General features: G+C 69.8%; 52 protein-coding genes, 3 tRNA genes and 1 other RNA gene (2 of these 56 cut by a window edge). 34 read left to right on the top strand and 22 right to left on the bottom strand.

Features of this window, described 5'->3' with window-relative positions; genetic code table 11:
* The 5 genes from OG266_RS23150 to OG266_RS23130 all read left to right on the top strand — a co-directional run.
* Positions 1-379 carry the 3' end of an ATP-binding cassette domain-containing protein gene (locus OG266_RS23150; RefSeq protein ID WP_371548175.1) on the top strand. Its footprint begins 602 nt before the window's first position, so 379 of the gene's 981 nt are visible here — the last part of the coding sequence; its start codon lies off the left edge, out of view; its stop codon occupies positions 377-379.
* A 59-nt stretch (positions 380-438) separates the two neighbouring features.
* Complete coding sequence (locus tag OG266_RS23145; protein WP_371552918.1) at positions 439-1,182, top strand: ABC transporter permease; 744 nt, start codon at positions 439-441, stop codon at positions 1,180-1,182.
* A gap of 20 nt (positions 1,183-1,202) precedes the next feature.
* The gene (locus OG266_RS23140) at positions 1,203-2,564 is read left to right on the top strand and encodes a sensor histidine kinase (protein ID WP_371548173.1); all 1,362 of its coding nucleotides are present in this window, start codon (positions 1,203-1,205) and stop codon (positions 2,562-2,564) included.
* Positions 2,561-3,184 (top strand): response regulator, encoded by a 624-nt coding sequence (locus OG266_RS23135; RefSeq protein ID WP_371548172.1) that lies wholly within the window; start codon positions 2,561-2,563, stop codon positions 3,182-3,184. The genes OG266_RS23140 and OG266_RS23135 overlap by 4 nt, the downstream gene beginning before the upstream one ends.
* A 23-nt stretch (positions 3,185-3,207) precedes the next feature.
* Positions 3,208-3,283, top strand: a tRNA-Gly gene (locus OG266_RS23130).
* A 45-nt stretch (positions 3,284-3,328) separates the two neighbouring features.
* Here the strand turns inward: OG266_RS23130 and OG266_RS23125 are convergent.
* From OG266_RS23125 to ffs, 6 genes are all read right to left on the bottom strand, one after another.
* The gene (locus OG266_RS23125) at positions 3,329-4,228 is read right to left on the bottom strand and encodes a phosphoribosylaminoimidazolesuccinocarboxamide synthase (RefSeq protein ID WP_266458986.1); all 900 of its coding nucleotides are present in this window, start codon (positions 4,226-4,228) and stop codon (positions 3,329-3,331) included.
* 153 nt (positions 4,229-4,381) lie between these two features.
* On the bottom strand, positions 4,382-5,902 hold the full coding sequence (locus OG266_RS23120) for a N,N-dimethylformamidase beta subunit family domain-containing protein (RefSeq protein ID WP_371548171.1): 1,521 nt from the start codon (positions 5,900-5,902) through the stop codon (positions 4,382-4,384).
* A gap of 909 nt (positions 5,903-6,811) precedes the next feature.
* Complete coding sequence (locus OG266_RS23115) at positions 6,812-8,647, bottom strand: hypothetical protein (RefSeq protein ID WP_371552916.1); 1,836 nt, start codon at positions 8,645-8,647, stop codon at positions 6,812-6,814.
* Positions 8,648-9,002: 355 nt separating this feature from the next.
* Positions 9,003-10,256: a phosphoribosylamine--glycine ligase gene (purD, locus tag OG266_RS23110; protein ID WP_371548170.1), complete on the bottom strand. Its 1,254-nt coding sequence runs from the start codon at positions 10,254-10,256 to the stop codon at positions 9,003-9,005.
* Positions 10,257-10,387: 131 nt separating this feature from the next.
* Positions 10,388-12,739 carry a DNA polymerase III subunit gamma and tau gene (locus OG266_RS23105; protein WP_371548169.1) on the bottom strand — a complete coding sequence of 784 codons (2,352 nt, stop codon included), beginning with the start codon at positions 12,737-12,739 and terminating at the stop codon, positions 10,388-10,390.
* Between the two features lie 41 nt (positions 12,740-12,780).
* An RNA gene (gene ffs, locus OG266_RS23100) (signal recognition particle sRNA small type) lies at positions 12,781-12,879 on the bottom strand.
* 71 nt (positions 12,880-12,950) lie between these two features.
* On the opposite strand from ffs, the gene OG266_RS23095 reads away from it, so the two are divergent.
* The 3 genes from OG266_RS23095 to OG266_RS23085 all read left to right on the top strand — a co-directional run bounded on the left by OG266_RS23095 (position 12,951) and on the right by OG266_RS23085 (position 14,782).
* A tRNA-Ser gene (locus OG266_RS23095) sits at positions 12,951-13,038 on the top strand.
* Positions 13,039-13,218: 180 nt separating this feature from the next.
* Positions 13,219-13,863: a dihydrofolate reductase family protein gene (locus OG266_RS23090; RefSeq protein ID WP_371548168.1), complete on the top strand. Its 645-nt coding sequence runs from the start codon at positions 13,219-13,221 to the stop codon at positions 13,861-13,863.
* 595 nt (positions 13,864-14,458) lie between these two features.
* Positions 14,459-14,782, top strand: coding sequence for a CPCC family cysteine-rich protein (locus OG266_RS23085; RefSeq protein ID WP_353962474.1), 324 nt, complete (start codon positions 14,459-14,461; stop codon positions 14,780-14,782).
* Positions 14,783-14,910: 128 nt separating this feature from the next.
* Here OG266_RS23085 and OG266_RS23080 read toward each other — a convergent pair whose 3' ends face one another.
* Both OG266_RS23080 and OG266_RS23075 read right to left on the bottom strand, forming a co-directional pair.
* Positions 14,911-15,234, bottom strand: a complete 324-nt coding sequence (locus tag OG266_RS23080) for a hypothetical protein (protein WP_266458970.1) — start codon at positions 15,232-15,234, stop codon at positions 14,911-14,913.
* On the bottom strand, positions 15,231-16,232 hold the full coding sequence (locus tag OG266_RS23075) for a Shedu anti-phage system protein SduA domain-containing protein (RefSeq protein ID WP_371548167.1): 1,002 nt from the start codon (positions 16,230-16,232) through the stop codon (positions 15,231-15,233). The genes OG266_RS23080 and OG266_RS23075 overlap by 4 nt, the downstream gene beginning before the upstream one ends.
* A 192-nt stretch (positions 16,233-16,424) precedes the next feature.
* Between OG266_RS23075 and OG266_RS23070 the strand changes: the two genes are divergently transcribed.
* Positions 16,425-16,739 (top strand): immunity 53 family protein, encoded by a 315-nt coding sequence (locus OG266_RS23070; protein WP_329546738.1) that lies wholly within the window; start codon positions 16,425-16,427, stop codon positions 16,737-16,739.
* Positions 16,740-16,914: 175 nt separating this feature from the next.
* Here the strand turns inward: OG266_RS23070 and OG266_RS23065 are convergent, their stop codons facing one another.
* Positions 16,915-17,451 carry an AAA family ATPase gene (locus OG266_RS23065; RefSeq protein WP_371552914.1) on the bottom strand — a complete coding sequence of 179 codons (537 nt, stop codon included), beginning with the start codon at positions 17,449-17,451 and terminating at the stop codon, positions 16,915-16,917.
* Positions 17,452-17,636: 185 nt separating this feature from the next.
* Between OG266_RS23065 and OG266_RS23060 the strand changes: the two genes are divergently transcribed.
* From OG266_RS23060 to OG266_RS23040, 5 genes are all read left to right on the top strand, one after another.
* Positions 17,637-18,056: a hypothetical protein gene (locus OG266_RS23060; RefSeq protein ID WP_371548166.1), complete on the top strand. Its 420-nt coding sequence runs from the start codon at positions 17,637-17,639 to the stop codon at positions 18,054-18,056.
* Positions 18,053-20,386 carry a tetratricopeptide repeat protein gene (locus OG266_RS23055; protein WP_371548165.1) on the top strand — a complete coding sequence of 778 codons (2,334 nt, stop codon included), beginning with the start codon at positions 18,053-18,055 and terminating at the stop codon, positions 20,384-20,386. The genes OG266_RS23060 and OG266_RS23055 overlap by 4 nt, the downstream gene beginning before the upstream one ends.
* A 109-nt stretch (positions 20,387-20,495) precedes the next feature.
* Positions 20,496-20,780 carry a hypothetical protein gene (locus OG266_RS23050; RefSeq protein WP_371548163.1) on the top strand — a complete coding sequence of 95 codons (285 nt, stop codon included), beginning with the start codon at positions 20,496-20,498 and terminating at the stop codon, positions 20,778-20,780.
* Positions 20,781-20,993: 213 nt separating this feature from the next.
* Positions 20,994-21,944 (top strand): oxygenase MpaB family protein, encoded by a 951-nt coding sequence (locus OG266_RS23045; RefSeq protein WP_371552913.1) that lies wholly within the window; start codon positions 20,994-20,996, stop codon positions 21,942-21,944.
* Positions 21,945-22,200: 256 nt separating this feature from the next.
* Positions 22,201-23,499: a glycosyltransferase gene (locus OG266_RS23040; RefSeq protein WP_371548161.1), complete on the top strand. Its 1,299-nt coding sequence runs from the start codon at positions 22,201-22,203 to the stop codon at positions 23,497-23,499.
* Positions 23,500-23,507: 8 nt separating this feature from the next.
* Here the strand turns inward: OG266_RS23040 and OG266_RS23035 are convergent, their stop codons facing one another.
* Both OG266_RS23035 and OG266_RS23030 read right to left on the bottom strand, forming a co-directional pair.
* Positions 23,508-25,217 carry a carboxylesterase/lipase family protein gene (locus OG266_RS23035; protein ID WP_371548159.1) on the bottom strand — a complete coding sequence of 570 codons (1,710 nt, stop codon included), beginning with the start codon at positions 25,215-25,217 and terminating at the stop codon, positions 23,508-23,510.
* 366 nt (positions 25,218-25,583) lie between these two features.
* Complete coding sequence (locus OG266_RS23030) at positions 25,584-26,549, bottom strand: helix-turn-helix transcriptional regulator (protein ID WP_371548158.1); 966 nt, start codon at positions 26,547-26,549, stop codon at positions 25,584-25,586.
* Positions 26,550-26,650: 101 nt separating this feature from the next.
* On the opposite strand from OG266_RS23030, the gene OG266_RS23025 reads away from it, so the two are divergent.
* Positions 26,651-27,577 carry an aldo/keto reductase gene (locus tag OG266_RS23025; protein WP_371548157.1) on the top strand — a complete coding sequence of 309 codons (927 nt, stop codon included), beginning with the start codon at positions 26,651-26,653 and terminating at the stop codon, positions 27,575-27,577.
* A gap of 14 nt (positions 27,578-27,591) precedes the next feature.
* On the opposite strand, the gene OG266_RS23020 is transcribed toward OG266_RS23025, so the two are convergent.
* From OG266_RS23020 to OG266_RS23010, 3 genes are read right to left on the bottom strand one after another with little or no spacing between them, the layout of a single operon-like run.
* A complete protein-coding gene (locus tag OG266_RS23020) occupies positions 27,592-29,409 on the bottom strand; it encodes a copper resistance CopC/CopD family protein (RefSeq protein WP_371548156.1) in 1,818 nt (605 codons plus the stop codon).
* A gap of 56 nt (positions 29,410-29,465) precedes the next feature.
* Positions 29,466-30,086, bottom strand: coding sequence for a GNAT family N-acetyltransferase (locus tag OG266_RS23015; RefSeq protein ID WP_371548154.1), 621 nt, complete (start codon positions 30,084-30,086; stop codon positions 29,466-29,468).
* Positions 30,076-32,166: a penicillin acylase family protein gene (locus tag OG266_RS23010; RefSeq protein WP_371548152.1), complete on the bottom strand. Its 2,091-nt coding sequence runs from the start codon at positions 32,164-32,166 to the stop codon at positions 30,076-30,078. Before OG266_RS23010 ends, OG266_RS23015 begins: the two co-directional genes overlap by 11 nt.
* Positions 32,167-32,344: 178 nt before the next feature.
* Here OG266_RS23010 and OG266_RS23005 point away from each other — a divergent pair, with 178 nt between their 5' ends.
* The 4 genes from OG266_RS23005 to OG266_RS22990 all read left to right on the top strand — a co-directional run bounded on the left by OG266_RS23005 (position 32,345) and on the right by OG266_RS22990 (position 34,437).
* Positions 32,345-32,938 carry an HhH-GPD-type base excision DNA repair protein gene (locus OG266_RS23005; RefSeq protein ID WP_371548150.1) on the top strand — a complete coding sequence of 198 codons (594 nt, stop codon included), beginning with the start codon at positions 32,345-32,347 and terminating at the stop codon, positions 32,936-32,938.
* 280 nt (positions 32,939-33,218) lie between these two features.
* The gene (locus OG266_RS23000; RefSeq protein WP_371548148.1) at positions 33,219-33,815 is read left to right on the top strand and encodes an HdeD family acid-resistance protein; all 597 of its coding nucleotides are present in this window, start codon (positions 33,219-33,221) and stop codon (positions 33,813-33,815) included.
* A 118-nt stretch (positions 33,816-33,933) separates the two neighbouring features.
* A complete protein-coding gene (locus OG266_RS22995) occupies positions 33,934-34,236 on the top strand; it encodes a hypothetical protein (RefSeq protein ID WP_371548146.1) in 303 nt (100 codons plus the stop codon).
* A gap of 51 nt (positions 34,237-34,287) precedes the next feature.
* Entirely contained in the window at positions 34,288-34,437 is a 150-nt protein-coding gene (locus OG266_RS22990) for a hypothetical protein (protein ID WP_266458924.1), read from the top strand.
* A gap of 60 nt (positions 34,438-34,497) precedes the next feature.
* On the opposite strand, the gene OG266_RS22985 is transcribed toward OG266_RS22990, so the two are convergent.
* Positions 34,498-36,195 carry a helicase HerA-like domain-containing protein gene (locus OG266_RS22985; protein ID WP_371548144.1) on the bottom strand — a complete coding sequence of 566 codons (1,698 nt, stop codon included), beginning with the start codon at positions 36,193-36,195 and terminating at the stop codon, positions 34,498-34,500.
* Between the two features lie 105 nt (positions 36,196-36,300).
* Here OG266_RS22985 and OG266_RS22980 point away from each other — a divergent pair, with 105 nt between their 5' ends.
* Together OG266_RS22980 and OG266_RS22975 are read left to right on the top strand one after the other, a co-directional pair.
* The gene (locus OG266_RS22980) at positions 36,301-36,597 is read left to right on the top strand and encodes a type II toxin-antitoxin system VapB family antitoxin (RefSeq protein WP_003955420.1); all 297 of its coding nucleotides are present in this window, start codon (positions 36,301-36,303) and stop codon (positions 36,595-36,597) included.
* A 184-nt stretch (positions 36,598-36,781) separates the two neighbouring features.
* Positions 36,782-37,432 carry a LytR C-terminal domain-containing protein gene (locus tag OG266_RS22975; RefSeq protein ID WP_371552911.1) on the top strand — a complete coding sequence of 217 codons (651 nt, stop codon included), beginning with the start codon at positions 36,782-36,784 and terminating at the stop codon, positions 37,430-37,432.
* 53 nt (positions 37,433-37,485) lie between these two features.
* Here the strand turns inward: OG266_RS22975 and upp are convergent, their stop codons facing one another.
* A complete protein-coding gene (gene upp, locus OG266_RS22970) occupies positions 37,486-38,121 on the bottom strand; it encodes a uracil phosphoribosyltransferase (protein WP_266458900.1) in 636 nt (211 codons plus the stop codon).
* Positions 38,122-38,259: 138 nt separating this feature from the next.
* Here upp and OG266_RS22965 point away from each other — a divergent pair, with 138 nt between their 5' ends.
* From OG266_RS22965 to OG266_RS22925, 9 genes are all read left to right on the top strand, one after another.
* Complete coding sequence (locus tag OG266_RS22965) at positions 38,260-38,442, top strand: hypothetical protein (protein ID WP_323178285.1); 183 nt, start codon at positions 38,260-38,262, stop codon at positions 38,440-38,442.
* 379 nt (positions 38,443-38,821) lie between these two features.
* Positions 38,822-39,364 (top strand): hypothetical protein, encoded by a 543-nt coding sequence (locus OG266_RS22960; RefSeq protein ID WP_329546720.1) that lies wholly within the window; start codon positions 38,822-38,824, stop codon positions 39,362-39,364.
* Positions 39,365-39,446: 82 nt separating this feature from the next.
* A complete protein-coding gene (gene tadA, locus OG266_RS22955) occupies positions 39,447-39,878 on the top strand; it encodes a tRNA adenosine(34) deaminase TadA (protein WP_266464028.1) in 432 nt (143 codons plus the stop codon).
* Between the two features lie 87 nt (positions 39,879-39,965).
* Positions 39,966-40,050, top strand: a tRNA-Ser gene (locus tag OG266_RS22950).
* A gap of 371 nt (positions 40,051-40,421) precedes the next feature.
* Positions 40,422-40,601 (top strand): hypothetical protein, encoded by a 180-nt coding sequence (locus tag OG266_RS22945; RefSeq protein ID WP_371548141.1) that lies wholly within the window; start codon positions 40,422-40,424, stop codon positions 40,599-40,601.
* A gap of 25 nt (positions 40,602-40,626) precedes the next feature.
* The gene (locus OG266_RS22940; RefSeq protein ID WP_266458889.1) at positions 40,627-40,920 is read left to right on the top strand and encodes a Dabb family protein; all 294 of its coding nucleotides are present in this window, start codon (positions 40,627-40,629) and stop codon (positions 40,918-40,920) included.
* A 192-nt stretch (positions 40,921-41,112) separates the two neighbouring features.
* Positions 41,113-42,081: an RNA polymerase sigma factor SigF gene (locus OG266_RS22935; RefSeq protein ID WP_371548139.1), complete on the top strand. Its 969-nt coding sequence runs from the start codon at positions 41,113-41,115 to the stop codon at positions 42,079-42,081.
* A 244-nt stretch (positions 42,082-42,325) separates the two neighbouring features.
* A complete protein-coding gene (locus OG266_RS22930) occupies positions 42,326-43,240 on the top strand; it encodes an RNA polymerase sigma factor SigF (protein WP_371548137.1) in 915 nt (304 codons plus the stop codon).
* 75 nt (positions 43,241-43,315) lie between these two features.
* Entirely contained in the window at positions 43,316-44,041 is a 726-nt protein-coding gene (locus OG266_RS22925; protein ID WP_371548136.1) for a hypothetical protein, read from the top strand.
* Between the two features lie 117 nt (positions 44,042-44,158).
* Here OG266_RS22925 and OG266_RS22920 read toward each other — a convergent pair whose 3' ends face one another.
* Complete coding sequence (locus OG266_RS22920; protein WP_266829415.1) at positions 44,159-44,362, bottom strand: hypothetical protein; 204 nt, start codon at positions 44,360-44,362, stop codon at positions 44,159-44,161.
* 234 nt (positions 44,363-44,596) lie between these two features.
* Between OG266_RS22920 and OG266_RS22915 the strand changes: the two genes are divergently transcribed.
* The 4 genes from OG266_RS22915 to OG266_RS22900 all read left to right on the top strand — a co-directional run bounded on the left by OG266_RS22915 (position 44,597) and on the right by OG266_RS22900 (position 49,151).
* The gene (locus tag OG266_RS22915) at positions 44,597-45,097 is read left to right on the top strand and encodes a MarR family winged helix-turn-helix transcriptional regulator (protein WP_266458874.1); all 501 of its coding nucleotides are present in this window, start codon (positions 44,597-44,599) and stop codon (positions 45,095-45,097) included.
* Positions 45,098-45,186: 89 nt separating this feature from the next.
* On the top strand, positions 45,187-47,697 hold the full coding sequence (locus OG266_RS22910) for an MFS transporter (protein WP_371548134.1): 2,511 nt from the start codon (positions 45,187-45,189) through the stop codon (positions 47,695-47,697).
* 112 nt (positions 47,698-47,809) lie between these two features.
* Complete coding sequence (locus OG266_RS22905) at positions 47,810-48,631, top strand: YceI family protein (RefSeq protein ID WP_371548132.1); 822 nt, start codon at positions 47,810-47,812, stop codon at positions 48,629-48,631.
* 49 nt (positions 48,632-48,680) lie between these two features.
* Positions 48,681-49,151 (top strand): PPOX class F420-dependent oxidoreductase, encoded by a 471-nt coding sequence (locus tag OG266_RS22900; RefSeq protein ID WP_266458866.1) that lies wholly within the window; start codon positions 48,681-48,683, stop codon positions 49,149-49,151.
* A 192-nt stretch (positions 49,152-49,343) separates the two neighbouring features.
* Here OG266_RS22900 and OG266_RS22895 read toward each other — a convergent pair whose 3' ends face one another.
* From OG266_RS22895 to OG266_RS22875, 5 genes are all read right to left on the bottom strand, one after another.
* Positions 49,344-50,117, bottom strand: coding sequence for a TetR/AcrR family transcriptional regulator (locus OG266_RS22895; protein WP_266458864.1), 774 nt, complete (start codon positions 50,115-50,117; stop codon positions 49,344-49,346).
* A 110-nt stretch (positions 50,118-50,227) separates the two neighbouring features.
* Positions 50,228-51,739, bottom strand: coding sequence for an MFS transporter (locus OG266_RS22890; RefSeq protein WP_371548131.1), 1,512 nt, complete (start codon positions 51,737-51,739; stop codon positions 50,228-50,230).
* A 158-nt stretch (positions 51,740-51,897) separates the two neighbouring features.
* Positions 51,898-54,123 carry an ArnT family glycosyltransferase gene (locus OG266_RS22885; protein ID WP_371548130.1) on the bottom strand — a complete coding sequence of 742 codons (2,226 nt, stop codon included), beginning with the start codon at positions 54,121-54,123 and terminating at the stop codon, positions 51,898-51,900.
* Positions 54,120-55,667, bottom strand: a complete 1,548-nt coding sequence (locus OG266_RS22880; RefSeq protein ID WP_371548128.1) for a glycosyltransferase — start codon at positions 55,665-55,667, stop codon at positions 54,120-54,122. Before OG266_RS22880 ends, OG266_RS22885 begins: the two co-directional genes overlap by 4 nt.
* Before the next feature lie 14 nt (positions 55,668-55,681).
* On the bottom strand, positions 55,682-56,239 hold the 3' end of the coding sequence (locus tag OG266_RS22875) for a sensor histidine kinase (RefSeq protein ID WP_371548127.1). The gene runs 1,062 nt beyond the window's last position; the window shows 558 of its 1,620 coding nt (coding positions 1,063-1,620); its start codon lies off the right edge, out of view — the gene reads right to left on this strand; the stop codon is at positions 55,682-55,684.

Here is a 56,239-nt window from a genome sequence, read left to right as displayed (position 1 = left end):
GGCGGAGGAACTCGCAGACCGGCTCGCGATCCTCCACGAGGGACGCATCGCCGCCACCGGCACCCCGGCCCAGGTGACCGCCTCCCAGCCGTCCCGGATCGCCTTCGAACTCCCCGACGGCTACTTCCTGGGGGATCTGCCCCCGCTCGCCTCGCTCGGCATCACCGGGCACGAGGTGGAGGGACGCACCGTCCGACTGCGCACGCACGAGCTGCAACGGGCCGCCACCGCACTGCTGTTGTGGGCCGAACGGACCGGGATCGAGCTGCGGGGGCTCGATGTGCGGTCCGCCTCGCTGGAGGAGGCGTTCCTGCGGATCGCGCGGGAGGAGGCGGCCTCGTCGGAGGCCGCCCGTAGGGACAAGGAGACGGTGGCGTGAGCGCGGTGGCTGTGACGAGTACGACCGGTAAGGAAGCGACCACCACGGCGGTGGGGCGGATGGCCGCCCTCGCGCGCGCCGAGCTCACACTCCTGGGGCGCACGAAGGCGACGCTCTTCGCCGCGCTGTTCGTGCCGCTGGTGATGCCGTTCAGTCTCAGCTCGACGGTCGAGCAGATGGATCTGAAGAGCGCGGGGCTCTCAGCGGGCTCGGTCATCCTGCCCTCCGCCATCGGCTTCTCGCTCCTCTTCGCGGTCTACAGCTCGCTGGTCAGCGTGTACGCGGCCCGGCGCGAGGAACTCGTCCTCAAGCGGCTGCGCACCGGGGAGCTGCGGGACGCGGAGATCCTCGCGGGGGCCGCCCTTCCGTCGGTGGCGATAGGGCTCGCGCAGTGCCTGGTCCTGACGGCCGCGTGCGCCGTACTCCTGGACGTCGGGACGCCGCAGGCACCTCAACTCGCCGTCCTGGGACTGCTGTTGGGCCTGGCGATGTGGCCACCGCTCGCTGCGCTCACCGCGATCTTCAGCAAGAGCGTGGAGGGCGCCCAGGTGGCCGCCATGCCGCTGGTGCTGGTCTCCCTGGTCGGATCGGGCACCTTCATCCCCCTCGAGTTCATGCCCGACAATTTGGCCTGGGCCTGCGAACTGCTGCCGCTGACCCCGGTGATCACGCTGATACGCGGCGGCTGGACCGGTGACCTCTCCGCGTACGAAGCCCTGGGCGCCTTCGCCACGGCGGTGGCCTGGACCGTCGTCGCGGTGTTTGCTGTAGGACGGTGGTTCCGGTGGGAGCCGCGGCGGTGAGAGACAGCGGGGGCGGGAGCATGCGGACACCTGGGGTCTGGTGGCGGGGGAAGAGCACGCCGGCGAAGGTCGAGACGTACACCCGGTGGTCGTTCCACTTCTTCGCCGTGATCGAGATCGCCACCATCGGGCTCCCGGCGATCGGCCAGCTGGGGTCGCGCTTCGGGGGCTGGGCGCTGCTGGCGGTGTGCGTCCACGGTGTGCTCTACGCCGTGACCGCGTCCCGGGCGCTCGACTGGACTCGGGGTACGCGTGATCAGCCGGTACGTCTGCTGTGGGCACTGGGCACCATCACCGTGCTGATCGCGGTCGGCGGGGCGGTCCTCACGGAGCACGGTCCCGGCGGTGCGGACGCCGAGTCCGCGGCGGCCGTGCTGTCCGTGACGGTGCCGGCGTTCGGCGTCGGGGCCATCGCCCTCGGTATCCGCGACTGGCGGCGCGCGTTCGCCCTGGCCGCGGGCGCCGCGGTCGGTGTCGCGGGCGTGGTGTTCCTGGTGGGGGTCCCCGCGTACGCCGCGCTGGGCGCGGGAGGAGCGGAATTGTTCATGGCCGGGGTCCTCGTGTCCACCTCCGTCGTCTCCCTGTGGCTGCTCAACACCGTCTACGCACTCGACGAGGCCCGCGAGACCCGCGCCCGCCTCGCCGTCGCCGAGGAACGGCTCCGATTCGGGCGCGACCTGCACGACGTGATGGGCCGCAACCTCGCGGTGATCGCCCTGAAGAGCGAGCTCGCCGTGCAGTTGGCGCGGCGCGGACGGCCCGAGGCCGTGGAGCAGATGATCGAGGTGCAGCGCATCGCGCAGGAGTCGCAGCGGGAGGTGCGCGAGGTCGTACGCGGCTACCGGGAGGCGGACCTGGCCACCGAACTCGCGGGCGCACAGGGCGTGTTGACGGCAGCCGGCATCGACTGCGAGGTCAGCGGCCCGGTGACCGGGCTGCCCCCACAGGTCCAGTCGGCGCTCGGCTGGGTCGTACGGGAGGCGGCGACGAACGTGCTGCGGCATGGGGACGCGGGGCGGTGCTCGGTGTCGGTGCGGGTGGCGGAGGGGCGGGTGACGCTGAGTGTGGAGAACGATGGGGTGCCGGTCGGTGAGTCGGGTGGAGGATCGGACGGGGAGCCGGGGTCCGGGCTTGTGGGGCTGCGGGAGCGGCTGATGGAAGTGGGCGGGGTGCTGCGGGCGGGGGCTGTCGGGGGTGGTTTGTTCCGGTTGAGTGCGGAGGTGCCGTTGCCTGTGGCATCGGTGACGCCTGGGGCACCTGAGACACCTGGGGCGGACCCTTCGGAACGTGACGCCGAGCGGCGGCGGCTTCCGGCTTCGGCTTCGGCTTCGGCTCCGGCTCCGGCTCCGGCTCCGGCTCCGGTGAGTGAGGTCACTTCATGAGACCTGCCGCTTCTCCCGTACGTCTTCTGCTCGCCGATGACGAACATCTGATCCGGGGAGCGCTTGCCGCGCTGCTCGGTCTTGAGGACGACCTGGTCGTGGTGGCCGAGGCGGCGACCGGGCCCGAGGCGCTGGCGATGGCGCGGGCGCACATGCCTGATGTCGCCGTGCTGGATCTTCAGATGCCGGGGGCCGACGGTGTGAGGGTGGCCACATCGCTGCGGGCCGAACTGCCCGGTTGCCAGGTGCTGATCGTGACGAGTCACGGGCGGCCCGGGCATCTGAAGCGGGCGCTTGCGGCGGGTGTGCGCGGGTTCGTCCCCAAGACGGTCAGCGCACAGCGGCTCGCGGAGATCATTCGTACGGTGCACGCGGGAAACCGTTATGTGGACCCGGAGTTGGCCGCCGACGCGATCTCCGCCGGGGATTCTCCGCTGACCGCGCGCGAGGCCGAGGTGCTCGAATTCGCCGCCGACGGGGCGCCCGTCGCGGAGATCGCCGAGCGCGCCGCGCTGTCCCAGGGGACCGTACGGAACTATCTGTCGTCCGCCGCGACCAAACTCGGGGCCGAGAACCGTCACACGGCGGTGCGTCTCGCTCGGGAGCGAGGTTGGGTATAGTTGCTCTCGCGCCACGGCGCAGCGCGGACGTAGCTCAGTTGGTAGAGCGCAACCTTGCCAAGGTTGAGGTCGCCAGTTCGAACCTGGTCGTCCGCTCCAGAGAAGACAAAGGCCCCGGTCATCGACCGGGGCCTTTGCCGTGCGCTACGACCAGCTCGTACCCGTCAGGCGCTCGTACGCCTCGATGTACTTGGCGCGGGTCACATCCACGATGTGCTGCGGCAGCGCGGGCGGGGGCTGCTCGCTCGCCCGGTCCCAGCCTGACTCGGCGGAGGTCAGCCAGTCGCGCACGAACTGCTTGTCGTACGACGGCTGCGCGTGGCCCGGCTCCCACTGCTCGGCCGGCCAGAAGCGGGACGAGTCCGGGGTCAGCACCTCGTCGGCGAGGATCAGGTTCTCGCCCTCGAAGCCGAACTCGAACTTGGTGTCCGCCAGGATGATCCCCCGGTCGCGGGCGATGTCGCGGGCGCGGCTGTAGACGGCGAGGGTCGTCTGCCTCAGCTGTGCCGCGGTCTCGGCGCCGACCTGGCGGGCGACCTCCTCGTACGACACGTTCTCGTCGTGCTCGCCGACCTCGGCCTTGGTGGCGGGCGTGAAGATCGGCGCGGGGAGTTCGGAGCCGTCGGTCAGGCCCTCGGGGAGGGCGAGGCCGCAGACCGTGCGGGTCTGCTTGTACTCGGCGAGGCCCGAGCCGGTGAGGTAGCCGCGGGCGACGCACTCGACCGGGGTCATGCGGAGCGACTTGCAGATCAGAGTGCGGCCCTCCCAGTCGGCGGGGGCGCCCTTCGGGAGTTCGGTGCTCAGCACGTGGTTGGGGACCAGGTCGGCGAGCTGGTCGAACCACCACAGGGAGAGCTGGGTGAGTGTGCGGCCCTTGTCGGGGATCTCGGTGGGCAGCACCCAGTCGAATGCGGAGATGCGGTCGCTGGCGACCATCACGAGGTCGCCCGCCTCGTTCTGGTACAGGTCGCGCACCTTGCCGGTGTGCAGATGCACCAGACCCGGAACCTGGAGCGGCTCGGGCTTTTCAACGAATCCGGACACGGTTCCTCCCCGTGGTTCTGTCCAATTGGCTCGATTCTCCCGTATGCGGGGAGTGGCTTTGGCCAGGGGTGCCTGGTGGGTGGGGCGTGCGGTGCGGGTGGGGCGGTTTCAGTGGTGCTGGGGTCGTGGTGCGGTCGGGCTGCCGTCGTGGTGTCAGTCGTGTTTGCAGATGCGGTCCAGGAGGTTCGCCGTGGCTCGCTGGATGCGGGGGTCCACGTGGCCGGGGCGGTCCAGGGCCGGGGACCAGGCGAAGGTTCCGGAGGCGAAGACCAGGGCGCCGGACGGGGCGCGGTAGAGGGAGGTCTCCTGGTGGCGGAGGGTGCCCTCGCTGTCGGCGTACGGGGAGTGGGCCAGGAGGATGCGACCCTGGTGCTCGGGGAGCGGGGTGCGGGGGAAGTAGCGGTCGGCCTCGCCCGCGACCATGCCGGTGAGCTCGTCGCCCTCGTGTGCGCCGGTCGCCTCCCAGAGCCAGTGGTCGGCGTTGCGGACGACCAGGGGGTGGGGGTCGGGGACTCTGCCCGCGTACTGGATGCCGATGAGTTGCTGTTCCGGGCGGTCGATTTCACGCCACAGGGCCGGTTTTCCGGGGCCCCTGCGCTTGAGGCAGGTGAGCAGGCGGTCGGAGACGCCGGACGGGGAAGGGCCCAACTCCACTTGCCAGTACATGGTGTTGGCGGAGAGGAAGACGAGCGAGGTGCCGTGCTCGCGGGCGAGCTCCGTGGTGCGGCGCATCGTCGTCGACCAGTACTCGTCGTGGCCCGGGAAGACCAGGCCCCGGTAGCGGGTGGGGTCGACCCGGCCGGCGTGCAGGTCGCGGGCGTCGGCGTAGGCGAGGTCGTAGCCGTAGCGCTCGGCCCAGCGGATGAAATCGTAGGCGTGGCCCACGTGGAGGGGGAGGCCCGCGCCCGCGTACGGGCGGTCGAAGGAGACCGTCGTCGCGGCGTCGGCCTCGCCGAGCAGGCGGCCGTTCTCGTCCCAGGCGTGGTAGAGGCTGGCCCCCGTGTGGCCGTCCTCCGGGTAGAGGTTGTACGCCTGCCAGGTGATGTCGGGGAGCAGGAGGAGCAGGTCGGCGGGGTGGTCGTCGCGGACCGTGAAGGGGACGTGGGAGCGGTAGCCGTCGACGGTGGTGAGTACGGCGACGTACGCGCCGATGTTCCAGTAGCTCGGGATCTGCAGGCGCCAGGAGAGCCACCAGTGGTGGCAGGAGACGGTGCGGTCGGCGGTGAGCGGCGGGGGCTGGACGATGCCGGAGAGGCGGGGGCTGGTGGTGATCTTTGACGCGCCGTCGCCGCCGTAGTGGCCGATGCGGTAGATGTCGACGCTGAATTCCTGGGGCGGGTCCACCGTGATGTGGAAGTCGATGGCCTCGCCGGGGGCGGCCGCGCCGGTGGAGGTGAAACCCTTGATCTGGCGGTGGACGTCGTCGGCGGAGCGGGGGCCTCCGGCTCGGGGGTGGGGGATGGCTCCCTTGGTTCCTGCCTTGCGATCGCGTCCGGTGTCGTGGAGCTGGGTGGCGCCGGGGGCGTGGTCGATGTACCAGGGGACGACGTGGCCGGTGTCGTCGAAGTACTGCTCATCACCGCGGAGCCAGGGGACGGGGCCCTGCCCGAAGGGGTCCGTGACGGCGTGGGCGAGTGCTCCCGACTCCCAGCGGCGAATCTGCTCCGACCCCATGCCTGCTCCCCTCCCTGTTGCCCCCGTCGTCCTCATAAGCCCTTGCCGTGTGCGCGATCGGTCCCAGCACATCACATTACGCACGCACATCGTCACCGTTCGTCGCGAATTGGCGGGAGTGGAACGGGGGGCTCCGCCTGGGGTGCCGTGTCGCCCGCGGTTGGGTGGGTGGGTCGGGGCCGGGGGCCGGTACATCCGCCCGTCGCCGACGGATCAGACCTTGGCCGAGCAGGGAAGCGTCCGGTGACGCGAACGTACGCGACGGGCATTTGATGTACCGGCCCCCGGCCCCTTCCGTGCGTATGTGGCTGCGGGCGCGTGGGCGGCCGGGGGTGTGGGGGTGCGGGGCGGGTGCGTTCTCGGCCGGGCGGCGGGCGGGCGGTGGGTGGTCAACCGTCCGCCGCCTAAGGGCGAGCTACTGCCGTCCCGATCCCCCACCTACCCGTGGGGGCCGCACCTTTCAGCCTGGCCGGGGGAGACCCTTCAGCCCGTCCAGCGTTTGAGGACGAGGTAGTGCCGTCCCGATCCCCCACCCACCCGCGGGAGGCCGCACTTTTCAGCCCGGCCGGGGGACAGATCTTTCAGCCCGTCCAGCGTTTGAGGGCGAGGTGGCGCCGTCCCGATCCCCCACCCACCCGCGGGGGCTGCGCATTTCAGCCCCGGGCCGGGGGACAGATCCTTCAGCCCGTCCAGCGTTTGAGGACAAGGTAGTGCCGTCCCAATCCCCCACCCACCCGCGGGGGCTGCGCATTTCAGCCCCGGGCCAGGGGAGATCTTTCAGCCCGTCCGGCGTTTGAGGACGAGCCCTTCGGGCGAGCGGGGGTCTGGGGGCGGAGCCCCCAGGAGCAAGGGTCGGGTAGGGGCGGAGGGGGCGAAAAACGCTTGGCCCACGCCCGTTGGCGGTCGCTGTCAGACCAGGCGGACCGGTTTCTCTGGGCGGACGCCGAGGTGGCGGAGCCAGTCGCGGAGGGGGGTGGGGTCGCCGGATTCGACGAGGGTGAGGACTCGGGGGGCCAGATCGGCGGCACGTACGCCGTCGACGAGGAGGGACGGGCCGTCGAGCCAGTCGAGCCCCGGCGCGGCCCCCGCCGTGTCCATCGCGGCGCAGCACACCATGGCCGTCACATGGTCGGCCAGCAGCTCCCGCCCGCTCCGCGGCGGCTGAAGCGGAAAGAGGGGAAGCAGCCCGTCGTCCCAGAGAGCCCGGTCGGGCCCCGGCTCCGCGCCCCCGGCCGACGCCGACGCCAGGTCCGGCGCCGCCGCCTCCTCACGCGCCAGCTCCGCACTGAGCCCCGCCGCAAGGGCAGCCGTCCGCTCGTTCCCGAGGACGAGTTCCGCGTCGTCCTCGTCCAGGCCTATGCCCATCTCCTCATACGCGCCCCCGCGATTGGTGGCGAGTACGCCGGCATCCGCGTCCGGACCCGGTACGTGCCTGTCGTCGTCCGGCGACGCCATCAGGTGGTCCAACACCCGCGCCAGCGTGGGACCACCCGAGCCCGGCGCCGCCGGATCCGTGGAGTGCCGTACGCCCAGCGCGTCGAGGACCCGGTGGAGGCGCGCCGCGTCGGCACGCCACTTACGGTCGACGACCTCGTCCGGGTACTCCAGCCAGTCCACGGGTGCCCAGTCGGGCCCGGGCTCGGCGGGACCGCCGTGGAAGAGGCGGGCGGCGAGGAGCGAGGCCGCCTCGTCCACCGTGCCGGGCTCTTCGAGCAGGTCGCAGGCGGGGCGCTCGCCCAGCCGTGAGGTGAACCCCTCGGCGAGGCGGTCGCGGCGGGACAGCTCGGTGAGGGCCGCGACGACACCCGCGTCCAGCCGGGACGGCCAGCGACCCATCCGCCACGCGGGCAGCGCGACACGGGTCAGAAGCCGGTCCCAGCCCGCGTACGCCAGTCCCACCTGTTCCTGCGCGACGATCCGCAGGCCGTAGTCCACAGCCTGTGCACGCTCGGCCGCGGCGGCCGCCACGCCTCGCTCCATTTCGGCCGCATGGCCCCGACAGCTGCGCAGCAGGAGGCGGGTCACCCAGCCGGCGCCGCCCAGCACCGTGCGGGTCAGCGGACCGCGCGTGGGCGCCGAGGTCACGGCCACGGCCGCGTCCAGGCCCCGTACGAAACGACGGGCCGCGGCTATGTCGGGGTGCGCCGACGGGCCCGTACCGGCGACGACCGGGGCCAGGACCGCGCGCAGTTCCCCGACGCGCATCCACCACAGGAAGGGGGAGCCGATGACGAGGACGGGGGCGGAGGGGGCCCGGCGCGGGCGCGAAGACAGCCCGCGTACGCCGCGCAGGCCTTGCAGGCCTTCCGTTTCGTCCCTGTCGCCGGGCGGCGGGCGGCCGTGCGCCAGGTGGGTGCGGTCCTCCAGCCAGCTGTCGCAGTCCGGGGTGAGCGCTATCGCCGAAGGGGCCGGGACGTCGAGACGGTCGGCCAGGTCGCGGACCATGCGGTAGAGGTCGGGCGCCGACTCCTCGGCGATGGCGACCGTGGGACTCATGGCCGGCCGGGCGCGGGCGACGACGAGCGCGATGCCCGCGGCGGCGAGGAGAACCAGGACGGCGAGGGCGGTCACTATCCAGCGGGTGGTGTCCCAGCCCGGGCCGGTGATGTGGCCGGTGGAGCCGCCGGCCAGCAGCACCACGGCGACGGCCGCGGGCAGCAGGGCGACGGCCAGCGCCCTGCTGCGGATACGCAGCACGGCGAGAGCCTGGGAGCGCGCAGACTGCGCGCCCACCTCCACACCCATACCGGTCACGACCGGACCTCACCCCCTACGGTCCGCCCCGCCCGGGCTGTGTCGCAGCCCGCGCCGGCGGATGTCCTGGCGTTGCTCACTCCCCCACTGTGGCACCCGCCACCGACATCGCAATGCCGGTGGGCCAAGTGCCGGAACGCTTTCGCCGCACCCTAGTTGGGGCCCCGGCCCCCGTCAGCCGGATGGGGCATCGGTCACTCGATGGAATGGCTTTGGGGAAAGGTGGATGACGGTGGGCAATGATCAGGCCCCGGATTCCGTACGGAATCCGGGGCCCAGGGGGCTGTTGGCGGCCTGCCAGCCGACTCGTGGCCGGTCATTGGGGCGTCACCTTGTTGACCAGGTTCTACGCCTCTGCCGCCGCCTTCGCTGCGATGTCCGTGCGGTGCTGCGAACCGTCGAGGCCGATGCGGGCGACCGCCGCGTACGCGCGCTCGCGGGCCTCGGTCAGGTCGGTGCCGGTCGCCGTGACGGAGAGCACACGGCCGCCCGCGCTGACGACCGCGTCGCCGTCGCGCTTCGTCCCTGCGTGCAGGACGTACGCGTACGGGGCGTCCTGGGCCGCCACCTCGTCGAGCCCGGTGATCGGGTCGCCGGTGCGCGGGGTGTCCGGGTAGTTGTGCGAGGCGACGACCACGGTGACGGCAGCGGCGTCGCTCCAGCGCAGGGGTTCCAGGTCGGCGAGCGTGCCGTTCGCCGCAGCCAGGAGCACGCCGGAGAGAGGGGTCTTCAGTCGGGCTAGGACCACCTGGGTCTCGGGGTCGCCGAAACGGGCGTTGAACTCGATGACCCGTACGCCTCGGCTGGTGATCGCCAGACCCGCGTAAAGAAGGCCGGAGAACGGGGTACCGCGGCGGCGCAGTTCGTCGACGGTCGGCTGGAGGACTGTCTGCATGACCTCCTCGACGAGCTTCGGGTCCGCCCAGGGCAGGGGCGAGTACGCACCCATGCCGCCGGTGTTCGGGCCCTCGTCGCCGTCCAGCGCGCGCTTGAAGTCCTGGGCGGGCTGCAGCGGGACCACGGTCTCGCCGTCCGTGATCGCGAAGAGGGAGACCTCGGGGCCGTCGAGGAACTCCTCGATGACGACGCGGTCGCAGGCGTTGGCGTGGTCGCGGGCCTTCGCGAGGTCGTCGGTCACGACGACTCCCTTGCCGGCCGCGAGCCCGTCGTCCTTCACGACGTACGGGGCACCGAAGGCGTCGAGCGCCTCCTCGACCTCGTCGGGTGTCGTGCAGACGTACGAGCGCGCCGTCGGGACGCCCGCCCCCGCCATCACATCCTTGGCAAAAGCCTTGGAGCCCTCCAGCTCCGCCGCCTCCTTGGAGGGGCCGAAGACCGGGATGCCCGCCGCGCGCACGGCATCGGCGACCCCCGCGACAAGCGGGGCCTCCGGGCCCACGATCACCAGCTCGGCACCGAGCTCGGCCGCCAGCGCAGCCACGGCGGCGCCGTCGAGGGCGTCGACCGGGTGCAGCTCGGCCACCTCCGCGATGCCTGCGTTCCCGGGGGCGCAGTACAGGGCGGTGACGTCGGGGTCGAGGGACAGGGAACGGCACAGGGCGTGTTCGCGGGCGCCGCTACCGATGACAAGGACCTTCACGGGGTCAGCCTAACCGCCGGAGGAGGGTGCCTTTGTGGGGGCTTCCGAAGCGGGGGGCCTGGAGGAATGGTGGGATCCTCCAGATCCTCCAAAGTGGGCCACCGGATGGGACCCCTCTCGCCATCCCCGCGCTACTCGTTCGAGAACTCCTCCACCACCGTCGCGCCCAGTTCGCGGACGATCAGGTCGTAGCCCGAGAGGGCGGACTCGACGAGGTCGGGGTCGTCGTCCTCGGGAATGTCGTCCTCGGGGGCGACCGGAGGTGGTTCGGGGGCGGCGGGAGCCGAATTGGGTGCCGGGGCGGGCGCGGCCGGGGCGTGGCTCATTGACTGGCCCGGCGACGCGGCGGGGCGCGATGCCGGGGCCGACTGCTGTTGGGGTGCGGAGTGGGGGGCCGTCTGTGCCCCGCCGTAACCGCCGCCGAATCCTGGACCGGCCGGAGCGGGCGGCGCCGAGCCGCCCGGACCACCGGAGCCACCCGAGGTGTCGACGATCGCGTCGATCTTCCACTGGACGTTGAACTGCTCGGACAGCGCCTGCCGCAGCACCTCCTCGCTGCCGCTGCTCGCGAAGTTGTCCCGGGCGCCCGCGTTGACGAAGCCGATCTGCAGAGTCGTACCGTCGAACCCGGTCACCTGCGCGTTCTGGCTGAGCAGGATCCAGGTGAACCGGCGACGGTTCTTCACCGCCTCCAGGATGTTCGGCCACAGCAGGCGGGGGTCGGGGCCGCCGCTCGGGGGAGCCTGGGCTGCCGGTGAGGCGGCGGCAGGAGCCGGGGCGGGTGCCGAAGCCGATGGTGCCGGGGCCGAGGGCGTGGCTGGTGGCTGGCCGCCGCCGCCCGTGGGTGCGGCCGTGGGCCAACCGCCGGGACGGCGGCCGCTGCCCGCGGCCGTCGCGGTGGGCCAGGCGCCGGGCGCGGCGCCCGACGGACCGGGGGGTGCAGGGGAAGCGGCGGGCGCGGGTGCGGGCGTGGCCGGAGCTTGCGGTTGCGGCTGCTGCTCAGCCACAGGAGGCGCCGGAGTCACAGGAGGTGCAGGAGTCGCTGGAGGAGCGACCGGAGCGGCCGTGGGAGGAGCGACCGGGGCAGCGGAGTCGGGGGCTGGCCCAGGTCCCGCCGCGCGCGCGGCGGCCCGAGCCGCCGCGACCCCACCGCCTGGTGGAACCGCCTGTCCTTGTGCAGCCACTGCAGCCGCTGGAGCCGCCTGACCGGTCGGGGCGGCCGGCGAACCCCCCGTCCCACTGTGCGCAGGCCCATGCCCATAGCCATGCTGATCGGCCCCAGGCACGTACCCCATGGCAGGTCCGCCCCCGCCACCGGAGAAGTTCACGCCGCGCTCAATACGGTCCAGGCGGGCCATGACGGATCGCTCGTCCCCGTACGCGGCGGGAAGCAGCACGCGCGCGCAGATGAGTTCGAGCTGGAGTCGCGGCGAGGTGGCGCCACGCATCTCCGTCAGGCCTTCGTTGACGAGATCGGCGGAACGGCTCAGCTCGGCGGCGCCGAAAACGCCCGCCTGGGCCTGCATCCGCTCCACCACGTCGACAGGGGCGTCGATGAGCCCCTTCTCCGCGGCGTCCGGCACGGCGGCCAGGATCACCAGATCCCGCAGCCGCTCCAGCAGGTCGGCAACGAACCGTCGAGGATCATTGCCGCCCTCGATGACCCGGTCCACGATCTCGAAGGCCACGGCGCCGTCCCCCGCGGCGAAGGCCTCGACAACCGAATCGAGCAGCGACGCGTCCGTGTACCCGAGCAGCGAGGTGGCCATGGCGTATGTCACACCGGCGTCGCCCGCCCCCGCGAGCAGCTGGTCCATGACGGACATGGAGTCACGCACGGACCCGGCACCGGCCCGTACGACCAGCGGCAGCACCCCGTCCTCGACAGGAATGCCCTCATGCCCGCAGACCTCGCCCAGGTACTCCCGGAGGGTTCCCGGCGGCACGAGCCGGAACGGGTAGTGGTGGGTACGCGACCGGATCGTCCCGATGACCTTCTCGGGTTCGGTGGTGGCGAAGATGAACTTCAGATGCTCGGGTGGCTCTTCGACGACCTTCAGCAGCGCGTTGAAGCCGGCCGACGTGACCATGTGGGCCTCGTCGATGATGTAGATCTTGTACCGACTGCCGGCGGGCCCGAAGAAAGCCTTCTCTCGCAGGTCACGGGCGTCGTCGACACCACCGTGGGACGCGGCGTCGATCTCGATGACGTCGATCGAACCCGGCCCGTTCCTGGCCAGGTCCCGGCACGACTGGCACTCTCCGCACGGGGTCGGCGTCGGCCCCTGCTCGCAGTTGAGGCAGCGGGCCAGAATCCGCGCGCTGGTGGTCTTCCCGCACCCGCGCGGGCCGCTGAACAGGTACGCGTGATTGACCCGGTTGTTCCGCAGCGCCTGCTGCAACGGGTCGGTTACATGCTCCTGCCCGATGACCTCGGCGAACGACTCCGGGCGATAACGGCGGTACAGCGCGAGAGACGACACGCATACGAGGTTATAGGCGCCCACTGACAACCCGGACCGCAAACGCAAGCGCCCCCCACGCACCCGCCAGAGCCAACCTACCCTTGCTGCCTTCCGGCCCTGGGGGAGTTCAGTCAGATAGCGCCACGTGAGGGGCTCCGCACAGGGTACAGGATCTGAGCGGGGGGAACGAGTTCGCGAGCACTCCTCAACGTCTTGTATTGTTTGCCGCGGAGGATTCGCCTAGTGGCCTAGGGCGCACGCTTGGAAAGCGTGTTGGGGGCAACCCCTCACGAGTTCGAATCTCGTATCCTCCGCCAGTGCCTCACCGGGCACGACTCGAAGGGCCCCACCGTTCGCGGTGGGGCCCTTCGACGTTGTCGGTCTCATGTTCCGTAAATGGGTGGATGGGTGGGGTTGGATGCCGTCGCACCGATGAGTCTGGCGGCGCCCGCAGGTCTACCTTCCGACCGGGACAACCAACTCATCGGGAGTACGGCATGGGCCTCATCCACGTCGAGATGTTTGCAACCCTCGACCTCGTCGGGCAGGCGCCCGGCGGCCCCGACGAGGACCCGGTGGGGTTCCCGTTCGGCGGCTGGCAGGCACCCCTGCTGGACGAGGTCGCCGGGGCGCAGGTCGGTGCCGCGTACGAGGGCACGGACGCTCTCCTGCTCGGCCGGCGGACGTATGACATCTTCGCCGCCTACTGGCCGCACCAGGAGGGCGGGGAGGACAACAAGATCGCCACGCTCTTCAACAGCGTCCCGAAGTACGTGGCCTCCCGCGGCAGGCCCGACCTCTCGTGGGCCGGGTCGACGCAACTCGGCCCGGACCTGGCCGGCGCGGTGCGCGAGATCCGTGACAAGCACGAGCACGTGAAGGTCGTCGGGAGCCTGAACCTGGTGCAGACCCTCCTGCGCGAGAAGCTCTTCGACCGTCTCGACCTCTGGGTGCACCCGATCATGCTCGGCGTCGGGAAGAAGGTGTTCGACGGTGGCGCGGTGCCCACGAACGTCACACTCCTCGAACCGCCGGTAGCCAGCCCGAAGGGCACCGTGTACCTGCGCTACGGGCTCGCCGACGGCACGCCCCGGGCGGGCGACATGAGCGCACCCGATCGCGGTGTTGGACGCGAAGACTGAGCCGCCCTGCGCCGGGTGGGTCCGTGTCGTCGGCGGTGAATCCGCCGGGTCGGCATTCCGTCGCGGCGTCGGCAGTTCGAGGGGCTGACGCCGTGACTAAGTGCCTTGCCAGAGGGGCGCCGCCGTCAGGTGATGGTCTGGTAGGCACCGTCGCCCTAGCCAGGGGACCGCAGACTCAGTCAGCCAAAACCGGTAGGTGTTTTCCCGCTCTTGTCGATCAACAGGCAGCAGCACATCTTCGGGACGCCGAGAACGAAGCGCCCCGTGGAGGCACGGGCACCTGTTCGACCTCAATGAGACGCCCGGGCGCGGCCGACGCATCATGTTCCAGCGCCTCGCGCCCCCGCTGATCCGTCCGCTCGATCGCTTCGGGGCCGGGACCCGAGTCGTTGCGATGCCGACGGCCGACCGCCCATGAACCCAAGTGAACGCCCCCGCACACACCCCAACAGCCCACCAACACAGTTGGAAAGCATGCGCCTTAATGCACTACGGCCGTTTGGAGAGCGGCCCGGCGTGACGCGGTCTCTGTCGATCAAGCCACTGCCGAGGAAACGCCGTGACCCATCCGTACCGGTGAACAAGGATTGCGGCCGTGACCTTCATCAACGCTCAGGGGGCAGCCGCAGGCGGGCCGTACCGCTGTCCCTGTTGCGGCTTCATCACCCTTGCCGAGCGCGGAGCGTACGAGATCTGCCATGTCTGTTTCTGGGAGGACGACGGCCAGGACGAGCACGACGCGGACGAGATCCGAAGCGGCCCGAACCGCGGGCTCAGCCTCCGAGATGGCCGCCGGAACTTCCAGGAGATCGGCGCATGCGACGAGCGCTCCACACGGTCCGTGCGTGCCCCTCTACCCCACGAGCACCCCGACAGCGGCACACCGTACGGAACGGCAACCGTCCATCCCCGTTGCTGACACCCGACCACGCACCGCTCGCCACCGCACCAGACCGAGCGGGGAACCGCGGGGAAAGCATCCAGGCCCGACTGGACCGCGCCGTGACCGTTGAGCCAGGCCCCTCCGTCGGGGCCTCGCCCCGGAGGTCAGGTCCGTCTCTGCCGTAGGTGGCGGGAGGCGGCGAGGCAGGAGGACAGCCATGTCGCCTCCTCGCGGTTGATGATCAGGTCGGCGACGGTGATCATCCCGTCCATCGGGCCGTCGAGCCGGATGGAGTGGTCGCCGACGCGGTACATCTCCCAGTCCGCGTCGCTGTGCCAGAGCCGGGCGGTGTTCTCGCCCCGACGCTGGGCGAACACGAGTTCCTCTCCGTGCTCGTTCATGAAATATCCGACGTAGTCCTTGTCGGTGATCTCACCGCCGCACAAGCGGGCCAGGAGCGGTTCGATCGCGGGTGGTGTGTCGGTCATGCGGCGGGCTCCTCCGCCAGGTCGGGGTCTGCGTCCTGCCGTGCCGATGACAGGGCCAGCATGCGGGAGGCCGAATCCAGCAGGGTCTCGTACGTGATCACTTCTATGCGCGCCTGGTGCGTGTTGTAGGTTCGCAGCGTCTCCGCGATCTCCTGGGACGTGACGTCCCCGGTCACGTACCGCGGGTGTCCGATCACGACCGTCGCCGACGCCCGGCGGGTGTCGACTCCGTGTTCGGCCAGGATGCTCGGGCGGTTCTCGTCCATGGCCCGTAGGTAGTTCTGCGCCTGAGAGACCGCTCGATGCGCCGGGTCGCCCAGCATGAGGTGGCCGGAGCGTCGTATGACCAGGTCCTTGATGTTGGCGCGCTTGAGTTCCACCAAATGGAGCGAGCCGTCGCCGCGCAGGAGAGGGATGTCGAGGATGGTGTCCGGGGTGTACTGCCGGCGTGCCAGCTCGGCCACGTAGGCCCCGCCGAAGATCCACTCCTGGTTCTTCAGACAGGCATGGAGGGTGCTCTCGGAGCTGTCCGGGGCCTCCACCGCGGTACGCAGGGCAGCCAAGCCGACCTGCCTGGCCCTCAGTTCGAGCAACTGGGCCAGCATGCCCGCATCGACGTCGGCCAGGATGTCGCTCATCATCCGTGCGGCCTCGGCGGAGGCGGGCCGAGGCAGGTTGCGGAGAACCATTTCCATGTGCCCGTATTCCTGGAGTCGCCTCGCCTCCTTGGTGGAGAGCCGGATCCCTCCCTCGCCGTCCCCGAGGCCCAGGTGGTCGACGGACTGGGCTATGCCGCGGAACAGGTCACGGGCGTCAGCGGCGCTTGCGTCGGGCTTGTCGCGGCACAGGACGTCCAGAGCGGCGACCGCCCTGTCAGCGCCCATGGCGGCCATCCTGCGCATGTGTCTCTCGCTGCGCTGTCGGGCCTCGTCGTCGTAGTAGTTCTCCAGAATGTCGAGGAACAGTTCGCCTCCGGCATAGGCGGCAAGGCCGCGCACTGACAACCACGCTTGGCAGGAGTCCCGCGTGGTCCCTGGCGTACGCCGCTCCCGAGAGCATGTATCAGTAGAGATGTAATCAACGCCGGTGACAGCGGCGATGCACCGCGAGCGCCGTCGCTTCGCAAGCTGAGGGGTCAGACGCATATACGCCCGTACGAGCCAGATCACGACGTCGTACGATCTGCCGTCATGGCAGATACCGGCGAAGAACTCGGTTGGCTGGAGCAGTGGTACCAAGCCCAGTGCGACGGCGACTGGGAACACGAATGGGGCGTTCGGATCGAAACGCTCGACAACCCAGGCTGGACAGTACGCATCGATCTCGAGGAGACGGCGCTGTCCGGTCGTCCCTGCCTGAGAACGGACGTACAACGCAGCGACTCCGACTGGGTGATGGCGAAGGTGTCGGACGACGTCTTTGAGGCGTCCTGCGGCCCGCTCAACCTCGGGGAAGTACTGCGCCTGTTCCGCGACTGGGCCACGTCAGTCAGCAACGAGCCCTAGCCAACGAACAAGTACGAACGGGTCGGCCTGTCTCAATTTCCTTCTCATTGAGCCCCGTTCACGACCGTTCTAGCGAGACCCCAAGTCGGAAAGCGTGTAGGCGACCACGATCGGGGGAGACGACCTGGACTCGTGGCATAAGGGCTCGGCCTCATCCGGAAGCGGACGGGCGCAGTCACCCCTTCCGTCTCGGAGACGGTTCGTCGAACAGGCTGAGTTCATCGCTGCTCGGGGCCTCGAAGAGCTCTGCGTACTCCTCAAGCATCTCGCGAGTGATCGGGGCCGTCCCCCGCTTGCCCTCCCCGTTGCGGGTATCGAGGCGGCGGCACAGTTCATCAATCGGCGCCGCAAGGTAGTGCAGTTCGACGGGAACTCCGAGTGCGCGCGCCCCGAGTCGCTTCTCATCCCGCTCAGAGCGGGACCAGAAGCCGAACTCAAGGATCACGCTCTGTCCGAGCTTCAACAGCTCCTGGGCATGCTGGGAAAAGCGCCTCTCCAGCAGGTCGCGCGTTTGCGCATCAAACAAGTCGATGCCGAGATCCGCCATCCATTCGTCCGGGCACAGACGCACCGCCGGAATCTCGCTCGCCATGCGCTTGGCCAGCGTTGTCTTCCCGGAACCAGGAAGTCCGCACAGCAAGATCAGTCTCGGCTCGCGTCCCGCGTACACCAGGTCCCTCCACAACGCCTCAGGATCATTACTGCCGTACATGCTGACGCAGCCAGGACCGACCGCAGAACTGGGTTTCAGCGACAAGCCACCGAGTCGGTCGTCTGTGACAAGCCTGGGGAACCGTCGCGCCCGGTTCGGGCGTTTTGGTTTCGTGAAGGGGGCGGTGTTTCTACGCTGGTCCTTCGGAGCGGCAAGAGGTCGGCCGCCAGTGGTCGGGGGATCAAGTGAGTGCTGAGATCGTGCAGTTGGTCGGGCAGGCGGGTCCGTATCTGACGACTGCGGTGGGTGCGTACGGGGTGGCGGTCTTCGCCCGTGCCGAGGACGCGGCCGTGGATGCCACCGCGAATCTGGGGCGGCGCATGCTGCAGGCGGTGTGGCGCCGTCGTGATGTGCAGGGCCGGGCGGAGTTGGAGGCTGCGGTTCAGGACACGGCCGAAGCGCCCGGTGATGAGGATGCGGCGGCCGCGCTGCGTCAGCAGATCAAGCGGGCCTTGCGGGAGGACGCCGAGTTGCTGGCCGAGCTGGCCCGGATCCTCCCCGTCGGCGGGGAGACGGTGAATGTGACGGCGTCCGGTGAGCGGTCCATCGCCGCCAAGACCATCCGTACCGCTGTCACCGGTGACAACGCGACGATCAGGCCATGACCGACCGTTCTGCCCCCGGGGGCAGTGGTGTTCAGGCGTCTGGTGCGGGGTCCATTGGGGTGGGCGGCGATGTCGGGGTGGCCATCACCGGTGACGGTGCGCGGGTGGTGATGCTGCCGGCCGAGGCGGTGCGCTGGGCCAGGGATGTGGATGCGCCGCCGGGAGCGGCGAATCTTCCCGGGTCGGCGTCCGGGGTGTTCGTCGGGCGCGAGGACGAACTCGCCCGGCTGCGCCGGCTGCTGACCGATGAGGGGGAGGCGGCGGTTACCCAGGTGTCCGCGATGCGGGCGATCCACGGGCTGGGTGGGATCGGCAAGAGCACCCTCGCCCTGCACTACGCCCACCTCCACCGGCAGGCTTACACACTGGTGTGGTGGCTCAACGCCGCCACCAGCGAGCAGATCGTCACCGGTCTGGCTTCCCTCGCTATGCGGCTGTGCCCGCAGTGGGCTCCCACGGCGGACGTGCCGGAGCGGGCGGCCTGGGCCATCCTGTGGCTGCAGTGGCACCCCGGCTGGCTGCTCGTCTTCGACAACGTCGAACACCCCGATGACCTGCGCCACTACCTCGGCACCCTCCCCGACGGCCACCATCTGGCCACGAGCCGCACCGGGACCGGCTGGCACGCGATCGCCCCCACCATGCCACTGGGCCTGCTCGATGCCGACGCCGCCGTGAGTCTGCTGTGCACCCTCGCCCTGGGAGAGGGGCAGACGCCTTCCCCGCACCAGCGCGAGGAGGCCGACGCACTCGCTGCCGAACTCGGATACCTGCCCCTGGCCCTGGAACAGGCGGGCGCCTATCTCTTCGAGACCGGAACTTCTCTCGCCGACTACCGGACCCTGCTGGGGCAGGTCATGGACACCGCCGTGGGCGGTATCGATCCCGAGCGCACCATCGCCCGCATCTGGCGCCACACGCTGACCGCCGTCGAACACCGCAATCCGCAGGCGGTCACCCTGCTCGACGCGATGGCCTGGCTCGCACCCGATGACATCCCCCGCACCCTGCTTGCCCCGCTGAGTCCCGACACTCGCACGCTCGGGGAAGCCCTGGGAGTGCTGCATTCCTACAACATGATCTCTTTCAGCGCCGACCGACAGAGCGTCAGCGTCCACCGCCTCGTCCAGGCCGTCCTGCGCCACCGCCCCGCTGCCGGGCCGGACGAACACCCACCCGGCCGGCAAGACACCGAGCACCTCATTCGGCAGGCCGTCCCCACCCAGGACACGAACGCCCCACAGTGGGAACGACTCCTCCCCCACGTGATCGCCCTCGCCGTAACAACACCACCCCACAGCCCGGCATCAATCGAAACCGCATACGCCTATCACGCCACCGCGCAATATCTGTATCGCGAGGGACGCGACGCCCACAGCATCCCCCTGCGCACGGCCGCCCTCGTCCACTACGAGCAGGTGCTCGGCGACACGCACCCCCACACTCTGACCAGCCGCAACAACCTCGCGCTCGCCTACTCTGAGGCGGGGGACCTTACTCATGCCGTCCCCCTGCTGGAGGCCACCGTCGCCCAGGACGTGCAGGTCCTCGGTGACACCCACCCCGACACCCTGCAAAGCCGCAACAACCTCGCCGCCGCCTACTACGCGGCGGGGGACCTGGACCGCGCCGTCCCCCTGCTGGAGGCCACCGTCGCCCAGTTCGAGCAGGTCCTCGGTGACACCCACCCCAACACCCTGCAAAGCCGCAACAACCTCGCCAGCGCCTACGAGTCGGCGGGGGACCTGGACCGCGCCATCCCCCTGTACGAGGCCACCCTCACCCAGTACGAGCAGGTCCTCGGCGACACCCACCCCAACACCCTGCACAGCCGCAACAACCTCGCCTACGCCTACTACGCGGCGGGGGACCTGGACCGCGCCATCCCCCTGTACGAGGCCACCCTCACCCAGTACGAGCAGGTCCTCGGCGACACCCACCCCAACACCCTGCACAGCCGCAACAGCCTCGCCAGCGCCTACGAGTCGGCGGGGGACCTGGACCGCGCCATCCCCCTGTACGAGGCCACCCTCACCCAGTACGAGCAGGTCCTCGGCGACACCCACCCCAACACCCTGCACAGCCGCAACAACCTCGCCTACGCCTACTACGCGGCGGGGGACCTGGACCGCGCCATCCCCCTGCTGGAGGCCACCCTCATCCAACGCAAACAGGTCCTCGGAGACACCCACCCCAACACCCTGACCAGCCGCAACAACCTCGCCCACGCCCGCAAAGCCGCCGAGACCGTAGAGCAACCAGATACAGCAAACCCAGCAACAACCCCTGACCTTCAGCACCCCTCAGCCCCTCCCGACCAACCGGAATGACCCCAAGCAACCGTTCCGCATAGAGCTACGGACCAGAACGCCCCTCACATCCGCAACCGACATCAGCAACGCCGGACTCGGCTACCGCAACGGCTGGCATCATCGTTGGATGGCAGGCGGGCAGCTACCGGCAGGGTGGACTCTGGAGGAGATCCGCAAGGTCTCCGGCGATCAGGAGGCCATGGCTCTCGACACCGATCGCGTAGTGATGTGGCTGGGCTGGCCGGCGCAGGATGAACGGCTCTGCCCCGAGATCGTCTTGGGGTTCCATGGGCTGTGTCTGGTGAAGCCGGTCAACGACGACGACTGGTACATGGGCAGTCTGAACGACGACGGCAGTATCGACTGCTGGAGCGCCTACGACGATCTCTATCAGGCGCTTCGTGGTCTGTAGCCCCGAGGGCGTCCGCTCCAGGTCGGCACGGGAAGACCCGGCTCGCTTTCCGTCCCTTCGACGTTCTCCCTCTGGCCGATCCGCCCCGAGGCCCGGGCGGCCGCACAACCGGACACCGATGTCACCAGCGGTCGCAACTGCCAGCACCGACCTGCCATGGCGCCGCACAAGCTTCCGGAATCCGTCACGGACGGGCATGGTCTGAGCATGAGCATGGACGCGATCAGTCAAATGCCGGATGGGGAAAGGGAGTTAGGGGACGAGGCGCCCGAGCCGCTCGGGCCTGAGTCGCTGACCTGGAAGTATCTCGGTGACTGGCGCGGGATCCTCACCGCGTTGTGGGCGGGGTCGATGCAGAACATGCATCCCGGGCTGGGCGCAGGCGTCGAAGAGCACTCGCGGTTCTTCGAGGAGCGCTGGCAGCGGCTGTTCCGCTCGCTCTATCCCATCAGTGGAGTCGTCTACGACGGCCCGCGCGCACGGCGGACCGCGCTCGAGGTGCGCGGCTACCACGACCGGATAAGGGGTGTCGATGCCCAGGGCCGCCGGTACCACGCGCTGGACCCTGACACCTACTACTGGGCGCACTCCACGTTCTTCGTCAGCACGATCCTGATCGCGGAGCACTTCGCGGGTGGCATCGGTGAGGCGGAGAAGCGCCGGCTGTTCGACGAGCATGTGCAGTGGTACCGGATGTACGGCATGAGTATGCGGCCGGTGCCGGAGAGCTGGGAGGACTTCCAGCTCTACTGGAAGCACATGTGCGCGGAGGTCCTGGAGGACAACAAGGCCACCCGGGACGTACTCGACATAGCCGGGATCGCGAGGCCGCCGTTTCTGCCGTGGCTGCCGAACGCGGTGTGGCGCCCGGTCGGCGCGCTGATCGGGCGGACCTTCGTCTGGTTCACCGTCGGGCTGTACGACGGGGAGGTCCGCGACCTGCTCGGCTTCACCTGGTCGGGGCGCGACGCCCGGCGGCATCGCAGGGCCTGCCAGGTGATCAACTCTGTGTTCAAGCTCGTACCGCACGACCGCCGCTACCATCCGCGAGCCCGGGCAGGCTGGCGTCGCGTCCGCGGTGAAATCGCGCCGGACACCGAGCCGGTCGGGACACCACGACGGAACCTTCCGCCGCTGTCCGAACGCGAAAAGCCGGAGCATTAGGCGCCGACTGGGCACCGGATGTCCAGCGAACCCGGGATGTGCTCACCGACTCTCCCCCGGCGAGACCTGCCCCTTTCAGAACCCTCAAGAACAGAACCCTCAAGAACAGAAAACTCACGAACAGAACATTCGAGGGCAGAACATTCGCGGGCAGATCGCTCACGAACAGATACCCCACAGGCCGCGCTAAGATCCAACGTTCGGGGGCGGGCGTGAAGCCTGCGGGGAGCACGGATTCAACGGGGGAACTACGCGTATGCGCGTCACTTTTCTGATCCACAACGGTTACGGCGTCGGCGGGACGATCCGCACGACCTGCAACCTCTCAGGCGCGCTTGCCGAGTTGGGTCACGAGGTGGAGGTGGTGTCGGTCTTTCGGCATCGCAAAATCCCCCGCTTCACCTATGACAAACGCGTACACCTCCGGCATCTCGTCGACACCGACAAGAAGAGCCCCGGATATGACGGCGAACACCCTGAATTCGAGCTCCCCGCCGACGACTTCCCCCGCAGCGACCACCGGCATCACCAGTACAGCGCTTTGACGGACCGGCGAATCGGCGAATTCCTCGCCGAACTGGATACCGACGTCGTCGTCGGCACCCGCCCCGGACTCAACGTGCACATCGCCCGCCAGGCCCCGGCCCACGTCATAAAGGTCGGCCAGGAACACCTGTCGCTCGACGCCCACCCGTCCCAGCTCAACCTCACGCTGCGCCGCGTGTACCGCCGGCTCGACGCGGTGACCACCACCACCCACGCCGATGCCGAGGCGTACCGCAGGCGGATGTGGCTGCCGGGCGTACGGATTTCCACCCTCCCCAACAGCATCCCCGATCCGGGCATCGCCCCCTCCGACGGCTCCGCCCCGCAGATCATCGCGGTCGGCCGGACCGCTCCGGTGAAGCGCTACCAGGACCTGATCGGGGCCTTCGCACAGGTCGTGGCCGAGCGCCCGGACTGGGGACTGCGGATCTGCGGCATCGGGCCGCAGGACCGCGAACTGAAATCACTGGTGAAGAAGTTGGGGCTCACCGACAGCATCACCTTCCTGGGCAACGTCACCCCCGTCGAACCGGAGATGGCCAAGGCGTCGATCCTGGTGCTGTCCTCACGGATGGAGTCCTTCGGCATGGCCATCGTCGAGGCCATGCGGGTGGGTCTGCCCGTGGTGAGCACCGACTGCCCGCACGGCCCGCGCGAGATCATCACCCACGGGGTGGACGGCCTGCTGGTGCCGCCCGGCGACATCGACGCCCTGGCCAAAGCGCTCCTGGAACTGATCGACGACCCGGAACGGCGCCAACTCATGGGCCGGGAAGCCCTGTCGAAGGGCATGCGGTACGACCCCGAGCCGATCGCCGCACAGTGTGCCGCCCTCTTCCAGGAACTCCTGGACGCGCGCGACGGCGGAACCACACCCAGGCAGCCCGCCACCGCTTTCCTGAGCGCGGCCGTACACACCGCCGGCGACCTCGCCGGCGCGACCGTCTCCAAGGCGCGCCGCACACTGGGCGCCCTCAGGCGAAGGCTGCGCGCCCACACAGGGAACTGAACGACGGGTCAGTACTCCGTCGGCCGCGACTCCAAGTAGTCCTTCAGAAAGGCGTACTTGGCGTCGCTGTCCGCCGCCGGAACGGGGGCGAAGCCGTCCCCGAGCTCCATCGACAACGGCTTCGACGTACGCAGGGCAGGCCACGCCGGCAGGGAGTGGCGGCCGTTGGGGTTGCCGGTGGCGCAGAAGTTGGCCACGTACGAGGACGTGGTGTCGGCGATGGCGTGGTCCGCTTCCGTCCACGGGCGGTCGGTGCCGTAGAGGTTCCCGAAGAGGTAGTACTTCTCGGCGCCGTGGTAGGCGCCCGCGCCGTTCGCGGGCTCGATCGGGTTGGTGGTGTCGGAGCCCGGTGGGACGTGCGTCCACCAGTAGTTGTAGACCGGGCTCCTGTTCGCGGCGGTCTCCTTGAACTGCGTGCCCCACAGGAAGGTCGAGACGCGTTCCTCGTCGCGCGCGTAGTTGTTGTACTGCTCCGCCGCCTCCTCGTCGGTGGCGGCCGGGTAGAGGGCGAGGAACTCCGGTGCCCGGTCGGCGAATTCGGACTCGGCGTACGCCTGGAACTGGGCGACCGTCATCTTCAGGTTGGGCGACGCACCGTTCTCGTCCTTGTTGTTGCCGGTGAGGACCGGCACATCGGCCTCGGCGCCGGACTCCATGGCCTCGGTGTACGAGGTCGGCAGTACGTACCCGTCGAGGACGTTGCCGAAGTCGGTGCCGGCGGACGGAGCGTCGTCCGCGTAGACCTTGGACACGATCTCGGCCGCGGACAGCGCCCGCAGTCCGTCCGTCGAGGAGGCGCCCATGTACGCCGCGAACGCGGTGCCGTTGGCCTCGGCGGCGGCCAGCGTCCTGTAGCCGCCCGCCACATGGCCGAGCGCCGGGTCCTTGGTGTACTGCACCCCGGCGGCCAGCAGAGCCCGGTGGTACAGGCCCCGGGGCAGCCGGGAGATCATCGAGATGTTGACGAACGACGAGCCGTGCGACCAGCCGCCGATGGTCACCCGGTCCGGGTCCCCGCCGAACGCGGCGATGTTCCGCCGGATCCACTTCAGCGCCGCCACCGTGTCCAGCACACCCCAGTTGCCGGAGCCGCCGTGTCCGGACTCGGCGCTCAGGCCGGGGTGGGCGAGGTTACCGAAGGCGCCGACGCGGTGGTTGAAGGTGACGACGACCACGCCTTTGTCCGCCAGGTTGGCACCGTCGTACACCGGCTGCGAGGCCCACATGGCGGTGTTGCGCCCACCGTAGATCCACACGAAGACCGGGCGGCGCGCACGCGAACTCGCCTCGCCCGTCCAGATGTTGAGGTTCAGGCAGTCCTCGCTCAGCGGGGGCACCTTGTCGGCGGCTATGCCCGAGACGGGCTGCGGGCATGCCGCACCCCAGGTGTCCGCCTTGCGGATGCCCTTCCAGGACGGTGCGAGGCGCGGCGCGCGCCAGCGGTTCTCCCCGGCGGTGGAGGCCGCGTAGGGGATTCCCTTGTAGACGGTGACGCCGTCGAGTGCGGCCTGAACACCGGTCACCAGGCCGGACTCCGTACGCACCGGCGGCCCGGCGTCGCTGCCGACGGTGCGGGAAGCGGCCGAGGCGGGGCCGGTTTCCACACCGCCCAGGAGCGCTGCGCCGGCTGCGACACCGGCGGTACGGCCGAGGAAACCGCGGCGGCCGAGCGCCGGGACGGCAGCGGGGTTCGGGGAAGGGACGTTTCGTAAGCTCACAGGGTCTCCCGATCGAGGGGGGTGGGCCGTTCTCGTGCGCAACGGGCGGGCCATTCACGTGCAGGACGGGCGGGCCGTCCGCAGACACATCGGACAGACCGTCCGCAGACACATCGGACGGACCGTCCGCAGACACGGCGAACAGGCCGTTCGCAGACACGACGGATCGACTCTTCGCAGGTCAAGGCCCTGTGCGCGGACCGCCCGCGAATCAGTCGCCTCATGCTGTGCCCGGCCTCGGGGAGCGGCAAGTAGCCCGGTGGTGACTCACAGCTTTCAACCGTGAAACTTAGGTTGCATGCCGTCACATGCCGTACGGCTTGACGGTTCATGCGGCCAAGGCGGTCAAGACCCTTGCGGCCCCGGTCAGTTGGTTCCGGCGGCGCTGCGGGCCGACCACTGGAGGAGGAAGCGCAGGGCCTCCTGGGACGGGGAGTCGGGCGGAGCGGTGTAGGCGACGAGCCGCTGGTCGGGCTGGGTGTCGACGGAGAGCTGCTGGACGTCGAGGGTGAGTGGGCCCGCGACCGGGTGGTGGTAGGTCTTGGTGAGCTGCCGGGGGCCGCGCACCAGGTGGCTGCCCCACCAGTTCCTGAAGTCCGGGTCCCGCACGCTCAGTTCGCCCACCAGCGCGGCCAGCGCCTGGTCCTCGGGGTGCCGGCCCGCCTCCATCCGCAGCACCGCCACGCACTCACGAGCCGCGCGCGGCCAGTCCGCGTACAGGGCCCGGAAGGCGTCGTCGAGGAAGGTCAGCCGGATCAGGTTCCGCTCGGCCGGGGGCAGCGCGCCGAAGTCGGTCAGCAGGGCGGTGGCCGCCTTGTTCCAGGCCAGCACGTCCATACGGCGGTTCAGAACCATCGCGGGGATGTCGCGCATGCCGTCGAGCAGTTGCAGCAGCGGCCGGCCGACCCTCCCCCCGGGAGGTGCCCCCGCCCCGGCCGGCTGCCGCGCGGGGGCGGCCTGCGTCACATCGGCCACGGCGAAGAGGTACGCGCGCTCGTCCGGGGCGAGCTCCAGCGCGTCCGCGAGCGCGTCGAGGACCGGGCGGGACGCCCGGCGGGTCCGGCCCTGCTCCAGCCGTACGACGTAGTCGATGCTCACGTGCGCGAGCTGGGCCAGCTCCTCCCGGCGCAGGCCCGGCACCCGGCGCAGCCGCCCGTCGTCCGGCACACCCGCCCGGCGCGGATCGAGCGCGGCACGGCGGGCACGCAGGAAGTCGCCCAGCTCGTTGCCGCCGGACAGACCACTGGACAGACCACTGGACGGACCAGTGGAAGGACCAGTGGAAGGACCACCGGACCGGCCGCCGGAAGATGCGCCACCATGCTGCTCCATACCTCCAGTGTCCGCCGTACCCCGCCCCCGTGCCTGGTACTGATCCGCATAGGCAGCACCCTCCCTGGCACCCCCCACCCCCACGGCACAACGGTGGACGCATGACAGAACACACGCCAGAACACACAACGGGACACACGCCAGGCCACGCACCCATCACCCTCGGCGGCGACCTCAGAACCGGCCGCGTCGGCTACGGTGCGATGCGCCTCACCGGCACCCACCTCTGGGGCGAGTACCCCGACCGCGACAGCGGGATCACGCTCCTGCGCGAGGCGGTCGAGGCGGGCGTGACCCTGATCGACACCGCCGACGTCTACGGCCCGCACACCAACGAACTACTGATCCGCGAAGCGCTCCACCCCTACCCCGAGGACCTGGTGATCGCCACCAAGGGCGGCTTCGTACGCGGTGGCCTCGACCTCTCCTCGATCGACGCGGTCGGCAACGCCAACTACCTCCGCCAGTGCGCCCACTTGAGCGCGCGGCGCCTCGGCGTCGAGCGGATCGACCTGTACTACCTGCACAGCGGCTGGGCGCAGGACGCCTCGTTCGAGGACCAGGTCGGCACCCTCGCCGAGCTGCGCCGACAGGGCGTGATCCGGCACATCGGCCTGTCGAACGTCACCACCGAACAACTCCGTGCGGCGCGAGAGATCACCGAAATCACGGCCGTGACCGCCCACTTCAACGTCGTCGACCGCCACGAGGCCGCTCTGCTCGACGCGACCGTCGAAGCCGGCGCCGTCTTCGTCCCCTGGCAGCCGGTCTCCCTCACCCGGCCCGGCACCCCCACGGACACCGACGGCCCGGAAACGGTCCGACACGTCCTCGGCCCCATCGCCGCCCGGTACGACGCGACGGTCTCCCAGATCGCACTCGCCTGGCTGCTCGCCCGCTCACCCGCGGTCATGCCGATTCCCGGCACCACCAGCATCAAGCACGTCCAGGAGAACCTCGCCGCACAGGACCTCGAACTGACCCCCGAGGAGATCCGGTCGATCACCGACCTGACCCCTGAGAAGTGAGCGGCGGACCAGTACTAGCCGATGTTCACGGTCTTCGACACCGTGACCTGGTCGATGTCAGTCGTCCGCACCGTGGCCTTCATCGTCCAGGTGCCGGCCAGCGGAAGGGTGAGGCCGTCGGTGGCCCAGTAGCCGCCCTTGTCCGTGAGCTGGGCGTCGATCGGGCCGACGTCCTGCTTCGGCAGCGAGAATGTCAGGCGCAGTTCGGGGACGGTGGCGATCCCGCCGTCGGGCCCGAAGATCACGGCCTGCACGGAGTTCTCGCCCACCCGGCCGGGCGCCAGCTCGATCTGGACCTTGCCGCGCCCCCCGGGCGTACCGACGTCGAAGGGAATCAGCGTCGAAGACCCGGTGGGCTGCTCCGCCGCGCTGACCGCGGCCGCCGACTCGGTGGCCGCCCGCCCCGACTGCGTACCGGTCAGCAAGGTAGTGACCACGAGGACCACGATCCCGACGCTGACCTCGGCAAGCACGGACCGCCGCAGCCCCCGCCGATACGGACCGGCCTCGGCCACCGCCTCCCCCGCCACATCGGCTCGTACGTCCTTGGAGTCACCCGGCACCCCCGGCGCCCCGACCACTTCCGGCACCCGCTCCCGCACCACCACCGGGGCCGTCACGGCGGTCACGGCCAGCCGCCCCGTCCAGCGCCGCGAATACCCGGCCCCCACCAGCAGAAGCAGCACCGCGCACAGCTTGACGACGAGAAGGCGGCCGTACGACGTGGACGTCAGGGCGTCCCAGGAGCCGAGGCCGCGCCAGGACTGGTAGACGCCGGTGACGGCGAGGACGGCGACCGAGGTGAGGGCGAGCCGGGAGAAGCGGGTGACGACGGCCGCCGGGACCGGTTCGGCCGGGCGGTAGAGCGCGGTGAGCAGGGCGGTCAGGCCGCCGAGCCAGACGGCCATGGCGAGCAGGTGCAGTACGGAGGAGACCATCGCCACGGGGACCTGGATCCCGGCGGAGGCGTGGTCGGCGGCGGCCCAGGTGACCGCGAGGCCGAGGGCGAGCAGCCCGCCCAGTGCCCCCACGACCCGCCCGCGCTCCCGTGCTCGTACGGGATAGAAGGCCACCGCGCCCAGCAGCACCAGCCGTGCCACCAGCGCGATGCCGGGCCTGCTCGTCAGCGTCTCGCGCAGGACGGCCGGATCGATGGCTGCGGAGAGCCCGCTGCCCCGTTCGTACGGGCCGCGCAGGAGGAGCAGGGCGAGGGTGGAGACGAGCAGCGTCCACCAGCCGGCCAGCAGCAGGCGGTGCACGCTGCCCGGGTATCCGCAGGCCAGGACGAAGACGGCAGCGCCGATGAGTACGGCGAGACCGCCGTACGCGATGTAGCGGGTGATGTCGTAGAGGTTGCCCGCGACGGTGTCCTCGGCGGATGCGGTGGGCAGGGCGGCGGCGGTCGCGGAGGGTTTGCCGATGGAGAAGGTGAAGGCGCCGGAGACCGGGTGGCTGTCCGCCGATACGACCCGCCAGGCCACGGTGAAGGTGCCGGTGCCCATGCCGTCCGGCAGGCTCACCGAAGCGGTGTTGGCGCGGTCCCCGACGTGCGCCGGTTTGCCCGTGTGGACGCGCCGGTTTTCCGGGGTGATCACGCGGAAGGAGTCGTCGAGGAGGCCGACGGACTCGGTGAACGTCAGCGTGATCTGCGTGGGCGCCTCCTTCACCACGCTGCCGTCCTGCGGATCGGTGCCGGTCAGGGCGGCGTGCGCGGACGCACCGCCCACCCCGCCGAAAAGCACCAGGACCAGCACGGTACCCAGCAGCGCCAGTCCCCGGACGATGTGCCGTCGCGCTCGCTGTCCGCTCACGTACCGTCTCCGTATCCGCATTCGCTCAGTCTCGGATACGTACGGACGAAAGCGACGCAGTGCTCACCCGCCCCGCTTCAAGCCCTCCCCAAGAGCGTCTCTCGCGTCAGGAAGGCGAGCCGGGCACGCTTCTCGGGCAGGTACACCTCGGGCAGATCGATCTCGGGCAACACGATCTCCGGCCCCGGGACGAATCCCTGCCGGGTCAGCCGGGAGATGGCCTTCGTGTTGCGCGCGTCGGGCTCGACGACGACCCGCCGCCGGTCCAGGCCGACCAGCACGAACGTGGTGAACGCGGTCAGCAGCGCGGCCGACCAGCCCGGCAGCCGCCCCCCGCCGGGCCCAGGGGGCCCGATCAGCAGATGGATCCCAATATCCCCCTCCTCGACGTCGTAGCACTCGCTGACACGGTCGGCCTCGGGCTCGTACGACTGGAAGAGCGCGGCCGGTTCACCGTCCTTGACCGCGAGGAAGGCATGGTGGGTGTCGAGCGAGTCCAGATGGACGTAGGTCTCCAGCACCTGCTCCCTGCTGAGCCCGTTCATGCCCCAGAACCTGGCCCGCTCCTCACTCACCCAGCCGTGGATGACATCCAGGTCGGCGTGCGGGTCGACGCGCAGGATGCGGACGGTCCCGACCCCGTCGATGACCTGCTCGTGAAGGGCGACGCGGGCGGGTGCGTACGACTCAGTGGTCATGGTTCTCCTTGTTCCCCTGGGCCAGCTTGTCCCAGTCCGTGATGACCGGGGCGAGAACTCCCTCGACCCACAAAGGGAGTTGGTCACGATGGTGGGCGGCCCCCGGAACACCGTCGGCACCGAGCGGCACCACCCAGAGACTCCGGTCCCGGTCGGCCAGATCCCATACGTAACGGGCGGCAGGACCGCGCGCGGCGAGGTCGGTCACCCCGGGCACCGCCGAGGTGCACAGCACGCAGTCGTGGTCACCCGAGAGCCCAGGTTCGTCGTAGGCACTCCCCGCGAGCGCCCGCCAGGGCGCGAGCCGGTGCGTGTCCCCCCAGGCACGCGGCGTCCAGCCGGCGGCCACCTCCTCGACCGCAGCACAGACAAGCGCGGTGCGATCGATGCCGTACAACTCCTCGACCCCCAAAAGGTTTTCGAGGGCAAAGCCGATACGCGGAGTGAGAGCGAGCCAGGGAAGAAAGACCTCCGGATACGCAGGCGGCTCGGCAAGAACGGCGAGCGCCGGCTCCGCCGCAAGCCGCCGCACAACAGCGCTACGAACCGCCGCGTACACCCCAGCGGAGACACTGCCGGCATCCATCCGCCGATCCCAGGCGAGCAGTTGATCCCGCAACGCACCCCCCTCCGGACTCAGCCGCTGACCACCCCCACCCTCGAGATGCCCCAACAGGACGGCAGCCGAGGCGAGATGAGTGTCCACATGAATGGCAGCGATATCAGAGGCAGCCCACTCAGCCCGGGACACAAGAAGTTCGCGAATACGCGCGGCCCGATGCGGCGCAGCGAACTCAACCCCAAGCTCCTCCGCCAGCCCCCGCTGATTGGCCATGACAGCAATCCCACTCACACCCACCCGGGGCATCGCATGCCAGCCCTGCCACTCCCTCCCCTCCTCCCAGGCGTCGACGACCCTCGTCCGATTGCGCTCACTCCGCACGGGCACGCGTCCCGCGACCCGGTGCAGCAACCCGCCCGCCGTGTCCGCGGCCTGGACGACGTTCACGGGCTCGGCCCAGAGGTCGAACGCCCGGTCCACATCGGCGACTTCACGAGCCCGAAGAAGCGGAAGCAGCGCACTGAAACCAAGATCTTCGGAAACGCGAGGCGGATAACGAAGACTGATGACCTCATCCTCACCAGCTCCCCCGATGACCACGGGCCCCCGCTCCGTCTCGATCACCTCGACCTCGACGGACTCACCCCCGGCCACCTCCACCCGCTCCACATGCCGAGCCGCGACCCGCCACTCACCATCGGCCCCGAGCGCCTCGACGGACGACGAGGAGCCGACCACCCGCAACCGCTCCCGGTAGAGGTCCTGATAGTCGGCCATGGCGTTAGTGATCGCCCAGGCGACATGGCCGGTGTGGGCGAAGTGCGCGATGCCCGGGACGCCGGGAACGGCGAGGCCGACGACGTCGAACTCGGGGCAGGCCAGATGGATCTGCTGATAGACGCCGGGGTCCTCGATGAACCGGTGGGGGTCGCCACCGATGACCGCGTGCCCGGTGACCGTACGCGCGCCACTCACCAGCCAGCCGTTGCTGCCGGAGGTACCGGTCCCGTCGGTGGCGAAGAGCCCCACGGCCTCGACACCGAGCCGCCGCACGACCTCCTCGCGCCAAAGCTTGGCCGGGAACCCTGCAAAAAGGATGTGCGTGGCAAGCCAGACACCGAGCGGAGTCCAGGGCTCCCAACGCCCGGGAACAAGCCCGCTCTCCGCAAACTCAGGCGCCCGCCGCCCACCGGCCCCAAGCCCATCCCCCAGCCCTTCGTTGACGCCGTCCACGTACGAGACGACCCACGCGGCGGTCTCGGGATCGCGTCTCTCCAGGGCGGCGAAACAGCGTCTGGCGGTGTCGTCGAGGCGGGCCTGGCGAGCGAACCGGTCCCAGGCGACGGCCTCGGCACCGAGGAACGCGGCGGACGTGCCCTGGGAGCGGTGCCGCTCGACCTCCAGCTGCCAGGCCCGGTCCACGGCGGTGATACGGCCCTGGGCGCGGGCGAGTTCGAGTGCGCTGTCGGCACGCAGGTGCGGGATTCCCCAGGCGTCACGGTAGATCTCGACGGTCACGGCAAATCCCCACTAACTCCAGGTTAGGCTAACCTAACTTCCCTTGGGGAGAAATCGTACGGGAGGGGCGGAGACGGCATGAACCAGGGGCACGGCTGGGAGGGCGCGGTCCTGCCGACGGATGCACACACTGGGCTACTGGCGCGCGACCTGCCCCCGTAAGCGGGATCATCGGTCCATGGACGCGACCCTTCACCTGGCCCAGCAGCCCGAAGCCGACGAACTCCTCGGACGCAGTCCGCTCGCCGCCCTCGTCGGGATGCTCCTGGACCAGCAGGTTCCGATGGAGTGGGCGTTCGCGGGCCCGTACACGATCGCCCAGCGCATGGGCCGGGACGACCTGGACGCCCACGAGATCGCCACGTACGCCCCGGAGGCCTTCGCCACCATCCTCTCCACCAAGCCGGCCGTACACCGCTACCCCGGCTCCATGGCCAAGCGCATCCAGCAGCTGTGCCAGTACCTCGTGGAGCACTACGACGGAGACGCCGCCACCGTCTGGAAAGACGCCACCACAGGCGACGAACTCCTCCAACGCCTCAAGGATCTCCCCGGCTTCGGCCCCCAGAAGGCCCAGATCTTCCTGGCCCTCCTGGGCAAACAACTCGGCGTACACCCCAAGGGCTGGCGCGAGTCCGCGGGCCCCTACGGCGAACAGAACTCCTTCCGCTCAGTGGCCGACATCACGGGCCCCGACTCCCTGACCAAGGTCCGAGCCCACAAACAGGAGATGAAGGCAGCGGCAAAGGCAGCAAAGGCTTCCGGCAAATAACGCACGCCCCCACGCCCCCGCAGCCGGCCGACGACGGAAGGGGGCGTGTCGGTACATCAAATGCCCGCATCCGAACGGATCCGGAACACAGGTTCACCAATCACCCACAGTCGATCCGTTCGGATGCGGGCGGATGTACCGGCGCGCCCCCGACCCACCCACCGGCAGCACCCGCGGCGTCCACCGGCAGCACCCGCCGCGTCCACCGCCAGCGCCCGCCGCGTACACCACTCGGACCACCCCGGTGGCAAGCCCCCTCAAGCCGTCGCGAGCATGAGACATGACCGAGGAAAGAGACGCGCCCCCCACCCCCCTCGAAGGCCCCCTGCACCTCCTCACCCGCAGCGCCTGGCAAGCGGTCCTGGTAGCCGGAATCGCGGCCCTCGCGCTGGGCGTCATGGTGCTGGTCTGGCCGGGCGCCTCACTCCGGGCGGCAGGCGTCCTCTTCGGCCTCTACCTGCTCTTCAGCGGCGTGCTGCAACTGGTCGCCGCCTTCGGCACACACGTGGCGACGTCTCTCCGGGTGATGGCCTTCATCAGCGGCACCCTGTCCATTCTGCTGGGCCTGTTCTGCTTCCGAGGCGCGATGCAGTCGATCCTGCTACTCGCCCTGTGGATCGGCATCGGCTGGCTGTTCCGCGGGATCACCCAGACCCTGGCCGCCGCCTCCGACCCGGGCGCACCGGCCCGTGGCTGGCAGATCTTCCTGGGCATCGTGAGCTTCCTCGCCGGGATCGTCCTGATCGTGTCGCCCTTCGAGTCGGTCGCGGTCCTCACCCTGGTGGGCGGCTGCTGGCTCCTCGCGGTCGGCATCACCGAGATCATCACCGCGTTCCGGATCCGCAACCGCGCCCACTACGTCCCCCGCACCGCCTGACGCCCCAACGCACACACGCACCGCACGCCGTCAACTCCACGCCCGCCCCATACGCCAAGAGGGCGGATCTCACCCCCACCAGATGAACCACCGGCCCCCGACGGGGACATGACGTGACATGAAGCTACGGGTGCTGGTCCTCCTGGTCGTCGCGATCCTCGCGACCACCCCGCACCCCGCCGCGCTCACCGCGACCCCCACCACGGTCACCACGGAGGCCCCGGCCACCGAACACGACGTACTCGACACGGCCCTGCGCCCACCCGCCCGCCAGGGACACCGCCCCGTAACCCCCCTGCGCCCAGCACCCCGTGCCAGGTCGGAGCACCCGGACCCGAGGCCGCACACCGCCCCCGCACCCGCCCCGCCGACCCCCTCGCCCACCCTGCACGCGCTGCGCTGCATGGTCCTGCGCTGCTGACGGACCCGGCCTCCGGACCCGTAACTCACCAGCGACCACAAGGACACCCCCATGCCCAAGGACCCGTACGCGGTCCTGCGCGCCCTGCTGCGCGCAGACGCCGTACGCAACGCACCCAAGCCGGAACCCCGCCGAGGCCCGGCCGACCAGAAACCACTGAGTTCCGAGGTTCCTGCCCCGAAGAAGACCGGAACCGACTAACCAGAAAGGTGGCCGCCCTCCCGGGGCGGCCACCCCGCACGGCGACCCGGGCCGGCAGCCCTACCGCTTACGCCGAGCCGTCCCGAACAACGACCGAGTGATCTCCCGCCCGATCTGCGTCCCCACCGACCGCGCAAGCGACTTGAACATGCCGCTGCCAACGACCTGCTCGACAACGGAGGCATCCTCCTTGGGAGCCTTACCCCGCCCCTTGGCGGGCGCCGACGCGGCTCCGGGAGCCGCCGGCTCACGCGAGGCAGACTGCCCCGCCGCCGCAGACGCACGCGCAGCCTCCGCCACCGTGAGCTTCTCGTACGCGGACTCACGATCCACCGCCTGCGCATACCGCCCGTACAACGACGACCCCTTCACGGCCGCGTCGAGCGCCCCCGCGTCGACGGGCCCCATCAGCGACTCCGGCGCCCGCAGCCGAGTCACCGCGACCGGCGTGGGCGCACCCTTCTCGCTCAGTACGGTGATCACGGCCTCGCCGGTGCCGAGCCCGGTGAGGACCTCCTCAAGGTCGTACGGCGAATTCGGGAAGGTCTTCACCGTGGCCTTCAGCGCCTTCTGGTCGTCCGGTGTGAAGGCCCGCAACGCGTGCTGGACGCGGTTGCCGAGCTGGCCGAGAACATCGGCGGGGACGTCCTTCGGGGTCTGCGTCACGAAGAAGACGCCGACCCCTTTCGAGCGAATGAGGCGGACGGTCTGCGTGATGGAGTCCAGGAAGGCCTTCGACGCATCGTTGAAAAGAAGGTGGGCCTCGTCGAAAAAGAACACGAGCTTCGGCTTCTCGGAGTCGCCGACCTCAGGAAGGTCGTGAAACAGATCGGCAAGCAGCCACATCAAAAACGTCGAGAAGAGCTGCGGCTTGTCCTGCACCTCAGGCAGCTCCAGCACGGACACAACACCCCGCCCGTCCCCCGCCACCCGCAACAGCTCACCCGTGTTGAACTCCGGCTCCCCGAAGAAGGGGCTCATGCCCTGCGCCTCGAAGGCGGTGAGGGACCGCAGGATCACCCCCGCCGTCGCGGTCGAGAGCCCGCCGATCCCCTTCAGCTCCGCCTTGCCCTCGTCCGAGGTCAGAAAGGTGACGACCGCGCGAAGGTCCTTCAGATCGACGAGCTCCAGGCCCTTCTGGTCGGCGTAATGGAAGATCAGCCCGAGCGACTGCTCCTGGGTCTGGTTCAGCTGGAGCACCTTGGAAAGCAGCACCGGCCCGAAGCTCGTGATCGTGGCCCGTACGGGGATGCCGTGCCCCATCCCTCCAAGCGCATAGAACTCACTCGGAAACCCGGTCGCCACCCACTCCTGATGCACATCGGCGGCCCGCCCCTGAACCTTGTCGTTCGGGACACCGGGCGCGGAGATCCCGGAGACATCGCCCTTGATGTCGGCGAGAAAAACGGGCACACCCTGCGCCGACAGCTGCTCGGCGACGAGCTGGAGGGTCTTGGTCTTGCCGGTACCGGTGGCGCCGGCGACGAGACCGTGCCGGTTCAGCATCGGAAGCGGGATGCGGATCTGTACGTCCGGCAGGCACCGCGCGTCCCAGAGCAGGGCACCGAGATCGAGGGCGGGCCCCGAGAAGGCATACCCGGAGGCGATCTCCAGGACTTCCTTGGGGAGAGCGACGGCGCTGCCGATCACCTCGGGGGAGTTGCCGCCCGTCGCGGGAGCGCTCCCCGCCGTCTGAGCAGCGGCGGCCGCGGACGTGGTCCCGGCAGTGGCCGCAGGTACGGTCTCGCTGTCACTCATATCAGGCCCCTGTTCCCGGTTTGCCCTGATTTAAGGCGTCTTTTCCAGCGTCGCACTCCGCCGCCAAGGCTGCGCCCGGAACGTCTTGACCGGTAGGCTTTCCGTGTGATCTTCAAGCGCATCGGAAACGGCCGGCCGTACCCCGACCACGGCCGGGAAAGCACCCGGCAGTGGGCGGATGTCGCGCCGCGCCCGGTCCGCCTCGATCAGCTGGTGACGACCAAGGGCCAGCTCGACCTGGAAACGCTGCTCGCCGAGGACTCCACGTTCTACGGCGACCTCTTCGCGCACGTCGTGAAGTGGCAGGGCGACCTGTACCTGGAGGACGGCCTGCACCGCGCCGTCCGCGCGGCGCTCCAGCAGCGCCAGGTGCTGCACGCGCGCGTCCTGGAACTGGGCTGACACCCGGCCCGGCACCCGGCCCGAATCGGGACGGACAACCGGACCGAATCGGAACCGGCACCCGGTCCGGCACCGCTTTGTTGACCCTTTCGGGTTGGACTGAGCGCGGGACAATGATCATCTAGTAGTTATCGTCGCCGCGGCGCACTACGCTGCGCCCATGAGCATGCTCACTCCCCCTGGCATGGGCGGCCAGTACCGGATCACGGGGGACAAATACCCGCGGATGCGCCGACCCCGGGGGCGTCGCAGGCTCGCGTTCCTGGTCCTCGCCTCCGTCACCGCGCTCGGGCTGATCGGGTGGGGAACCCTCCAGCTCATCGACGTCTTCACGGGCGGCGGCGACAAGGCCGCGGCGGCGGGCCCGAAGGCGGACTGCACGTCGAAGGCAAGCCCTTCGGCCACCGCTTCCGCGACGTCGACGACCTCCACCGCAGCCAAGGCCAAGGCCCTCCCCAAGCCCGGCCAGATCACCGTCAACGTCTTCAACGCCACGCCCCGCAGCGGGCTCGCCAAGGAGACCGCCGACGAGCTGAAGAAACGTGGCTTCCGGATCGGCGACGTGGGCAACGCGACGGACACGTACGACAAGAAGGTCGAGGGCGCGGGGATACTGCTCGGCGCGAAGACGGCCGCCCAGGCCGCGCTGCCGGTGCTCAACACCCAGCTCTCCGGCGCCCAGCTGAAGACCGACGGCCGCGCGAAGGCCGACCAGGTCGACCTGATCATCGGCACCGGCTTCAAGAACCTGACAACGAAGGAGGACGCCGCCAAGGCGCTGGCCGTCCTGGCCCAGCCCCAGCCGACGCCCTCCGCCACGAAGAACAGCTGCTGAAGTCCCTGCGTACGTAGGCCCGTAGGTGCCTACGTACGTAAGCCCGTACGTCCCTACTCGGCAGCCCCGTACATCCGGTCCCCCGCGTCCCCGAGGCCCGGCACGATGTAGCCGTGCTCGTTGAGCCGCTCATCCACCGACGCGGTCACGACCGTCACCGGCGTGCCCGCCAGCTCGCGCTCCATGAGCTCGACGCCCTCGGGGGCGGCGAGGAGCACCACGGCGGTGACGTCGTCGGCGCCGCGCTTGATCAGCTCGTGGATCGCCGCGACGAGGGTGCCGCCGGTGGCCAGCATCGGGTCGAGGACGTACACCTGGCGGCCGGAGAGGTCGTCCGGCATGCGGGTCGCGTACGTGGACGCCTGGAGCGTCTCCTCGTCGCGCACCATGCCCAGGAAGCCCACCTCGGCGGTCGGCAGCAGCCGCACCATGCCGTCGAGCATGCCGAGGCCCGCCCGCAGGATCGGGACGACGAGGGGGCGCGGGTAGGAGAGCTTGACGCCGGTGGTCGGGGAGACCGGGGTCACGATGTCGACCTGCTCCGTGCGCACGTCCCGGGTGGCCTCGTAGGCGAGCAGGGTGACCAGCTCGTCGGCGAGCCGCCGGAAGGTCGCGGAGTCGGTGCGAAGGTCGCGCAGAGTGGTGAGCTTATGGGCGACCAGGGGGTGGTCGACGACGTGGAGACGCATGTCCACAACAGTAACCGGGCTCCGGGCGCCCGCCACTGTCCCGCCGGGTACGGTCCGGCGTTCCCCGTCACCCGTCCGCTGGCATCAAACCGCTCATCAGGGGGAAAGTGGGAGGGACGGACCTTGGGTGGTGTGCCTGTGCGAGACGTGGAAGAGGAGTTTCCCGAGCGGCCGGAGACGGACGCCGAGCGCCGCAGGCGCCGCGCCCAGTTCCTCCGCGACCTGGCCGAGGCGCGCGAACTGCGCGACCGCGTCCAGCCCCGCCGCGCCAAGACCGCGCGCCTGCGCCACGCCATGCGCATGCGCACGTTCCGCTGGTAGCCGGTAGCCACCGGCCACGCGCGCACAGCATCCGCCGAGGGCCCCGCAAGGTGCTTGCGCGCCCTTCACCGGCAGCCGCACCATGTGCTTGCGCACCATTCACCGGCAGCCACGCCGTGCGGGTGCGCGACATCCGCAGGTAACCCGCCCGCGCGCCGCCCACGCCGTGAGGCGGGGAGGTGCGTACGTGGTGCCGACGGCCGCGTACGATCCGCTGTTAGCGATCAAAAGAGGCAGACACAGCAGGCCGAAGACGTCCCCTGAAGGCTCTGTTTCTGCCACGATTCCGAGTGGGTGGGGCTCGGAGAAACGCTCCCCGCCCACAGCCTCCGCCGGGGGGACCCCCAACCGGCACGCCTATGACAGTGGGAGAGTCACGGTGTACTTCGCCGCACTGCTCGCGCGCACCGAAGACGGGTGGGAAGCGAGCGACACAGAGCTGGACGATGTGGAGACCCTGTCGGATCTGACGGATCTGGCCCGTGAAGCCTCGGAGGAGGCCGACACGGTACTCGTACTCATCGAGCAGGAGGACGCGTGGTTCGGCGTCCTCCGCCTGGACGGCGAGGAGGACCCTCGTATCTACGTCTCGGACGCCGCCGCGGCTGCCCGCAGTTCGTACGGCGAGATCCTGCTCACCGACGAGCTGCTCGGAAGGGAGCCCGGCGACGACGATGTCGCCGACCTCGACTCCCTGGACCTGGACGGCACGGAGGACGGTGAACCCGAGGACTCCGACGAGGAGGACGAGGAAGCCGCCGCCTCCGGCGAGGCCGTGTCGCACAGCCCCGTCGGGGACCGCGACATCCTCGCCGACCTCGGTGTGAGCGAGAAGGAACTGCTCGCCCTGGACGAAGGCGACGCGCTCAGCACGATCGCCGACGCCCTGGGAGCGGCTGAGGTCCTTGAGACCGTCCGTTAGGTTCCTCCGCTAGGTTCCCCGGGTGAGCACAGCCAAGGAAACTCCACAACCCGATCCGGTACGCGACCGCTGGCGGGCCGCGATGCGGCTCGCCCTGGACGAGGCCCAGCTGGCTGTCCGGGGCGGGGATGTTCCCGTCGGCGCCGTCGTGCTGTCCACGGACGGTACGACGGTGCTCGCGACCGGGCACAACGAGCGCGAGGCGACCGGCGATCCGACGGCGCACGCCGAGGTTCTCGCGCTCCGCAGGGCCGCCGCCAAGCTGGGCGAGTGGCGGCTGTCCGGGTGCACGCTCGTCGTCACCCTGGAGCCCTGCATCATGTGCGCGGGCGCGCTCGTGCAGTCCCGGGTGGACCGGGTGGTCTACGGCGCCCGCGACGAGAAGGCGGGCGCGGCCGGCTCCCTCTGGGACCTCGTACGCGACCGCCGTCTCAACCACCGGCCCGAGGTGATCGAGGGCGTCCTCGCGGACGACTGCGCGCGCGTCCTCACCGACTTCTTCCGCGCCCGCTGACCCTGCCCGCCGACCGTGCCCGCCGAGTCCCGGGAGTACGGGAAACGGATTTCTGACCACGCCCCACCTTGGGGTAAGGTCTCTCTCGGTAGCGTGTCCGAGCGGCCGAAGGAGCTCGCCTCGAAAGCGAGTGTGGCGCAAGTCACCGAGGGTTCAAATCCCTCCGCTACCGCTTGAGAAGGGCCCCGTCGAGAGACGGGGCCCTTCGTGCGTGCGTGGGAGGAAATGACGGAGGAAGTGGCCGGGGGAAGCGGCTTTCGGGGGCAAGCCGCTCCCCCGATGGGGAGGGACCCTCGGGTCCGCGCCGCTGTCTCGGGGGAAGCCTGCGGCGTGGACCCCGCAGTGGGGTCCGTCCCGGCCCCGCGGTCTCCTGTCGGATCCGCCGGGGCGCACTGTCCATCGTGCGCCCCCGGGGCGCCCGCAGGGCCCGGCAAAAGGCCTCGACCAGCGGGCCGTTGGTCCTTAAAGGGGGCGTGAAGGTTACACTCGCCGCCGTCAACAGGCGGCCGCCCACCGGGCGCAGCAATCACAGGGGAGGCCGCGATGGCGGTGAATTCAAAGAAGATAGGCGTCTATGTACTCGTGGTCTTCGTGGTCTACGTGATCATCACGGATCCGGCCAAGGCGGCCGACTACGTCCAGATAGGGTTCGAGGGCATATCGAACGCAGCTCGGGGCATCGGCGACTTCATGTCGTGGATCGCCGACGGGGCCCAGAACTGAACCACCGCGCCACCAGGGAGTGCCCGTGATCCGCCATCTGGTCCTCTTGAAGCTCAATGAGGGCGTCGAGCGTGACGACCCGCGCGTCGTCGAGGGCGTCGCCGCCTTCCGTGCGCTGGGCGAGCAGATCCCGGAGCTGCGCTTCTGGGAATGCGACTGGAACATCACCGACCGACCCATCGCGTACGACTTCGCGATCAACTCCGCCGTCGACGACACCGAGGCGCTGAAGCGGTACTTGGAGCACCCGGCGCACCAGGCGGGCGTCGCGCTGTGGCGTGAGTTCGCGACCTGGGTGATCGCCGACTATCCGTTCTGAGCCGTAGCGCCCCCGAGCCTCTCGCCGCAACCGGCGAGGGGCTCTTTTGCGTCCTATGCCCCAACTCTCCCTAAATCTCGTTCAACACGGCGTTATGCGGTGCTTGCACACAGTGCACATGTCTTGTGATGCTATGACCGCTTTTGACGGATGAGTTGATGGATCTGACGGATCATAGAGGTGGAGTTGACCGTGCCGGCCAGTACTGCGCCTCAAGCACCGCCCCAAGCCCCGCTACAGGCACTTCCGCAAGCACCGCCCCAGGCCCAGCCGCAAGACCAGCCCCAAGCCCACCTCCAGGCACCCCTGCAGGCGCCGCCTCAGGCACTCCCGCAGACACCGCCGCAAGAAGTCGTGGTCGTGCAGGACCCGCCCCAGGAAGTCGCCCCGGAACGGCGCCGCGGTGCCGACACCCGGGCCCTCACGCAGGTGCTCTTCGGCCAGCTCAAGGGGCTCCAGGCGGGCACCAAGGAGCACAACCGCGTGCGCGGCGCGCTCATCGAGGCCAACCTCCCGCTCGTCCGGTACGCCGCCGCCCGCTTCCGCAGCCGCAACGAGCCGATGGAGGACGTCGTCCAGGTAGGCACGATCGGGCTGATCAACGCGATCGACCGCTTCGACCCGGACCGCGGCGTGCAGTTCCCGACCTTCGCGATGCCGACCGTGGTCGGGGAGATCAAGCGGTACTTCCGCGACAACGTGCGCACCGTCCACGTACCGCGTCGGCTGCACGAGCTGTGGGTGCAGGTGAACAGCGCGACGGAGGACCTCACCACGGCCTTCGGGCGTTCGCCCACCACCGCCGAGATCGCCGAGCGGCTGCGGATCTCCGAGGAGGAGGTGCTGTCCTGCATCGAGGCCGGACGCTCGTACCACGCGACCTCCCTCGAAGCCGCCCAGGAGGGTGACGGGCTGCCCGGACTGCTCGACCGGCTCGGCTACGAAGACCCGGCCCTCGACGGGGTCGAACACCGCGACCTCGTACGCCACCTCCTCGTACAACTGCCCGAGCGCGAACAGCGAATCCTGCTGCTGCGCTACTACAGCAATTTGACGCAGTCACAGATCAGCGCGGAACTGGGAGTCTCCCAGATGCATGTGTCAAGGCTGCTTGCCCGTAGCTTCGCGCGTCTTCGATCCGCAAACAGGATCGAGGCGTAACCGGTAAGAGCTAATCGCTCACCGGCGTCTTTTCCGGCTGTTCGGCGCTGAAAAACTGTCAGACCCCCTCTATCCAGGGCCTATTCACCCCCTCTGTGTCGACATGTCACTTCAGCGTGTTGCCGACATGTGACATTCTGCGGCTAGAGCGTTTGCCGCGGCCTCGCCTCCGGTATTCAGGTGGAGGCTGCGTTCCTCCGACGGGAGCGTCCGCCGCGACCGTCCGCGACCCAAAGGGGGTGGCATGTCCGCAGACCAGGGCAGCTCGAAGGTGCTCACGCTCACGAAGAGCGAACCGGCGCCCGACGCGCTTCACGATGTCCCGGCCCTTCCGGCCCCCGATGCCGCTCCGGCCGTCCCGGCCGCCGAGGCCGTCCGGGCACCCGTCACCTCGGGAGCCATCGACACCCGCACCCTGTCCCGCTCCCTGTTCCTGCGGCTCGCCGCACTGGGTGAGAACAGCCCCGAGCGCGGCTATGTCCGGGACACCCTCATCGAACTCAACCTCCCGCTCGTCCGGTACGCGGCGGCCCGCTTCCGCTCCCGCAACGAGCCGATGGAGGACATCGTCCAGGTCGGCACGATCGGCCTGATCAAGGCGATCGACCGCTTCGACTGCGAACGCGGCGTGGAGTTCCCGACGTTCGCGATGCCGACGATCGTCGGCGAGATCAAGCGGTTCTTCCGCGACACGTCCTGGTCGGTGCGCGTCCCGCGCCGGCTCCAGGAGCTGCGGCTCGCCCTCACCAAGACCAGCGACGAGCTCTCGCAGAGGCTCGACCGCTCCCCGACGGTCGCCGAACTCGCCGTCGCGCTCGGCGTGTCCGAGGAAGACGTCGTCGACGGCCTCGCGGTCGGCAACGCGTACACGGCGTCGTCCCTCGACTCGCCCGCCCCCGAGGACGACGGCGGAGAGGGCTCCCTCGCGGACCGCCTCGGCTACGAGGACACCGCCCTGGAGGGCGTCGAGTACCGCGAGTCCCTCAAGCCGCTGCTCGCCAAACTCCCGCCCCGCGAGCGCCGGATCATCATGCTCCGCTTCTTCGCGAACATGACCCAGTCGCAGATCGGCGAGGAGGTCGGCATCTCGCAGATGCACGTCTCCCGGCTCCTGACGCGGACGCTCACGCAGCTGCGCGAAGGACTCATCTCCGACTGAGGGATCCGGCAGAGGGAAGTGTTCAGCGGCGGCCCGAGGGTTCATATTTGACGGAGCGTCAGCCACACTGACGCGATGCGCCGACAGTCGATACGTGGTCGCCGAGGTGCCCTCGCGGGTGCCTCGGCGGCTGTTGTGTGTCTGGGGGGCGTGCTCGTCGCCTGTGGCGCCGGGGGCGGCGGGGGCGGTTACGTCGCCGTGCAGCGCCCCGCGTCCGGCCCGGCCGTGGCGCCCACGGGGGACGTGGAGTTGGTCCCTCTGGAGAAGCTCTCGGCGTCCAAGGGTGCGGCGGGGAGCGGGACTTCGGTCGCCGCGTCCACTCCAAGCGGTGGGAGCGGCGGGCCGGCGGCTTCGACCGGTGGTCCCGGTGGCGGACGTACGACTTCACCGGGCGATGTGGACTCTGGGAGTACGGGCGGGAGTACGGGCGGGAGTTCGGGCTCGGACTCGGGTACGGCGACCAGCGCACCCCCTGAGACCCCCGTGGAACCCGGGCCCGCCGCGCTCACCGTAGGCACCCCCGAGCGCGAGAGCGCCGATCAGCGGTGGTGTGAGCGGGTGACCGTCGTCTTCCGCAACACCGGGGGTACGGCGGTGCGTTCGGGCACGGTGACCTTTGGGACGCACATCATCGGGGCGCTCGGGATCGACTGGGCGACGATCGAGTCCGCCGAGGAGCTGCCCGTGCCGATCGCCGCGGGCGCCGAGCGGACGAAGACCTGGACGGTGTGCGTCGACGCGTGGCGCGTACCGCTGGGCATGCACATCGAGACACGGGACGTCGCCGTCCAGTGGAAGTAGCCGAAGTCCGGTGGATGTAGCTGCCGCAGTCCGGCGGATGCAGCTGCTGCGGCCCGGCATGGGGGAGCCGCGGCCCCCGGTGGAAGTGGCCGCGGCGCCTCTCGGTGGACCCTCGTGCTACTTGCCAAGTGCGAGCCAGGCCACCGCCGCGACAACCACCACGGCGAGGACGACGCCGATGATCAGGCCGATGCGGGGACCCGCCTGGGCGGCCACCTGCTGCTGTTGCCGGCCCTGGGGGGCCTCGTCGACGAATGCGCGGAACATCTGGGTGCTTCCCGCGGGGTCGTAGTTGCCCTCGGGGCCCTGGGTGTTTGCCATGGGCCAGGACACTAGCGAACGCGGGACGGTTGCCCAAGTGCGGGGGTTGCGCCCCGGGACCTCCGCTGCGATCCGAACAGCTCACGCGGGGGCCGGGACCACCCTCCCGACCTGCGAGTTTACGTTCGCCAATACTTGCCTTTGCCAAGTTTTTAGCCCCTTACCCCCGATTTAGTTTGCCTGCGGCAACCAACATATTTATGGTTGCCCTAAGCAACGAATGCGGGAGGTGTGATGGCGGAGCAGGCGCAGTACGAGGAGTTGGCTCGTCAGCTCTCTGCCATCGGTGCCGTGAAGAGGGACATGGGGCGGATCCTGCCGCCCGAATGCCCCGGCGGCTCGGCCGCCGTGCTGACGCTGCTCGGCCGGTACGGCGAGATGCGGATGAGCAGGCTCGCCGAGCTGCTCTCCGTGGACATGTCGGTGACCAGCCGGCACGTCGCGCACGTCGCGGACCGGGGCTGGATCGAACGGTCCCCCGACCCGGCCGACAAGCGCTCGCGCATCCTGCGCCTCACCGCCGCGGGCCATGAGCAGCTCGACGAGCTCTCCCGGCGCACGTCACGGCTCCTCGCCGACCGCCTGAGCGACTGGTCCGACGACGAGGTCGGACAGCTCACCCGGCTCATGACCCGGCTGCGCGAGAGCTTCGGCGAGTGCCGTACGGCCGCCCCTCATCGGCCCCCTCACCCGCACTCGTATGCGACAGAACTGACCACCCGTACACCCGCGTAAGTACGAATCCGCATACACGAATCCGGCAGATACGCATCGGCCATATACGCACCCGTATGCACGAATCCGTACGTAAGAGAAGGAAGCCCATGGCAACGACCACACCAGCCGGTGTGCGGGCACACGCCAAGCACGGAGGTGGGTCCTCCGGATCCTCCGACGGTGCTCCGATGACGCACCGGCAGATCATGGAGGCGCTCTCCGGTCTGCTGCTCGGCATGTTCGTCGCGATCCTGTCGTCGACGATCGTCACCAATGCCCTGCCCGAGATCATCGGCGATCTGGGCGGCGGCCAGTCCGCCTACACCTGGGTCGTCACCGCCTCGCTGCTGGCCATGACCGCGACCACGCCCCTGTGGGGCAAGCTCTCCGACCTGTACAGCAAGAAGGCGCTCGTACAGATAGCCCTCGTCATCTATGTGCTGGGATCGGCCGCCGCGGGTCTGTCCCAGAACCCCGGCATGCTCATCGCCTGCCGGGTGGTCCAGGGCATCGGCGTCGGCGGTCTGTCCGCCCTGGCGCAGATCGTGATGGCCGCGATGATCTCCCCGCGTGAGCGCGGGCGTTACTCCGGCTACCTCGGCGCGACGTTCGCGGTCGCGACCGTCGGCGGCCCGCTGCTCGGCGGTGTCATCACGGACACCTCGTGGCTCGGCTGGCGCTGGTGCTTCTACGTCGGTGTGCCGTTCGCGGTCATCGCGCTGATCGTGCTGCAGAAGACCCTGCACCTGCCCGTCGTGAAGCGTGACGTGAAGGTCGACTGGGGCGGCGCGTTCTTCATCTCCGCCGCGGTCTCGCTGCTCCTTGTCTGGGTCACCTTCGCCGGTGACAAGTACGACTGGGTGTCGTGGCAGACGTACGCGATGGTCGGCGGCTCGATCGTGCTCGGTCTGCTGTTCGTGCTCGTCGAGTCCAGGGCGAGCGAGCCGATCATCCCGCTGCGGCTGTTCCGCAATCGCACCATCACCCTTTCCTCCCTCGCCTCGCTCTTCGTGGGTGTCGCGATGTTCGCGGGCACGGTGTTCTTCAGCCAGTACTTCCAGCTGGCCCGGGACAAGTCGCCGACGATGTCCGGCGTCATGACCATCCCGATGATCGGCGGCCTGTTCGTCGCCTCCACCGTCTCCGGCCAGATCATCACCAAGACCGGCAGGTGGAAGGCCTGGCTGGTCAGCGGCGGCGTCCTGATCACCGCGGGCCTTGGCCTGCTGGGCACCATCCGGTACGACACGCCCTACTGGCACGTCGCCGTCTACATGGCGCTCCTCGGCCTCGGCGTCGGCATGACCATGCAGAACCTGGTGCTGTCCACACAGAACCAGGTGGCGCCGGCCGACCTCGGCTCGGCCAGCTCCACGGTGACGTTCTTCCGTTCCCTCGGCGGCGCGATCGGCGTCTCCGCGCTGGGCGCGGTGATGGCCAACCGGATCAGCCACTACGCCACGGACGGCCTGGCGGGCCTCGACCCCAAGTACGCAGCGGCCGCGGCCAGTTCCGGCTCGGACAGCAGCATCCCGGACATGGACACGCTGCCTGGCCCGCTGCGCACCGTGATGGAGAGCGCGTACGGCCACGGCATCGCGGACGTCTTCCTGATCGCCGCCTGCACGGCCCTGCTCGCCTTCCTCGTGATGCTGTTCATCAAGGAGGTCCCGCTGCGGACCTCGGGCGCGCTGGCTCAGGCCGCCGAGGCGGAGGCTCCGGCCTCTGAAGAGAAGGTCCCGAGCTGGGCCGTCACACAGCCTGAGGCGAGCCCCGAAGCCACCCAGCAGCTTGCGGCCGCACCAGTCGCGGCAGTCGCGGCAGTCGCCGCAGAGAGGGAGAGCACCCCCATGTCCAGCGGTATTCCGGTACGCGGGCACGTCCGCGGCGCCGAAAGCGCGCCCGTGCCGCAGGCCGCGGTCACGCTGATCTCGCTCGCGGGACGGCAGCTGGGCCGCTCGGTCGCGCAGGCCGACGGCTCCTACGCCGTCGACGCGCCCGGCGTGGGCAGTTACGTACTGATCGCCTCCGCCGACGGTTTCCAGCCGCAGGCCTCGACGGTCCTCGTGAACGACGAGCCGGTCACGTACGACATCCTGCTGAGCGGCACAAGCGGGCTGAGCGGTGTCGTGCGGGCCTCCGAGGGCGGGACCCCGGTCAAGGACGCCATGGTCATCGTGACCGACGTGCGCGGTGACGTGCTGGCCACCGGAACCACCGGTGAGCAGGGCGAGTTCACGTTCGCCGAGCTGATCCCCGGTTCGGTGACCGTCGCGGTCAACGCCGCCGGGCACCGGCCCGTCGCCCTGCCCGTCGAGGTCGGCGGCACCGGGGTGACCCGGGTCGAGGTCGAACTCGCCTCGGGCGCCCTGGTCCAGGGTGTCGTACGGGCACCGGGCGGGCCGCTCGGCGACGCGCGGGTCACGCTGGTCGACGCGGCCGGGAACGTGGTCGGCACCGCCAGGACCGGCACGGACGGGGCGTACGCCTTCACCGACCTGGACAGCGGCGAGTACACGGTCATCGCGACGGGTTACCCGCCGGTGGCCACCGCGCTCACCGTCAACGGCCGCGGCGTCGACGCCCACGACATCGAACTCGCCCACCCCGGCGAGTAACCGGACCCCGGCCCGTGGGGCGCGCGCTCTGAGCGGAGGCGCGCCCTCACGGGCCGGTCTCTTTTTTGACCGACTCGCAGTTGTTTTTGGTAATTCGCAGGGAGAAAACGGGATGGGACTGACCGCAAGGATTCGTACGCGGGACGGATGGGCCGTGTCGCACGCGGTCGTCACGCTGACCGACATGACCGGCGCACAGGTGCTGCGTGCCGAGGCGGACACCGAAGGAGCCGTGCGCGACACGACCCCGCTCGCTCCCGGCGCGTACACAGTGATCGTCACGGCGGTCGGATACGCACCCGCGGCCTCCAGCGCCATCGTCACGGCGAGCGGACGGGCCGATGCCGGCAATGTGACCCTCGCCCGCCAGGGCGGCACCGAACTGCCGCCGCCCGGCCCCTGGACCATCGACCCCGCACACTCGTCCGTCGGAGCCGTGGCCCAGCACCTGGGCATCTCCAGCGTGCACGGCCGTTTCACCGGATTCCGGGGCCGGATCGAGATCGCCCCGGACGAGACGGCCAAGTCCCGCGTCGAGGCCGTGATCGACGCGTCCTCCATCGACACCGGCAACGCGATGCGCGACGAACACCTGAAGTCCCCGGACTTCCTGGACGTCGTCAGGTATCCCGAGATCACCTACAACTCGACGGGCCTCACCCCCGCGGGCTCCGACCGCTGGACCGTCCACGGCGAACTGACCATGCACGGCGTCGTACGCCCGGTCGACCTGAACCTGGCCTACCTCGGCACCGGCGCCGACCCCTGGGGCGGCACCCGCGCCGCCTTCCGCGCCACCGCCGACCTGCACCGCGAGGACTTCGCGATGAACTACAACCAGGTCGTCCAGGCGGGCATCGCCGCCATCGGCACGACGCTGAAGGTGGAACTCGACATCCAGGCCGTGCAGGGCGAAACACTCCCACAGGCGTAGGAACGGCAGGGACAGGCAGGTGGCCGTCACAGGCCCTAGGCTGCGAGCCATGGCACCGAACACCGCGACGAACACCTCTGTCTCCCGCGACGAACTGCTGGACTTCGTACGTCCCCGGCACCGCGCCATCCTGCTCACCCGCCGCACCGACGGGAGCCCGCAGGGATCCCCGCTGACCTGCGGGGTCGACGACTCCGGCCGCATCGTCGTCTCGACGTACCCGGAGCGCGCCAAGACCCGCAACGCCAAGCGGGACGAGCGGGTCAGCCTGATCGTGCTGAGCGACGAGTGGAACGGGCCGTGGGTCCAGATCGACGGCTACGCCGAGGTGATCGACTCGCCCGACTCCGTCGAGCCGCTCGTCGAGTACTACCGGAACATCGCGGGTGAGCATCCGGACTGGGACGAGTATCGCGAGGCGATGCTCAAGCAGGGGAAGTCGATCATCCGGGTCACGCCGGAGAGGTGGGGGCCGGTCGCCACCGGGGGGTTCCCGGCGCGGTTGGCTCCGCAGGAGTAGGAGCGTTTACTCGCCCCCTCCGCCCCTACCCGTCCCGTTCCTGGGGGCTGCGCCCCCAGACCCCGCTAAAAGACTGCGCAGTTCCCCGCGCCCCTTTAGGGGCGCGGGGAACTGCGCGACAAGCCCCCACACACCCGCAGCCGAAAGGCTGGTGCGGGACGGGTAGGGGCGGAGGGGGCGAAAACCCAGTCCTCAGCCCCGCTGCACCATCGTCTCGATGCCCGCGATCAGTGTCTCCAGGGCGAAGGTGAAGTCTCGCTCGCGCATTTCCTCGACCGTGTCGCCGCCGCGGGCCTCCAGCAGGTCCGCGGAGCTGGCGACGTGCGCGGCGAACTGGGGCTGTTCGCCGATCGTGCTCATGGCCTGGCGGTAGTACTCGTCCTGGCTCATCCCCGCGGAAGCGCACCGCTGCACGAAGTGGCCCTCGATCGTGCCGAAGCCGTAGACGAACTGGAAGACCGCCGAGAGGGCGCCCATCTGTCCGTGCGGGGGCAGGCCCGTCCTGCGGATCACCTCATGGACGCGGAGCGAGAAGGCCATCGAGTGCGGGCCGATGTTCAGGAAGGTGCCGCTGAGCGGGGACACCCAGGGGTGGCGCACCAGCAGGGCCCGGTAGCCGCCGGCGAGAAAGCGCAGCTGGTCGCGCCAGTCCTCACCCGACTCCGCGTCCGGCAGCTCCAGTTCGCCGAAGACCGCGTCGAGGGCGAGTTCGAGCAGGTCGTCCTTGGTGTCGACGTACCAGTACACGGACATCGCGGTGACGTTCAGCTCGGCGGCCAGCCGGCGCATGGAGAACTTCGCCATCCCCTCCGCGTCGAGCAGCCGCACCGTGACCTCGGTGATCCGGCCCCGGTCGAGCCCCGACGGCTGCCCGCCGCCCCGGGCCGAACCGCCCCGGGCGGCCTTGCCCTCCAGCCAGACACTGGTCCGCGCCGGCCGCTCGGCCCTGTCGGCTGCCCTCACCATGGCGCACCTTCCTCGGAACTCGGTACTTCAAGAGAGTGGGCCCGGAATTCACCGGTCCGCCCTTCTCGAATGATGCTAATCGTGCGTCAGACGGACACCAGCACTCCGCGTTACGCGGACACCGCCACCGCGGAGTCTTCCCGCTCGGCCCGCCGCAGCAACGCCGCCGCCAGCAGCCCCCCGAGAAGTACGGCGACCGCACCCACCAGCTGGCTGGTCTCGAGCCCCGACGAGAACGCGTCGGTGATCCGCCCCCGCTCGTCCGCAGAGCCGGCGGACGCGAGCGCCGCGGGCAGTGAGCTCGCCGCCACCGGAATGAGCGCCGCGAAACGGGAGTTGAGGACCGCGCCGAGCACGGCCACGCCGAGGCCGTTGCCGAACTCGGCCAGCGTGCCGTTGATGCCCGCGCCGACGCCCGCCTTCTCCCGGGGGATGGCGCTCATGATGGCGTGCGCCATGGCGGGGTTGGCGATGGCGCACCCCACGCCGATCAGCAGCAGCCCGAGCAGCGTGCCGCCGTACCCGTACGCGGTGAGCGTCGCGATCGAGACGAGCCCGCCCGACATCAGCACCATGCCGAGCGCGATCGACACCGGCGTACCGAGCTTCGCCGTCCACTTCGCCGACAGGCCGGAGAAGTTCAGGGCGACGACGGCGAGCGCGAGCGGCGCGGTTCGCAGCCCGGCCTCCAAGGGCCCGTATCCCAGGACGAATTGGAGGTGCTGGGTCAGCAGGAACAGCGCCCCGCCCATGCCGAAGGTGATGAGCACCGCGCCCGCGACGGCTCCCGTGAAGCGCCGGTCGCGGAAGAAGTGCAGATCGAGCATCGGGTACGGGATCCGGCTCTCCCAGTGGGCGAAGAGGGCGAGCACCGCCACCGCGCCCACCGCGGTGGCCATCACCCGCCCCGACGCCCAGCCGTGCTCGGGCCCGGAGATGATCGCGTACACGAGCGCGCTCATACCGATCGTGGAGAGCAGCGCGCCGAGCAGGTCAGGACGGTCCCCGCGCGGGTTTTTCGACTCCGGTACGAGGGCCACCACCGCGACTATCCCCAGCGCCACCACCGGCAGATTGACCAGGAAGATCGCGCCCCACCAGAAGTGGTCCAGCATGAACCCGCCGAGGAGCGGCCCCGTCGCGAAGCCGAGCGCGTTGACAGCGCTCCAGACGCCGATCGCCTTCGGCTGCTCGTCGGGGGTGAAGATCTGCATCGCGACGGCGAGCGTGGTCGTCAGCAGCAGCGCGCCGCCGACACCCATGCCCGCCCGCGCGGCGATCAACTGCCCCGTGGAGTCGGCGAGTCCGGCCGCCACCGACCCGATCCCGAACAGCACGAGTCCGGCGACCAGCATCTTCTTGCGGCCGTAGCGGTCGGCCGCGCTGCCCGCCGTGAGCAGCAGCCCGGACTGCACCAGGGAGTACGCGTTGATCATCCACTGGATGTCGGCGGTTCCCGCGCCGAGTTCGCGGGTGAGGGAGGGGATCGCGACGTTCAGCACGGTGTTGTCGAGCAGCACGGTGAGCTGGGCGAGGCAGATGACACCGAGGATGAGCCAGCGCTGGGGGTGTCCTTGGTGGGCCTGGGTGGGGGTGTCGGTGGTGGTCTGGGTGGGGGACATGCTGTACACCGTAGAACAGCTCCTGTACGGCGTACAACAAGGTTGTTTTCCAGGCGTACGAAAGGGCGGTGGCCCGGAGCGAATGCCCCGGGCCACCGCCCTGAGAAGGAACCGTCAGACCCCTGAGAGGGAACCGTCAGGCCCCCGAGAGGAAACCGTCAGCTGCTGCTGGTCGGCTGCGTCAGGTCGTAGAAGGTGGCCGAACCGACCGTCACCTTCGTGTAGTTGGCCTCGACCCAGGAGGTGATCTGGGAGGAGGTGCCTTCGCTGCTGCCGCCCATGCCGCCGCCGGTTCCACTGGAGATGAAGTAGTGGATCTTGCCGTCGGCCACGTACTCCTTGAACTGGGCCAGCGTCGGCGACGGGTCGGTGCCGTTGAAGCCGCCGATCGCCATCACCGGGTCACCGGTGGCGAGCTGGTAGCTCGCGGAGTTCTGGGCGCCGATGGCCGCGGCCGCCCAGGTGTAGTCGTCGGCGTTCTTCTCGAGGAGCGCCTTCGCCTCGTCGGTGACGGTCGCGCCGTTGAGCAGACCCGCGGCGCCGCCGCCACCGCCCATGCCGCCTTCGCCCGTCCGGCCGCCGGTCGTACCGCCCTGGCCGTTCTGCTGGGTGTTGCCGTTCGTGCCGCCGCCGGGGAAGCCGCCGCCGGTGCCACCTGTCGGGGGCTGGCCCATGCCGCCGCCCTGCTGGGCATTGCCGCCACCCTGCTGCGTGTTGCCGCCGCCGCCCGGGAAGCCGCCGCCACCGCCCATGCCACCGCCGCCGCCACCGCGGCCGCCCATCATGCTCGCGCCGGACGGGCCGGCCGTCACGATGGACCCGGTGTGCCCGGTGTTCACCGTGCTGAGGGTGTACGCGGTCGGACCCGCGACCGAGGCCACGAAGCTCAACGCAACTGCCGCGAGCGCCAGTTGGCGGCCCAGCTTGGCCACGAAGATCAGGCCGAGGGCGCCGACCAGACCGCCGATGAGGACCAGCCACTTGAGCCAGGGCAGGTAGTCGGGGGTGCGGTTGAGGAGGACGTAACCCCAGGCCGCAGTCGCGGTGACCGAGGCGGCGAGGGTGAGCGAGGCCCAGAGCTTCGAGCGCTCCTCCCACAGCACCGTGGCGCCCATGCCGACCACCGCGGCGATGTAGGGAGCCAGGGCGATCGTGTAGTACTGGTGGAAGATGCCGGCCATGTAGCTGAAGATCAGCGTGGTCATCAGCAGCGCGCCGCCCCAGGCGAGGAACGAACTGCGCGTCAGGTCGGTCCGCTTGGCCTTGCGGGTGAGGACGAGGCCCGCGACCAGCAGGATCAGCGCGGCCGGGAGCAGCCACGAGATCTGGCTGCCGATCTCGGAGTTGAACATCCGGTCCCAGCCGGTCTCGCCCCACTGCCCGGTGCCACCGGCGCCGCCTCCGCCGCCGACACTGCCGGTCTCCTCGCCGTTGATACGGCCGAGTCCGTTGTAGCCGAAGGTCAGTTCAAGGAAGGAGTTGTCCTGCGAGCCGCCGATGTAGGGACGCGAGGACGCCGGCCACAGCTCGACGATCGCGACCCACCAGCCGCCGGAGACGAGCAGCGCGAGCGTCGACCAGCCCAGCTGCACGAACCGCTTCTTCAGCTTCACCGGCGCGCAGACCGCGTACAGGATCGCGAGCGGCGGCAGGATCAGGAAGGCCTGGAGGGTCTTCGACAGGAAGGCGAAGCCGACCGCGACGCCCGCCCAGACCAGCCACTTCGTACGGCCGTCCTCAAGGGCGCGGATCACGCAGTAGACCGTGACGGTCATGAGCAGCGCGAGGATCGCGTCCGGGTTGTTGAACCGGAACATCAGCGCGGCGACGGGGGTGAGCGCGAGCACGGCGCCCGCGATCAGGCCCGCTGCCGGGCTGAAGCGGCGGCGCAGGGCCGCGTACAGGACGGCGACCGTGCCGACGCCCATCAGCACCTCGGGAACGAGGATCGCCCACGAGCTGAGGCCGAAGATCTTGACCGACAGCGCCATCGGCCACAGTGAGGCCGGGGGCTTGTCGACGGTGATGGCGTTGGAGGCGTCCAGCGAGCCGAAGAAGAAGGCCTTCCAGCTCTCGCTGCCGGCCTGGACCGCCGCGGAGTAGAAGGAGTTGGCGTAGCCGGAGGCGCTCAGGTTGTACAGGTACAGCACCGCGGTGACGACCAGCAGACCGAGGAACGCGGGGCGCGCCCAGCTCGGGTCCTCGGGCCGGCCACGCCAGAGGCGGCGCGCGAAGGGCTGCTTCGGCTCACCGGAGTCGGGGGAGGCGGCGGGCACGACCGGCTCGTGTACAGCCGTCGAGGCCGACGGCCCCACGGAGGGGTCCACGGTACTGCTGGGGGGATTCGCTCCCCCCTGATAGCTCGTATCGGACTGGGTCGTCATCGTGCGTTCCTCGGATTCGGATCGTCGTCGTACGGGCGCACGGCTTCGAGCTGCATGGTCGCGTCGCCGTAGGTGCGGTCCGCGGCTTCACCGGCGCGGAACTGGTCTGTGTGGAACTGCTCTGTGCGGAACTGCTCGTACTGCTGGTGTCCCTGGTACTGCTGCTGTCCTTGGTACGGCGGCTGTCCTGGGTACGGCGGCTGTCCTGGGTACGGCGGCTGTCCCTGGTACTGCTGCGGGCCCGCCGTCGAGTAGGTGGGCGAGGCCGGGTTGCGGACCGCCCCGACCGGGGAGGCGGGCTCGTCGCGCCGGTCGGGGAAGACCCAGGCCCGGAAGAGCAGGAACCGCAGGACCGTCGCCGCGAGGTTGGCGGCGATGAGCACCGCCAGTTCCGTGGAGTGCCCGGGGTCCGTTGTCGCCGCGTTCAGGGCGGCGAGCGAACCACTGGTGAGGGCGAGTCCGATACCGAAGACGACCAGGCCCTGCGCCTGGTGGCGGATGGCGCCGCCCCGGCCGCGTACGCCGAAGGTCAGGCGCCGGTTGGCGGCCGTGTTGGCGACGGCCGAGACCAGCAGGGCGAGCGCGTTGGCGACCTGCGAGCCGGAGAAAGTACGGAAGCCGCTGTAGAGCAGCAGGTAGAACAGTGTGGACAGGGCGCCGACCACGCAGAAGCCGACGAGCTGGCGGGCGAGGCCCTTGGGCACGTCGGTCAGTTCGCGGTCGCGCGGGTCGTCCCCGAAGGGGCGGGCGAGCCGGTCGAGCGGCAGCGAACCGGTGGCGAGGGCACGTCCGACGCGCCACACGCCCTTCAAGTCGTCCGTCGCGGTCTTGACGATGTGCACGGTCGAGTTCGGGTCGTCGACCCAGTCGACCGGCACCTCGTGGATCCGGAGTCCGGCCCGCTCGGCGAGGACCAGCATCTCGGTGTCGAAGAACCAGCCGGTGTCCTCGACCAGCGGCAGCAGCACCTGGGCGACATCACGCCGGATCGCCTTGAAGCCGCACTGGGCGTCCGTGAAGCGCGCCTGCAGCGAACCGCGCAGGATCAGGTTGTACGTACGGCTGATGAACTCCCGCTTGGCACCGCGCACCACGCGCGAGCTCCGGGCCAGCCGCGAGCCGATCGCGAGGTCCGAGTGACCCGAGATCAGCGGCGCCACCAGCGGCAGCAGGGCGTTGAGGTCGGTGGACAGGTCCACGTCCATGTACGCGAGGATCGGGGCGTCCGAGGCGGACCACACCGTGCGCAGCGCCCGGCCCCGGCCCTTCTGCTCCAGCCGGAAGGACCGTACTTCCGGAATCTCGGCGTCCAGCCGTGCGGCGACCTGCGGAGTCGTGTCCGTCGAGGCGTTGTCCGCGACAGTGATACGGAACTCGTACGGGAAGGTGCGCTTGAGGTGCTCGTGCAGTCTCATCACACACGGCTGAAGGTCCTTCTCCTCGTTGTAGACGGGGATCACTACGTCCAGGACAGGCGTACCGGCGGACCCGGCCGGGAGGTGCTCCCGCGCCGGCAGGTTGCCGGGAGAAGAATCGGTTCGCATGCCAACGACTCTTGTCAAGCGCCCTGTTGCGCCCATGTGGTGGCACTGTGCTCTGACTGTGAGTACGTTTGCGAATTTGTTACAGCCGCTTGGACGGGCAGCGCGGGCAGATGCAGGGTGAACACAGTACGTCCGGGCACACTGTCGACGGTCACAGCACCTCCATGCGCTGATGCGACGGCCTGCACGATGGCAAGCCCGAGACCGGTCGAACCGGAGGACCGGGAACGCGAGGAATCTCCACGTGCGAAGCGTTCGAAGACGCGCGGGAGCAGGTCCGGCGGAATGCCCTGGCCGTCGTCCTGCACGTCCACGCAGAGCCACGGTCCTTGCTGGTGGACACGTGCGGTGACGGTCGTACCCGGCGGTGTGTGCGTGCGTGCATTCGCGAACAGGTTGACCATGACCTGCTGCAGCCGTGCCGCGTCCGCGAGGACCAGCGCGGGCTCATCAGGCAGCTCCAGGCGCCAGTTGTGATCACGCCCGGCCGCCCGGGCGTCGCTCACGGCGTCGATGACCAGCGGTACGAGGTCGGTCTGCTCGTACTGCAGCGGCCGCCCGGCGTCGAGCCG

The organism is Streptomyces sp. NBC_00554, assembly GCF_041431135.1.
Taxonomy (GTDB): Bacteria; Actinomycetota; Actinomycetes; order Streptomycetales; family Streptomycetaceae; genus Streptomyces.
The sequence above is the reverse complement of the archived record's forward strand: the minus strand, read 5'-3'. Positions and strand labels throughout refer to the sequence as shown.

Bases quoted from the DNA above. Each gene is read 5' to 3' on its own strand.
- OG266_RS23145 (WP_371552918.1), top strand. From the start codon at position 439: ATGGCCGCCCTCGCGCGCGCCGAGCTCACACTCCTGGGGCGCACGAAG.
- OG266_RS23140 (WP_371548173.1), top strand. From the start codon at position 1,203: ATGCGGACACCTGGGGTCTGGTGGCGGGGGAAGAGCACGCCGGCGAAG.
- OG266_RS23135 (WP_371548172.1), top strand. From the start codon at position 2,561: ATGAGACCTGCCGCTTCTCCCGTACGTCTTCTGCTCGCCGATGACGAA.
- OG266_RS23120 (WP_371548171.1), bottom strand. From the start codon at position 5,902: ATGGGGTCGGAGCAGATTCGCCGCTGGGAGTCGGGAGCACTCGCCCAC.
- OG266_RS23115 (WP_371552916.1), bottom strand. From the start codon at position 8,647: ATGGGTGTGGAGGTGGGCGCGCAGTCTGCGCGCTCCCAGGCTCTCGCC.
- OG266_RS23090 (WP_371548168.1), top strand. From the start codon at position 13,219: ATGGGCCTCATCCACGTCGAGATGTTTGCAACCCTCGACCTCGTCGGG.
- OG266_RS23080 (WP_266458970.1), bottom strand. From the start codon at position 15,234: ATGACCGACACACCACCCGCGATCGAACCGCTCCTGGCCCGCTTGTGC.
- OG266_RS23070 (WP_329546738.1), top strand. From the start codon at position 16,425: ATGGCAGATACCGGCGAAGAACTCGGTTGGCTGGAGCAGTGGTACCAA.
- OG266_RS23065 (WP_371552914.1), bottom strand. From the start codon at position 17,451: ATGTACGGCAGTAATGATCCTGAGGCGTTGTGGAGGGACCTGGTGTAC.
- OG266_RS23055 (WP_371548165.1), top strand. From the start codon at position 18,053: ATGACCGACCGTTCTGCCCCCGGGGGCAGTGGTGTTCAGGCGTCTGGT.
- OG266_RS23050 (WP_371548163.1), top strand. From the start codon at position 20,496: ATGGCAGGCGGGCAGCTACCGGCAGGGTGGACTCTGGAGGAGATCCGC.
- OG266_RS23045 (WP_371552913.1), top strand. From the start codon at position 20,994: ATGGACGCGATCAGTCAAATGCCGGATGGGGAAAGGGAGTTAGGGGAC.
- OG266_RS23040 (WP_371548161.1), top strand. From the start codon at position 22,201: ATGCGCGTCACTTTTCTGATCCACAACGGTTACGGCGTCGGCGGGACG.
- OG266_RS23030 (WP_371548158.1), bottom strand. From the start codon at position 26,549: ATGGAGCAGCATGGTGGCGCATCTTCCGGCGGCCGGTCCGGTGGTCCT.
- OG266_RS23025 (WP_371548157.1), top strand. From the start codon at position 26,651: ATGACAGAACACACGCCAGAACACACAACGGGACACACGCCAGGCCAC.
- OG266_RS23020 (WP_371548156.1), bottom strand. From the start codon at position 29,409: ATGCGGATACGGAGACGGTACGTGAGCGGACAGCGAGCGCGACGGCAC.
- OG266_RS23015 (WP_371548154.1), bottom strand. From the start codon at position 30,086: ATGACCACTGAGTCGTACGCACCCGCCCGCGTCGCCCTTCACGAGCAG.
- OG266_RS23005 (WP_371548150.1), top strand. From the start codon at position 32,345: ATGGACGCGACCCTTCACCTGGCCCAGCAGCCCGAAGCCGACGAACTC.
- OG266_RS23000 (WP_371548148.1), top strand. From the start codon at position 33,219: ATGACCGAGGAAAGAGACGCGCCCCCCACCCCCCTCGAAGGCCCCCTG.
- OG266_RS22995 (WP_371548146.1), top strand. From the start codon at position 33,934: ATGAAGCTACGGGTGCTGGTCCTCCTGGTCGTCGCGATCCTCGCGACC.
- OG266_RS22990 (WP_266458924.1), top strand. From the start codon at position 34,288: ATGCCCAAGGACCCGTACGCGGTCCTGCGCGCCCTGCTGCGCGCAGAC.
- OG266_RS22985 (WP_371548144.1), bottom strand. From the start codon at position 36,195: ATGAGTGACAGCGAGACCGTACCTGCGGCCACTGCCGGGACCACGTCC.
- OG266_RS22975 (WP_371552911.1), top strand. From the start codon at position 36,782: ATGGGCGGCCAGTACCGGATCACGGGGGACAAATACCCGCGGATGCGC.
- upp (WP_266458900.1), bottom strand. From the start codon at position 38,121: ATGCGTCTCCACGTCGTCGACCACCCCCTGGTCGCCCATAAGCTCACC.
- tadA (WP_266464028.1), top strand. From the start codon at position 39,447: ATGCGGCTCGCCCTGGACGAGGCCCAGCTGGCTGTCCGGGGCGGGGAT.
- OG266_RS22945 (WP_371548141.1), top strand. From the start codon at position 40,422: ATGGCGGTGAATTCAAAGAAGATAGGCGTCTATGTACTCGTGGTCTTC.
- OG266_RS22930 (WP_371548137.1), top strand. From the start codon at position 42,326: ATGTCCGCAGACCAGGGCAGCTCGAAGGTGCTCACGCTCACGAAGAGC.
- OG266_RS22925 (WP_371548136.1), top strand. From the start codon at position 43,316: ATGCGCCGACAGTCGATACGTGGTCGCCGAGGTGCCCTCGCGGGTGCC.
- OG266_RS22920 (WP_266829415.1), bottom strand. From the start codon at position 44,362: ATGGCAAACACCCAGGGCCCCGAGGGCAACTACGACCCCGCGGGAAGC.
- OG266_RS22915 (WP_266458874.1), top strand. From the start codon at position 44,597: ATGGCGGAGCAGGCGCAGTACGAGGAGTTGGCTCGTCAGCTCTCTGCC.
- OG266_RS22910 (WP_371548134.1), top strand. From the start codon at position 45,187: ATGGCAACGACCACACCAGCCGGTGTGCGGGCACACGCCAAGCACGGA.
- OG266_RS22905 (WP_371548132.1), top strand. From the start codon at position 47,810: ATGGGACTGACCGCAAGGATTCGTACGCGGGACGGATGGGCCGTGTCG.
- OG266_RS22900 (WP_266458866.1), top strand. From the start codon at position 48,681: ATGGCACCGAACACCGCGACGAACACCTCTGTCTCCCGCGACGAACTG.
- OG266_RS22895 (WP_266458864.1), bottom strand. From the start codon at position 50,117: ATGGTGAGGGCAGCCGACAGGGCCGAGCGGCCGGCGCGGACCAGTGTC.
- OG266_RS22890 (WP_371548131.1), bottom strand. From the start codon at position 51,739: ATGTCCCCCACCCAGACCACCACCGACACCCCCACCCAGGCCCACCAA.
- OG266_RS22885 (WP_371548130.1), bottom strand. From the start codon at position 54,123: ATGACGACCCAGTCCGATACGAGCTATCAGGGGGGAGCGAATCCCCCC.
- OG266_RS22880 (WP_371548128.1), bottom strand. From the start codon at position 55,667: ATGCGAACCGATTCTTCTCCCGGCAACCTGCCGGCGCGGGAGCACCTC.